Below are 55,597 nucleotides of genomic sequence, written 5' to 3' on the forward strand. Positions count from 1 at the left end.
TAAGCAATAACCAAGGGATTCCGATCTCCCTCGGAGTGATTGGATTTTTGTTTACCTCCTACAGTTTTAAGCTGCCGGATTGGCTGCCATGGAAGTGGCCGTCGTTGCAAAACCAATGGGATGAACCGCTCGTCAATGTCGTTTTGGGCATTTGTGTCGGTATCATCCTTTATATCATCGGGATGCTGGATTTTGCACGAAGGGATGTGAAATGAATGATTTCTCTTTTACAGTCGGAGTGGTTTAAGTTAAGAAAATCCAAATTCGTCTTCACCGCCATTTTGCTTGGTCCACTCATTACGTTTTTCTATGCACTGATGCTCCAACCGGACACATTCGGATTGGAAAAAAGATTTTTGTGGGAATTTTTGATCGCGTTTACCACGCTTCTTTACGCCTTGCGTTTTTTGCCACTCACGACCGGCATCTTGGCTGGCCTCATCTGCCGGTATGAGCATCAAAACGGAGGGTGGAAGCAACTGTTGGCCCTGCCGGTGACAAGGAGCCGGGTATTTCTCGCCAAATATACGATCCTCATGCTCATCACCTTGACCATTCAATTGCTCTATTTGCTTGCTATTTGGACTTCCGGAGTGCTAAAGGGGGCGGAGGAGCCGTTTCCTATGATGCTCCTTTGGAAAAGCATTTTTGGCGGCTGGATCGCGACGTTGCCTCTTCTTGCTTTGCAATTGTGGATGTCGATGCTTTTTAAAAGTTTCGCCGCGCCCTTTGCCGTGAACGTCGTTTTCACTTTGCCCGCCATTCTGGCAGTAAACTCAGAAAAATTTGGACCATTATACCCTTGGGCACAGCCATTTTTGATGATGTATGTATCCGGAGATGCGGAAAATGATATATTCTTTGTCCCATGGGAACAAGTCTTAACAGTGATCGGCGGCAGTTTTCTCATTTTCTTCTTTGGCGGCCTGTTATATTTCCGGCGAAAAGAAAATATCTAAAAACAGCTAGTTTCCTTAATATTGTGGAGGCTCTTGTCCATAGCCAGAAAGCCAAAAGAAAATAATAATGTAGATGAGTACATGGAGTTCAAAATCGATCGCTTTGTTTCTAGAACATTCATGTTTTCCATTTTATTGGTCATTTTACTACTATCAAACTTTCTCCACCTATTTTGCCTTTACGGGTGCAGGAAATATGATAAGAAAAAATCAATGAAGAAGACCGGAGGTGTAAAAACCTTTGGTCTTCTTTGTTGCTTTCTATACTAAAGCACAAATTGCCTTTGCTCCAAAATAGCAACCAACAGATACTAAGACTACACAGATAGGCTCACAAGTAGAAAATCGCACAACAAACTTGATTAGAACTTCGATAACGCCTCCACCGCATCCGCCAAATCACTGTAGCTGTCCTTTACGTACCGCGATGTGGTGGCGATATGACTGTGACCGACCAGTCGGCGCACCTTTTCGATATCATTGTTCATCGCTTTTAACATCCACTTGCAGAAGGTGTGGCGAAACATATGCGGCGTCAGTTTCTTGCCCGGCGGGCTGTAGCTCTCGACCATGCGCTGAATCCCACGCACAGAGAACTTAGGAGATCGTTGGCTATAAAAAACATAGGGAGAGGCTTCGACATGCGGTTTCTTTTTCGCCATTTCCGCCCGAAACGCCAGCCAATCCTGAAGCTCCGCCAACAAGATGTTTGAAATCGGCACCGTCCGTACCTTCATCCCTTTGCCCACGATGCGAAGACGCCTCATCTCGAGATCAATGTCCGTCAGTTTCAAGTTCGACAGCTCTTCCACCCGCAGACCAGCATAGACAAACAGGTAGACAATCGCCCGGTCACGCCGATCCTTTTCCTCCGGGTCGACGCCTCGGCTTTGAATGCAGATAATATGTCTAGTGTAAAGAGCGAATCTCTCTGCGATGATCTCATGCTCCAACATATGTGATCTCCTGCTTTAGATGCAAAAACTGGGCATTTACCTAGCCCATCTTATGACCCAGGGCATATACTGGAGTATCCTGTTACCCAGGACATATGCTGAAGTATCTTAGTGTAAAGAGGTGAAACACATGTCAAAATGTCAAAATGACAACCAGGTGATAAGAATACGATGTGGTTGCACCAATCTGAGAACCGTGACCGTGCATAGACCTATCTCACCAGAACCGGGTGGTCCGGATGGTCCGGGTCCATCAATTTTTGCCTATGTGACCAATGCCGCTGACAATACGGTATCAGTCATTGATACCTCAACCAATGCCGTCATCGCAACGATCCCGGTGGGATTCGCTCCTTATAGTGCTACCATTACACCAGATGGCACGCGCGCATATGTTGCCAATGCCAATGACAATACGATATCAGTCATTGATACCTCAACCAATACAGTCATCGCAACAATTCCGGTAGCATCTCCTCATGATATAGACCTGACACCAGACGGCACTCACGCGTATGTTACTAATACCGCTACCAACACCGTGATCACAACGATTCCTGTAGGAAATGCCCCTCATGGTATAGCCATTACGCCGGTTGCTATATAAACCCATCTCCTCCATGAATCCTCCCTTGAAACATCACGGGGGATAATCGTTTTGGGGCAAACTATATCATCATTCGCATGAATACCTTAATACCAACTACTAATACTGAAAGTCCCGTCGCACCCTGTTCCAATTGGAGCCCATCTAAATTCACATTGTGCCCAAATATAATAACTATGTTCTTCGTTAATTGGGCCAACTCGTTTATTTACTATTTCTTCTTCATTGAGAAAATACCCCCAAACAGGGTCTTTTCGCCAAAATTGATTGGTAACGTCTTTTCCGTCATCTCTATAAACTCTAAAATATAACCAAGTATGTCCTAGATCAGAATTGTTATTATAGCCATATACCCCTAGATACCCACCTTTAGGAACTTTTACTTTTCTAGTTGTATAGACTTTACCATCAGGAGCACCATCAAAAATAATGGTACTTTGATCTTTAAGAGTTGCAGCATAAACATCCGGATGGAAACTCATCAAGGAAAACAAAACGATCAAGGAAAAGAGGAGTATCTTTTTCATAAAACATATCCCCTTTCTCCAAGTTATTTTCTACCCTTAAATATAATGATGTTCACAAAAATGGAAACAGACTTTACTACCATTTTTTTAATTATTTTCCAGATCGGTTTCATTAAGTAGAAGGTTGTCTTGGTGCATTTGTAGGCTGTTTCATTTAAATGAACAAAAACTCAAACTCAACTATTTAACAAAATATAACTACAAAATAATTTATTTACATTTCAGTTAATTTTGAATAAAATTTAACGTGGTAATAAAATGATTGATTGGAGGGATTTAGTTGATTAAGGGATTGAAGAAGGGAATTGTCGCTCTCATCACAGCAGGAGCCCTTGTCTTCGTTTTGGGAAATCCCAATACCTATGCTGCTTCCTATACTGACTTTGGACCAGCTTCGTTTGCGACTGAGGATGGGAAATACGAATTGACCATCCGAACCACTTCGGTAGAAAAGAATGTAACCATCTGGGTCTATGATCTTTATCGAGTAAATCGTAACTCGGGTGCCGTTACTTCTATGAATGGTGATACTAGTCCTTTATCTGTCCGACTTTGTAATGCTTCTACCGGAAACTGTACAGCCTTTAAATCATTTTGGGAAGGTAATAGTAGTGCCATCTTCACGAATATGAAAGCTGGAACATTTTACGTGGATATACGTGATAGTTGGGCAAATTACTATTTTAAAGGTAAGGTCGCTGCAAAGACGTATAGTTGGAACCCTGATGATTGCTGGCTCGACTGCAACTAAAAACATGTATATTCATTTTTTAGAGGTACGTAGATAAACCGACTAAAAGCCATCTTTTTTTCTATAGTAAACAACTATTTCTGACTTATTTCAAAAAGGATGATTTCATATTCTCATCAAAGTCAATAAGCTGTAAAGACCAGAGCAATCTGGTCTTTTTATTTTTGTCTAACATTAGAGTGACAGAAGCAATGATCGAGGAAAAACGATAGCAACATTTTGATTGAACAACGGGGTATACGTTGTAAAAAGCTATAAATGTCCTACAGAGACGCTTTCCTCTCCCGAATATAAAATACTTTGTGGTTGAAGACGTGTTATACGCCAATCTGAGAAGCTGTTTTTTAAAGGGGGACCGAAAAATTTAGGAGACCTCCCCCCTTTCTCCTTTTGTGAAGTATCGCTCACAGGTTCACTACAAAACTATAAAAAAGAGGGCCAAATGCCCTCATCAGCCATCTATTTTTGTAATCCATCAGTAAACATTCTGTACAGTCGCTCTGATTAGACCTTTGTAATAGTAACCGGGATCAGGGTCACGGATGTCAACATAGAAAGTGCCCGGTTTCATATTCGTAAAATCGGCCCCAAATGCGGAATGCCCCAAAGGATCCGTCAGATTCTTGAATGACGTGCAGTTCCCCGTGCTTGCATTGCAAAGCCGTACTTTCAATTCTTCAGTCCAATAAGGGACGGCCTTGCCTGTACTGTAGCTCACCCGATAGAGATCCCAGATTACCACGGTCACATCATTATCCGTACTGGTGGTCTTCAGTGTCAGTTCATATTTGCCATCCTCTGTCCTCCAAGAAGCCGGACCAAATTGAGTGTAGGCATACGCCTGCGAAGTGAAGAAAACACCAAATGCCATCACAAAGACTGCAAGGAATGCCGCCAGCTTTTTGAGCATATGAAACCCTCCTCGACGATATGATGATGATTCAATATCAATATATACTTATTTTGTATTTATTTCAATATTTTCCCTAATTTTAATTTATTTAAAAATAAGCCCATTTTGCAAACGGCTCAAGAGAACAGATCAGTAAGAAGCTCTAGGATGAACCCCAGGGCTTTTTATTTTTTCGCCCTTTTGCCTTCCGAATCGTAAAACAGCGCAAGCCGATTCCCCTTTTTGGTCGGCAGAATCCCTGAACCTTTCCGACCAGAAAGTAAGCAGACCGGCCAAGCCGTCAAGGGGCAAAGAACGTTTTTGCTGAAACCCTTGATTATTTAGCTATACGTTTTTTGTGTTTCTCCATGCCAAACGGACGAAATGGATCTCCCTTTGACTGAATCCATTCAGCTATTTGACAGGCTGGATCGAGCCGAAAGACAAAAGATTTGGCAGCTGGTTTTACCGTCACTGAGCCTTTCCGACTGTCAGCTGGCTATTCCATCGCCGCAGGGACCCGAACTAAAAAGAGACGAAAGCACCGGTACACCGCTTACTGAGTGAAGAAATATCGGCTCTTCCTAGGCTTTGCTAAAAGGTTTGATCGACAAAAAACATATTTGCAATAATATTAACTTGTTTACATTATTATCCTATTTATGTAAATATTTTGGTTAAATAGTAAAATATCCTTTTTCCTATGGAAAATTTTGACGTATGGTGATATGATGTTTTCGGTGCTTCTTCAACCAATCTATCAGAAAGGTGGTAGGAAACATGAAGAAACTCATTTTATCCGCTGGCTTATCCACAGCCATCCTCATGGGAGGGATGGGCTCCGCTTTTGCTGCAGAGCAACCATCGAATGCTCCGGATGGTGGACTCGGCAGCGTTCTTGGAGCGGTCAACCAATTAATAGGCAGCACGAAAGTGGAGGTGCAAAGTGGCGCTAGTTTGAAGGTGGATGGAGTCACGGTCACAGCACAAGCAGTGAACTCGACTGAACAATCGGGATTAACCGGATTGCTCAGCGGTGGAGTGTTAGGGGGAACGAGCGGAACTTCCGCTTCGGTATCGTATGCCGGGTATTCCGCCAGCACATCGGCAAGCGGCAGCTGGGGGCTTGCCTCTTCCGTTCAATCGATTGGCGGGTTATTGAACAGTCTAGGTCAATCATTAAAATAACATTCTGAAAAGGAAGGGGAATGATCATGAAAAAGTTGGTCAAAACGGTTGGCATTTCGGCGATGTTACTGGCGGGTAGTTTCGTAGCGGGAAATGCAGCGCCAGCTTCCGCAGCAGGTCTTGGCGACGTACTGGGAGCCGTGAATAGTTTAGTCGGAGAGACCAATGTATCGAGCGGCAGTGTCGTGAGTGCCACTGGCCCGAACTTTGAGATTCAAGCTGGTTCCACGTATACAAATAATCAAAATGGCGTAACCGGTCTTGTTGGAGGCGTTCTTGGTGGTACATACAACACCAATGCAAGCCTCAGCGGTCCGAACGGTCTGTCTGCCTCCGCGTCCACTAGCGGCAGCTATGGCTTGGCTTCGTCCGTTCAATCTCTGACGAATGGATTAGGCGGTCTGCTTGGCGGACTCCTGAAATAACATGTCCCCTTTCCCTGATCAGGGGGCATAGAGCCTCTGCTTGCATGGTAGGCAACCAGCCTACCATGCAAGCCACTCCATGAAAAGCAGAGTTTCTGAAGTCAGATGCCGTGAGAAAATGGACAGTTTTGTTTTGCATGAAACATGGACAATGAGTTCAAAGATTGATCTCTGCTCTTTTTGCAATAATCATAATCGTGTTTGGAATATGATGGATATGAACTGAGGAGGGATATTGAATGAAGGGAACGGGAGCACTTTTGATCTTCCCATTTTTATCCTCTTTCTTCGGATATACGGATCATATGGAACCACCAGTCATACAAGGTCAGGTATCGGTATCAATTTCGAGCCCAACGGAATCGTATGACCAAAGCAGCCCCATTCAAGAATTGGCTCCTCAAACGTTTGGAGCATCAGTTGAAAAGTCCGTCACGCTGCCTTCAGGATTACATATTTCTGCTAGTTCTTCTTCGACAGTCATCGTACCAGAGTTTACAAAATAATTAAGAAACAACAAGTTAGCTATAGGTTATTATCCCCCAGTTTGACAGTCACTAGGCAAACTAAGCACCCATAAGCCTAGTCAACTCAAGGATTGTGGGTGTTTTTTTGATCCAAGAGTTAAGGGTGAACATAATGGGGAAAAAGAAAAGTGAGTTTTGGGGATGGATGAAGACAATCATTATTGCCATTTTATTAGCTTCTTCTGTTCGGTACTTCCTATTTGCACCGTTTGTGGTAGAAGGACAATCCATGATGCCTACACTACACGACCAAGATCGTATGATTGTAAACAAAATCAAATATTCTTTTGTAAAACCGGAAAGGTTTGATATTATTGTATTCCATACAAAAGACAAAAAGGATTACATAAAACGCATCATTGGGTTACCCGGGGATCGCATTGAGTATAAAAATGATACTTTATATATAAATGGGAAAGCTTATAAAGAACCTTATCTAGATGAATACAAAAAGCAAAACAAATCTGGTCTCCCCCTTACGGAGTCGTTTACTCTAAAGGACACTCCAATCGGTAGAAGCACTGTTCCTGAAGGCTATTTATTTGTCATGGGGGATAATAGAAGAAACAGCAAGGACAGTCGTCATATTGGGGCCATTCCAATGGATGATGTTGTTGGCGAGGCAAACATCATTTGTTGGCCTTTTAACCGTATCCAAATAATGAAATAAGCCGGTCAAAAAGATCTTGTGTCTTTCCCAAAATTACCCAATAAAGTGATTTTAGGGTCTGTTACAGTCCAATGTTGATCATGAATAAAAAAACTTCCTATTACTGGAAGTTCTTTTTTTGTAACAATATAATTTTCCTCAAGCACCAGTTCGGTAAATATCTACACTACAGAAAACTTTGCGATATGTAGAATGGCGATGCAAAAGATTTTTTAACACGAATATGTTCTTTCTATTTATTATCATCCAGTTGCCTTCTTAATGCTTCGAACTCACATTATTTTTCCATAACTTCTCTTGAACTGATTGTCCAAATAGCAATTTTCCATTGCTCATCAAACTGGTTTGTACAGACGTCCCAATATAAACCATTTGGCAAATGTGATGTTTGTCCAATCAACGCATTTTAAATTCTAGCTTGTCACACTTTGATTGTCCAAAAATTACAAACGCCATCGTCCAGACGAACGCATTCATTTTCTCCCAACGCAGCATATCGTTTTTCACCATAAAAACACCCTTCCCCAAAGAAGAAGGAAGGAGCTGCAAGTCTTCTGAGCGAGGCCCTCTTCTTTCAGAGCATGCTAAGGACTTTGTTCGTTCTCTGTCAAGAAGACGATGTTCCAATCCCCTAGCGAGGCCTTTCTCTTTCAACAAAAGCAAGAGTATTAAAACCAGGCGCATTTTTGGTGGTGTTTCAATCCTCTAAACGAGGCCTATCTCTTTCAACGTCAGAGGCTCGAATGGCGCTGAAACGTCATTCAACGTGTTTCAATCCTCTAAACGAGGCCTATCTCTTTCAACAGCTCCTTCATTTTACCATTGATTTTCTAAGGCGGCAAGGGGCCATTTTGCACACCCCTTTCACCCCCTCAAAAAATAAAATGTGGTTATGTTAACTTGCGCGACTGACCAAAATCGTCAATCGTCCAAACCATTGATCAATCAACGAAATATTTCGATAAACGAAAGAAAAAGAGGCTTGCACACCCCTGCCGTTTTTCCGGCCATTTTGGGGTGTGCAAACCGGGCAGCCGATGACCATTCACCGCCGCACAAGCACTTGCTCGAGCCCTGCCGCTACGCCGTCTTCCTCATGGGAGAGGGTGACGAAGTCGCATGTGGCTTTCAGTTCCGGGGCGGCGTTGGCCATGGCGACACGACATCCCGCGACCTCAAACATTGACAAGTCGTTATGGCTGTCGCCAAAGACGACCGTATCGCGCAAATCGATGCCGTAATGGGAGGCAAGCTGCTTGAGCGCTTCCCCTTTCGTCGCCCGTTCGTTGTTCACCTCAATGTTGTGCGGATGCGATGACGTGACCGTCACGCCCGGCAGCGGGTCAAAGTGGGACGCCGCATCGCGCAGACGTTCGCGGTCAAGGGAGAAAATCAGCAGCTTATAGATCACCCGCTTCGGGTCGTCCCACACCGTGCGGATGTCATCGACGTACGTCACCCGCGCCTGTTGAAACTGTTTCATCACAATCCATTTCACCTCTGGCGCCACCTCGGTCTTCTCCAAAGCGAGCGCCTCCCATTGGGCGCGGTTGTGCAAGCCGACGTACACCTCATCACCTACGTACGTCTCGCAATACAAATCAGACTGTTCACGCACCCAATCCAGCGCATGACGGATCACCGTTCGCTCAAGCGGCGCTTGGCTGATGACGGTACCGTCTTCAAGCGTCACGATCGCTCCGTTTAAGCTGGCAATCGGACAGACGAGCCCCGCCTCGCGAAGCGGGGCGAGCGCATCTTTGCGCGCCCGTCCGGTGACGACAGCGACGAGATGACCTTGTGCTTGCGCAGCCATGATCGCCTTGCGGTTTTGCTCGCTAATTTTTCCTTCCCCGTTTAATAGCGTTCCGTCCATATCTAAAGCAATCAGCATCCATTCATCCCTCTCTCTTTCGCTATTCTCTGTCGCTGCCCGCAAACCATAGCAGCTTGCTTTCCGCTCCAACCGTCCTCTTGACCGCTCCCCTATTATAACAAAACGATGGAAAAAACGTGAAATCTTCCGGCTTTTCATAGTATAACAGATGAGAAAGATTCTCAATGAGAGCGAAGGGATGTGTATGTGGATCGTTTATGCCTTGCTAGCGGCGGTATTTGCTGCGCTGACATCGGTGCTGGCGAAAATCGGTATCGAAAACGCCAATTCGAACTTGGCAACTGCCATTCGCACCGCGGTCGTACTTGTGCTTGCCTGGGGCATCGTTTGGATGACAGGCGCTCATCACGGCATCAAAGCCATTTCCACCAAGAGCTGGTGGTTTTTATGATTGTCTGGAGTAGCAATGGGATTATCATGGCTTTGTTTTTACAAAGCGATCCAAATCAGTGATGTGTCCCGTGTCTCGGCCATCGACAAGTCAAGCTTAGTGTTGACGATTTTGTTTGCCATGTTTCTCGGCAAAGCGATGTCAGCAAAAGTCGTGATCGGGGGGCTGCTCATCACCGCGGGGACGTTGTTTATGATGTTGTAGCTAGCCCGATTCCCCAACTACATTTTTTATTCCCTTATAGACAAAACAAACCAAAAAGTGGTATAATGGAGTTTGTAACGACGAAAAGCTTCCTGGATCCTTCCATATTTATTGAGGGATCGAAAGCCGCTTTTTTGATCACCTCATTCAATCTTCGCGTGGCGAAAACGCGGGCAGATTTTCACCACAGCGTGTCACGTGAAGAGTAGTTTGGAAGGAGACTCATAAATGAATGATTTTCACCCGTTCGGTTGGTATGCGGCGAAAATGGCCCCGCATTTGCCGAAAAAAGCGTTTCAACCTGTGAAGTCCCGTTTGTTTGGAGGGTTGGCTTATTTCTTATTGGTTACTGGCGGCATCCTCGCTGTGTCACTTCTGTCTCTTCATCCAATATGGAACCTCCTCATTTCTGTTGTGCTCGGTTTCAGTTTTGCCGCATTAGGATTTTTAGGCCATGAAATATTGCACGGCACGGTCGTCAAAACGCCGTGGTTGCGCGATCTGCTCGGGGCGATCGCCTTTTGGCCGCTCTGCACCGGGCCGAAGCTATGGCGAAAATGGCATAACGCCACCCACCATGTGCATACCCAACATGAAGAAAAAGACCCCGACGCTTGGCCAAGTATGGAACAATTGGCGAAAAGCCGTCTGTTGCGCTGGGTATACCGCATTCCATTCCCGATCCGCGCCTTTTTCGCGTTCAGCTCCTTGTCGGTAATGTTTACCGTTCACTCGATTCGGATGTTGTTTTCCTTTTTCCGAGATTTTCGTTGGAAAAACCGCGCCGTTGTCCTGCTTCAATTTTTCTTGCCGTGGATGACTTGGCTTGGGTTGCTATGGCTGATCGGCTGGGAAAAGTGGTGGTTCGCGTTTTTACTTCCGCTGCTGATCGCCAACATGATCGTCATGGGCTACATCTCGACCAATCACCGTCTCAATCCGTTAGTGCCGGTCAACGACCCGTTGGCGAACAGCTTATCCGTCACCGTACCGAAGTGGGTGGACGTTCTCCACTTCAATTTCTCGTATCATACCGAACATCATCTTTTTCCGGCGATGAGCTCGAAGTATTATCCACTCGTGAAAAAACATATCAAACAAATGTGGCCGGACCGCTACCATGAAATGCCGATGAAAAAAGCGTTGGCCGCGCTTTGGAAAACGCCGCGCGTCTACTACGAGCATAGCGAGCTCATCGAGCCGAAGCAAGGTCATGTGTACGGCACCCTCGGCAACGGACTCGACCCAAACGAGATTGTGCACCGCGAGTTGAAACAAGACGCTCAAGCACTGCCAACGATGCGGCAGGAAGAATGGAAAAAAGCGTCCGGAGTGGAGAAAGTGTAAATACGCCCTGCCATCCTTGGTTCAATTCCCCTTGCAAGGAGTCTCGCTGCAAAAGAAATCGGCAGCAAGCTCAAGCCTATCTGTACAGAAGAAGGTGTCCCCCAAAAGATGGGACACCTTCTCTTCGTTCAATATCACCATTACGGCGTTCATTTGCCAAGGGAAGCCATCGTTTTCCCTTTCTCGCTTCATCAACGGCACTGGTCGATGCAAGCGATCAACCGCTTTTCGATATCAGCCGCCAACTTTTCAAGCGTCGGTTCACTGACCATGCCGACAAGCATCGTCGGTTTCGGCATGCCGATCTTTGTCACTCCGTTTTCCACATAGACGACGATTTTACACGGCAAAAAATAACCGACTAAGAGATTTTCACTTAACACCCGCGCCGCTTCTTGCGGATTGCACACTTCTAAAATGACCATCGGCGTAGAAAAATCAAGTCCTTTTTCTTGCAGCTTCTCCGTGACGCTAAACCGCCAGAGCACGCCAAACCCTTCTTGTTTCAAGTGTTCTTCCAAACGCTCGATCGTTTCGTTCAAACCTGTTGTTACGTGAATCGTGTAATGAAACATTGCTTATTCTTCCCTTCGTGAATAGTTTCCCACTGTTTATCATGCCCAAACAGATTTGTAAAAAATAAAAGGCGAAGCATGATCCGTTTTCGCCTTCACACATATCGTTTTCCGTCGTCCATCGATCCACTCATAAAATATCCACCCAAATTTTCACTGCTGTCGCCAAAATCAATACTGCCAAGATCACTTGTAACACTTTCGTATTCATCTTTTGTCCGGCTTTCGCCCCGAGCGGTGAAGCAAGCAAACTTGCGATGACCATAATCAACGCTGGAATGTAGTCCACTTGACCCGTAGCGATTTTCCCGAACGTCGAGCCGATCGAGGAAATGAACGTCACCGCCAAAGAAGTAGCGATCGTCATTCGAGTCGGAATTTTCAAGACAACGAGCATGACGGGTACAAGTAGAAATGCCCCCGCCGCCCCGACGATGCCGGACCCGATGCCAATGAGAAACGCCAAGACGGCCGCCAGCCATTTGTTGAATGTCACTTGGTCGAGCGGAATGTCATCGATCCCTTTTTTCGGCACAAACATCATGATCGCTGCCAACGCCGCCAGCACGCCGTAGACAACGTTAATCGCTCCTTCACTCATTAGCTTCGAGCCATAGCCGCCGACGAAACTGCCAATTAAAATGCTTGCCCCCATATACAAAATGAGCGATTTATTCAAGTAGCCGCCCTTCCGGTACGCCCATACGCCGCCGATCGTCGCGAAAAACACTTGCACGGCGCTAATACCGGATACTTCATGGGCGCTGAATGCTGCGAGCCCAAACAACGGCGGGAGGTATAAAAGCATTGGATATTTAATAATGGATCCACCAATACCGACCATACCGGAAATAAAGGAGCCGATAAAGCCGATCAAAAAGATGACAATGATAAACTGAAGCGATATGTCCACCTTTTACGCCTCCTCTCTTGATCTTCATTGAAAAACGAGGGGGATCTGTTCAGCACATCCCCCTCTACCTAAGCAACCGCCCATTAGGCATGAGTATGATGCAGCGCGCAGCGGTTCGGACCGATCTCAAGCTCCCGTTGTGTTTCGATATCCACCGTTTTGAGCCCGCGGTTGATGGCAACAATGTCTTCAAAGTTCGGCGGGGTTTCCGTCTTGGCGCCTTGGATGACGAGATCGATGAATTCGTCTTTCGCTTTGTTTTGCATCATCTCATTGCGGGCACGGATGCGGCCCAGCGTATCACCGACATACCCCTCCGCGTTGATTTCTTCATCTAAGTTCGCGTAGTGCGCCGGCAAGACGATGACATCATCAGCCATGGCCGCCACTTTTTCATATACGGTGTGATACAAATCTTCCGCCCATTCGGCCACTTTGCCGCCAAGGTCCGGGCGTCCGAGACCACCGACAAAGATGGTGTCACCTGAGAACAACCATTTGCCATTGACGAAGAACGAGACGCTGCCTGGCGTATGACCCGGCGTTTTCACCGCCAGCACTTCAAGATGGACGTTTTCAAAGTCGATCGTTTCATGTTGCTCAAGCGGCTCAAAATCGAACACCGCCCCTTCGCTTTTCATCAAGTAATATGCTGCTCCCGTTCGTTCGGCCAGCGCTTTGCCTCCGGATAAGTGATCGGCATGCAAGTGCGAGTCCACGATATGCGTGATCGTTACTCCTTCTTGTTGGGCCACTTGTTCGTACACGTCAATAAACCGCAACGGATCGACGACAAGCGCTTCGCCGCCAGAGATGACCATATACGACAGGCATCCTTTGCCGACGCGGATGAATTGGTACACTTTCAATTGATCGTCTTTGTATACGTTGACTTGATGGAGATGCTCGCTCCACGCCTGCATCCCGCCGGCGAGCGTATACACGTTGTCAAACCCGGCTTCTGCCAGCTGCTCAGCGACAAATGCCGCCGATCCACCCTTCGCGCACACGACGACGATGTCTTGGTCTTTCGGAAGACGGTCGACAATGGAGTCAACTCCGTCAACCAACTCAAAATACGGTACGTTCAAATACGCGAAGTTTTCCCCTTCGATTTTCCAATCGCGAAAATCACTTTCATTGCGAACATCCAAGATAAACAACGATTCTTTGTTTAACACCTTTTCCGTCATTTGTTGCACGGTCATTTCTTTCATCATGTTTATATACCCCCTAGTGTATATTAGTTTGTTAAAAAAGGCCGCTCAATTATGATTGAGCGGAATCAAGCGGCCCATTCCACTGCGACATGCCTGGAATGACGTTCCGCACACGGTCAAATCCGTTTTCAGCCAGCTTTTGCGCAGCCAAATCGCTCCGTGTCCCTGTGCGGCACACGACATAAATCGTTTTGTCTTTCGGAAGTTCGGCCATCCGATTTTCAAGCTCCCCAAGCGGAATTGAAACGGCGCCCGGAATATGGCCAAACGCATACTCCGCCGGTTCGCGGACATCCAAAACAAACGAATCAGGATCGTGAAGTTTTTCTTGCAATTCTTCATTCGATACGACATGAGGGAATGTCGTTTCTTTGCGTGTTTCACTTTCTGCTGCCTTGCGGATATAATGTTTCAAAACCCCATTTTCTTCAATTGTTCCTACATATTGATGCCCTGTGCTTTCCGCCCATGCTTTGATATCGGCTTTGGATCCCTTATCCGTCGCCTGCACTTCCAGCACTTGCCCCGGCTGCAATTCATTGATCGCCTTTTTCGTTCGAACGATCGGCATCGGGCAGGACAGTCCTTTCGCATCAACGGTCATATCAACTTTAATCATGAACGAATCCCTCCTTACGGCTTATTCGACAGGCCCTTCCCAGGCCAGCATGCCCCCTGTCATGTTGACGACGCGGTAACCGCGGCTGTCAAGAAACTCCGCCGCACGGCCGCTGCGGCCGCCGGAACGGCAGACGAGAATGTATTCCTCATTTTTGTCCAATTCATGCATGCGAAACTCGATCAAACCGAGCGGAATATTGACCGCTCCTGGAATTTTGCCCGCAGCGACTTCCTCCGGCTCGCGCACATCGATGATATGAAGCGATTCTCCAGCGCGAAGCCGCTCTTCTACCTCTTTTGGCGTGATCGTTTTCATCATCATCCTCCTCTACTGCCAGGCGTTTAGGCCGCCTTTGACGTTCGTCACGTGCTGAAATCCCATTTTCTTTAACAATTTGCTCGCTTTTTGGCTTCGCATCCCGCTTTGGCAAATGACAATCACTTCTTTTTCTTTGGATAGTTCGTGAGCACGGGCTGTCAATTCGTGCAGCGGGATGTTCCGAAACCCTGGCAGATGGTAAGACTGAAACTCCAAAGGGGTGCGCACATCAATATACTGTACCCCGGGTTCTTTCAACCGGCGTTTCAATTCCGCCGCCGTCATCATCCGCACCCCTTTCGGCGGGATGAAGCGGCTGGCAAAAAACCAAACAAGCAAAACAAACAGGATGATGTTGATGATAGTTTGCGACATATGATTCCCTCGTTAAATAAATAAGTTCACGTTCCCTTCCGACGCATCAGCCAAATACGCGGCGACGCCAGCAAACTCAACGCCGTCGATCAATTCCTCCGGCTTCAGCCCAAGCAAATCGACCGTCATTTGGCAAGCGACGAGTTTCACGCCTTGCTCTTTCGCCATCTCGATCAACTGCGGAAGCGGCATGGCGTTATGTTTTTTGATGACCTTTTTGATCAACTTCGGGCCGATGCCGGCAAAATTCATGCGCGACAGCCCCATGCGATCCGCGCCGCGCGGCATCATCTTCGCGAACATCTTTTCAAGAAACCCTTTTTGCACGGGAACCGGCGCCTCTTTCCGCAAGGCGTTCAGCCCCCAGAACGTATGAAAGATCGTCACGTCATGGTCGTAGGCAGCGGCGCCGTTGGCGATGATGTAAGCCGCCATCGCCTTATCGTAGTCGCCGCTGAACAAAATGATCGTCGTCTTTTTCTTCGGCTGTGTCATCTGGCTGCCTCCTCTCTAAATATACATATATGGGTATATTAAAATCTAAAAAATTATCCTTTTTGAATCCAGAACGTCAACACACCGTTTTCCTCTTTCATCTCAATGACCGTATGGCCGCTTGTTTTCGCCCATGCCGGCAAATCGTTTTTCGCCCCTTTATCGGTCGTTTGCACTTCCAGCACTTCTCCCGATTGCAATTCGTCCATCGCTTTTTTGGCTCTCACCACCGGCATCGGGCAAGCCAATCCTTTCGCATCCAATACTTTCGCTACGTTCATGATGATGACCTCCTTCACAACAGATTTTTATTACCATTACCCCTATGGGTATATTACTACAAGAAAAAGAACGTTGTCAACACCTTTTTGTTGAGCAACGCATTAACGGCTTTTCACAAGCAGTTCCACTGCTTCTTTGACAAGACTGTCTGTGCTTTCCCCTTTTTCCATGCTTTCACGAAGACAATGTTCCAAATTGGTGCTGACGATGACGGCAATGGCGCGGTCAATGGCATTGCGCGCCGCCGACAGCTGGGAAACGACGCTCTTGCAGTCTTTCCCTTGTTCCATCATGCCAAGGACGCCTTTAATTTGTCCTTCAATCCGTTTTAAGCGGTTTTTGATCTCTTTGTTATATTCCATCGGCTCGTTCGCCCCCTTTCTTGACAATCGCAAGCCGTGATCGAATAGCTGTTCACCTCATAGCCATAGCGGCGCAACAGGCGGATGCCGACGTTTTTTTCGATGTCATCCTGAACGATGATATGAAGCGGCTTTGGCGGAATATCCCGCGCATGCCGTTTCAAATACGCCACCGGAATATGCAACGCTTGGCCAAATATGGAGCCGTTGCTTTCATTATAATCGCGCAAGTCAAGAAGAAGCAAGCCGTCCGGCACCTCTTCTACCGGAAGGCATGGGATATGTTTTACAGGATAGTAGCGTCGATACAACGCTGCGCCCAAAAGAATGAGAAAGAATAACAAACTGCTAACGATCAACGGTTCACCCCCTCTATTCACCCTATGCACGATCATTATATACCCTATACGGTATAATGACAATAAGAAATATTTTCCTCAACAATTGGTTATTCCCAGCGAATCAAAAGACCATAGACAGCCGGGTGAAAACGGACAAGTTCCACGTTGCCCGCCTTTTGCTTCACATAGGAAAACAGTTCCTCCGACGGAATCCGCTCATGGAGCGGCGGCCCCATTTCGCTTTCAATCGCTTCCCATTCGATCAACAGAAACTGCCCGTTTGGCCTCATCACACGGCGAATTTCGTCAATGGCGGCTTCTTTTCGTTCCACTTCATGAAAGACGAACGCCATGATTCCTTTGTCCACCGAATGGGAAGGCAAGGCGGTCGAGGCGACATCCGCCACCTGATATTCAATGTTGGTGATCGCAAACTGTTGCGCCCGTTTTTTTAATAACTGGATCATCTCCGGCTGCACATCGATCGCGTACACTTTTCCGTTTGTCGCCTGCGCGAGAGGAATCGTAAAATAGCCATTCCCCGAGCCAAGATCCACGATCGTGTCATTCGGTTTCACAGACAACATCGAAATTGCCTGTTGCGGGTCGATCCATTCCTTGCGCTTCGGATCCAATAATCGTTCAGCATGTTCGTAATGAAAACGATGCCCTGTCATCCTTTTCCCTCCTATTCCTCACTTCAATTTCATTATACTCGTAAAGAGAGGAAAAAAGCCGGCATTGGAAAACGCCGGCTCCTTTTCCCTACCGAACGGCGCAACGGTTTGGACCGATTTCCATCTCCCGTTGTTCCTCTTCCGTCGGATGCAATTTCCCCATGTTGGTTTGCCGAATTTCCTTGTAAGCATTCGGCTGCGGCGGCAAGTTCTCCGTGACCGTTCGGCGGAATTCTTCATCGCTGGAAATATTTAAACCATGATTCTTTTCATAAAGAACCCCCAACCGTTCCGCCACGCTGCCATCCTTATTCATTTCATTCGGCCCCATATAGTGCGCCGGCAATACAATCAAATCATCTGCAAGCTGTTTGTAACGCCGGTAAAGCGTCTCCCGCAGATCATCGACCCAGTCTTGCGCTTTCCCGGCAAGATCCGGGCGCCCAATCGAGTCGATGAATAAAATATCACCGGTTAACAAATATTGATCGTCCACAATAAACGATGTACTGCCGATCGTATGCCCCGGCGAATACAACGCTTCAATCACGACATGGCCGACGCGGATGCGGTCGCCATCTTGAATCGGTGTGTAGGTAAACGTCACCTCTTCCGCGTCTTTCGGCGGCAAGTAATACGTTGCACCCAGTTCTTCCGCCAACTTACGCCCGCCAGAAATATGGTCGGCATGCAAGTGCGTATCGAGCACATGCTTGATTGTAATGCCGTGTTCGTTGGCAAAACGGACGTATGCGTCAGTCATGCGGTTCGTATCGATCAACGCCCCCTCGCCGTTCGATTCGACGAGATACGAGAGACACCCTTTGCCGAGGCGGACGAATTGGTAAATCGTTCCTCCGCTTTTCAGCTCGCCGATTTTCACTGGTTCCAAATGTTCGCTCCATGCCTTCATGCCACCTTCGATTGAATAAACGTCCGTATAGCCCGCCGCTTCCAACTGTTCTGCCACAAACTCCGACGAGCCGCCCTTCGCGCAAACGGCATAAATCGTTTTGCTTTTATCTTTTGGCAAACGGTCCAAATATGGTTCAATGCCATCCAACACTTCAAAATACGGAATATTGACGACCTCGACATGTCTCCCTTCAATCCGCCAGTCAGCAAAATCTTCGGGGTTGCGAGCGTCCACAATGAACAGCTCCTCACCGCGAATGATCTTATTGGCGATCTCTTTGACCGAAATCGTTTTTGCCAACGATATCCCCTCCTGATCTCATAGTTTCGTCAATGGTCCGTTATTCTCAACGATGATTCGCCTGATTCCACAATGCCATAATGGCATCCGGATCATACCCGAGCACCCAGCGGCCGTTAATCTCGATTTGCGGCACGCCCATTTGCCCGGTCGTTTCCACCAGCCTCCGCGCCGCTTCCGGATCGAGCTCGACATTCACTTCCTTAAACGGAATCCCTTGAGCGCGCAAAAAGTTTTTCGCCATGACACAATACGGGCATGTCGTTGTTGTATAGACAGTGACTTGTGCCATATTCTCCTTCCTCCTCTCCCTTATTAGAAGGCCAATGTAATATCGGCGTCTTTCGCAAACTGCAGGAACGTCGCCGCCCCCGCTACTTCAATGCCATCGACGAATTGGTTTTTGTCAAGCCCCATGACATCCATCGTCATTTGGCAAGCGATCAGCTTCACACCCATCTCTTGCGCCATTTGAAGCAATTCGGCAATCGATGGAACGTTCGCTTTTTGGAACCCTTGTTGAAAATGTTCCTTCCCTTCCGGAATCGGCAATTGTTTGTGCGCTTCTTTATGGATGAGATTCAACCCCTCAAACGTAAAGAACACCCCGACCTCCGCGTCTGCCGCCGCAGCGGCCGTCGCGATGTTGAACACCTTGTACGCATCAAACAACCCGCCGTTTGCTGCAATAATCGCCACTTTCATGACAACAACCTCCTTCACGTATGTCGCTATTCTATTTCGATACCCTCATAATATTTTATACACATATACACGCTGTATTATACATATACGTGTATATGTATTGCAATAATCATACTATCGCATCATTGTTTTCTTGTCAACAAAAAAACGCAAAATCCAATGCAACGACTTTTCAGCCAGCTTCCAAAAAACGCTTCCCACTTCAAACGAAGCGAGAAGCATCCATTTTCCCGATTTCCCCGCTGACTAGACAACCAACAGAAATGGGTGTTTCTTATACTTTCCGAACAGTAAAAAACTTTCGCACCAACCATGGGCCTGGCGCAAATCGCAGCCCCAACTCCCATGCACCGATGCCCGCAATCTGAAATTGGCGGGCCAATTTCATTTTCTGTCCTATGCTTCTGACATCTTCAAACCATACCTCATGAATGTTTCCAAGTTCATCCGTATATCGAAAAAAGGGGGATTCATATTGAAACGAATATTGAATCGGCGATTGGTAACGCATGGCGGTTAAAACCGCCTCTTGGTTGGAGAGGGCCTTCGCCAATGTCCCAGGCTGGTACGGAATGATCCAATCGTATCCATATAAAGGGAGTCCGAGCAAGATTTTTTTTCGGGGGACGCGCTCGACGGCAAACTGAAGCGTCGATCTCACCTCACTAATAGGAGCGACTGGACCAGGTTCACTTGTTAAATGGTGCCAATCGTACGCCATAATAAACATATAGTCGACGACAGCACCAATGCCGCCGTAATCGTAGCCCCTGAGCCAAGGGATCTCCTCGCTCGTTTTCGCTGGAACGGCGATCGTCAAAACATACCCAGCCGGTTTTAACCGATCGCGCAACTGGCGCAAAAAACCCGTAAACAAATCACGATCCTCTCCGCGAACCTGCTCGAAGTCAATATTGACGCCACCATAGCCTTTCCGTGATACTAAATAAAAGATGTTCTCAACCAAGTTCGCCCTTGCTTCCGGATTGTTCAGCACTTGGCTTGCCAGTCTCGCACTAAATCCTTCTGATGTTAGGTTCGTCACTACCGCAATGGGTGTGACGCGGTTTTGCCATGCTGTTTCAATCGCTGCGGCGTCATCCCGCGTAGTGACAATGTCGCCATTAGGGGCAAAGTGATATTCGAACAGGGCAATGTACGATGAATACGGGGCAAAATCTCGCACGAACGTCCGATCTAAGTTCGGTTCGCGGAGAATGTAATAGGCTAACGTTATAGCTTGATACCAGGAAATATCAGGAATATAAATTTTCATTCCCGGATACATCCTGTACGGATCCACCGCCGGATTGGCTGCCCGCAACTGTTCGACCGTCACAAATGCTTTCTGTGCAATGGCGCTTAGCGTGTCTCCTGGCTGCACTGTATACGTATAGCTAGGAACAAGCAAAGCTTGACCAGGAACAATATTCGTTTCAACTAAGCCATTGACAAGGCGCAGACTTTCCAGCGGATAATCGTATCGCCTGCTGATTGAAAAAAGCGTATCTCCAGGTTGAACAATGTGGATAAACATGACCATCCCCCCGTTGAATCAACAAAGCTTCGGCGCTGGCATCATGATAAATATATATATGCTTATCGACCGCAACCGCACCTTGTCTTGACATGGCTAGTTTGCGATTCTTTTGCATGTTCCTAACGCGCAAGTCCTCCACGCACACCAATGCTCACACGCGGAAGAAACAATCCGGTGATCAACAGCAACAGAGAAGCCAAAAACCAAATAAGCGGGCGCGACGGCCGGAACGTTTGTTCATTAATTTGTTTCGTCTTCATGACATAACTAATGGTGGAAAACACAATCGTGCAGATGGAAATGACCACGGCCAATGCTCCGATCAATTGGACAATGGCCGTGGACAATGCGTTGCTCGTTGATTTTTCATGCAAATTAATCATTAAAAAAGCAATTCCAATAATGGCAATCGAGGTGCGAATCCAGGCGAGAAACGTCCGTTCATTGGCTAAGTGCTGCTGAATATATTTGGAGTCCTCTGTCGGTTTTGGTCTTTCTTCCTTCATCCACCTTTTCCCCCTTTTCACGAACTTGCCGGATCGTCTCTTTTATGATCGATGATCCAATCATCACTCATCGGTTCCACTATTTTTTAGATCACATCCACTGATGCAACAACACTGACAACCAATAGCGGATTTTCATGCTTAGAATGATCGAAACCAATGCGATCTGACTACCCACACAGGTATATTAGCCCTCAGTTTATTCTATTGTCAATCTGCACACAAAAAACACCTTGCCGCTATTGGCGAGGCGCCCGATTCGTTATCACTTTCAACGTACAGCAGATGCAATAACGCTGTTTAAGCAATTCCATCGGGAAGAAGTGAAATTGCAACATCTCGCCAAAAGCCCGGCATAAACCACAAGCGGACGGCGCACCCTAACCGCATGATGAGCACCGTCCGCTGCATAGACTCTATTTTTCTTCCAATCATGCCCCTTTTATTTCTCACTTGCTCGTTCCCGCGCACCTGTCCACGAGGCGAGCCGATCATTGGACATCAAAAGCACGCAAACGATCGTGAGCGCCGCGGGAATGAGCGCCCATAAAAACGTATCGGCGATCGAAGAAGCCAGTGCTTCCGTCAACCGATCGAGCACCGGTGCCGGGATGTGCGCCCGCGCTTCTGGCGACAACATCGCCCGCGGGTCGTGAACACTGCTTCCAAACGCGCCTTGCGCCATGCCGTGAAACTGCTCAGCCAATTGATCCGTAAACAAGTTGCGCTGAATGATGCCAAACACCGTAATGCCGACGGTCATGCCGAGCGACCGGACAAATGAATTCGTCGAGCTGGCCGCGCCCCGCTCCGCTTCGGAAAAATGATGGATCGCCGCCATGCCGAGGACGGAAAACGAAGCGCCCATCCCTAATCCGACAATGATCATGTACAACGTCACGACAAGACGCGTGGTCTGTTCATCAATCGTGCCAAACAGCCCGATCCCGGCCGCAAACAAGAGCATAAACCCGAACATCACGTTGCGGTAGCATAATCGTAAACGCAATCGGCACCAGCGCCTCGCCGCCGATGCCTTGAATGGCACGGAAGATGCTGAGCTGGACGATCGTTTGCGCCATGCCGCACAAAATCGAACCAAGCAAAAACACTATGATGCCAAATAAGAAAAATCGCTTCCTCCCGTCATATCGGACAGTTTCCCAAAAATCGGCATCCCGGCCATCTCGGCCACCATATACGCTGACGTCACCCAAACAAACTGCTTGAGCCCCCCGAGATCCGCGACGATCGTCGCCATGGCGGTCGCCACAATCGTATTGTCCATGGAAGCGACAAAAATGCCGAGCAACAGCGCGATCACGACCAATCCCGTCTTCGTTTCCTTCCTCTCCATCCGTTCCATTTCCCTCTATCTCTGTCTTTTTTCGTTCACCGCAGCCTTCTTGTCTTGGGCAAAGGCTGTATGATATTCAACAAGCCCAATGTCGCAGCCCGGACCGATTGTCACCCGATCCCCCCTGACGACCGCGGCTCGTGTATACTCCACATAAATCTCATCTCCTTCAATCACATCCGCTGCCAATACGGCGGGCGAAGAAGAAAAACGGCTCAACCAATGAATCGCGCTCCATTTTTTGCTGCGGGTGATGGAAATCGTCCGCCCCCCGATTTCCTTGACCGAGCTGTCGGCAAAACAGAGCGACAGTTCCACCTGCTCCGCATTCAACGTCTGTCCAATGTGCACAACTCCGGTCAACGCAACGCTCTCCGCCTCGCAACTTCCCGACACCGACAGCTCGCCGTAACCGCGGATGACATCGGCTTCGATGCCCCCCTCGACTTGCGCCATCCCGCGCAGCTGAAGATGCCCAAGGCGGGCGTGTCCCCGGATGTCCACTTCCCCGAACACCCCCATTTTCTCCGCCTGTACGGGACCGTCCACGTTCGCTTGGCCAAATAGGCGAAACGTGCGGGCCGCAACTGCTCCTTTCATGTCGGCTGCGCCAAACACTTTCAAGCGGTCGCACTCGATGTCGCCCCGAATCGTCGCATCGCCGCGAATCGTGACGTGATGGAACACACCGCCTCCAGAAAGCGCCGATCCATGAACCGTCAAGTTTCGTTCCGCCATCGTTTTCACCCTTTCTCGATCGTGCCGATTTTCGCCTCTTCATCGCGTTCCAATTTTTCTCGGTATTCGACTCGCTCGATCTCGCACCCTGGCCCGATCACGACGCGATTGCCGCGCACCATTTTCGCGCTCGTATGTTCGAGATGGACGGAATCCCCTTCAATGACATCGGCGGTCAACTCCGCTGGAAAAAACCATTTTTTGAACAGCGAACTTCCTTGCCGCTTGACGACGATCGTCTCTCCGCCGATCTCCTTTACGCGGCTCGGGCCCAACAGCTTCACTTCGAGATAGTCCGCGTTCAGCAGCCCGCCGACCGCAAAATGCCCTTCCACCTCCATCCGCTCAGCCGAGCAATCGCCACCGATATTGAACTCACCATGGACGCGAACCACCTCCGCCGCCCATGAACCTTTCGCCTCCCCGCGGCCGCGAACGGTCGCCTCTTGGCATTGCACATTTTCTTCAATTCTTATGCTCCCGCTCACTTTCATCCACTCACACCCCACCCCGCCTGCCACATTTCCTTTCCCGGCAATATGAACCGTGTTGGCTTTCACGCTCCCTTCCACGGCCGCGTTTCCTTGCACCTGCAGCTCGAGGCAGTCGATGTCACCGTACAGCTTCCCATTTCCCGACAATTTCACCAAATTGTACAGCCCGCCGGACGCATGACCCGTCCCGGCAATGACCAAATCTCGACGCTCCATCCTTTTATCCCTCCGAAATGGCCAGTTTCAACTCTTCAATATACGTTGGCACGTGCAGCCGCGCAATGAGCTTCGCCCCTTCTTCCACATGCAAAGCTGCTGTCCCTTCCACAAGAAAGGAAACCGTGACCCCCATTTTGCGCAAAACGACAAGCTCGCATGACTTCCCTTGCAATTTTGGATAATGGCTCTTAAACATCATCCATATGTTTTTTCCTTCTTCTATGCTGATCTCACCGGAACGAAGAAGCCGGTCAACGATGTAAAGGGACAGGAGCTCGGCAAAGGACACATCTTGGCGGCCTCCCCATTCATCATCCAACCATTGCATCACCAAATCCGAAACAATGTGACGTTTTACAATTTCCTCTTTCGTCAAAACAACCGCCGCCGGACTCGGCGCAAACACACCCGCCAGTTCATCGAGCGACAGCTCATCTTTCAGCTCTTTGATTTTCTCAATGCGGGCCAAGATTTTCTCTTTCGGAAAAAACGTCTCTTGCCCGGTGAATGTCGATTTGCGAATAAACCATTCTTCCGGAATGAGCTTTTTCCGCTTCCAGCGGTACAGCTGGCCGTACGAAATGCCGGTCAGCTCGAGCAGCTCTTTTTTTGAGATGAGTTCTGGTTCCATCGTGGCATCCCCCCTCACAATCATAAATGTAACATAACACTGTTACGTTATAAAGAGGGTATGTCAAAATCAGCGCCAAAGCGATTGACATCTTCCATCAAGCCCATTACAATAAAGCCAATTTCCACTGGCATCGCGATTCACATCATGAAGAGAGGAGAATCACTGCATGCATTCGACATTGCACAACCAAATCGCCGCCGCCGCCAAACAAACAAAAGCCGATCTCGTCATCCAAAATGGGAAAATCGTCAACGTGTTCACGCGCGAAATCATCGAAGGAGACCTCGCCATTGTGGAAGGAATGATCGTCGGCATCGGGCGCTATGAAGGAGAGAAAACGATTGACGCCGAGGGCCGCTACATTTGTCCGGGACTGATCGACAGACACGTGCATATCGAATCATCCATGGTTCCTCCGAGCGAATTCGCCCGCGTCGTTCTTCCGCACGGCGTGACGACCGTCATTGCCGATCCGCATGAAATCGCCAATGTCGCCGGTGTGTGCGGCATCCAGTTTATGCTCGATGAGGCAAAACGGACGCCACTCGATGTGTATATGATGCTGCCGTCGTGCGTGCCAGCCGCCTCGTTTGAACGTGCCGGAGCCGTCTTATCCGCCGCGGAACTGGCACCGTTTTTCAACGATGAGCGAGTGCTCGGATTGGCGGAAGTGATGGACTATCCATCATTACGGGAACAACATCCATCGATGCTTGACAAACTGGCGCTCGCTGCCAACGCCAACCGCCTGATCGACGGCCATTTGGCGGGGCTTGACGCTGATGCCGTCAACGTCTACCGAAGCGCCCGCATCCATACGGACCATGAATGCGTCACTCCCGACGAAGCGCTGGAACGCGTTCGCCGCGGCATGTACGTGCTCATTCGCCAAGGCTCAGTCGCCAAAGACCTCAAAAAACTTCTCCCCGCCATCCATGAGCACAACGCGCGCCGCTTTCTCTTTTGCACGGATGACAAACATCTTGATGACTTATGGTTTGAAGGCAGCGTCGATCATAACGTGCGGCTCGCCATTCAGGCCGGCCTCGACCCGCTTCTGGCCATCCAAATGGCCACGCTGAACGCCGCAGAGTGCTACCGTTTGCCGACAAAAGGCGCTGTCGCTCCAGGATATGACGCCGACTTTTTGTTCGTTGACGATTTGGAAACATTGAACATCACCCACGTCTTCAAAGCGGGAAGACTAGTGGCCCAACATGGACAGACGGTGTTTCCGGCCGAACGATCGGCAGAAAGCCTTGAACAGCCATTGCTTCACTCCATCCGTTGCCAAGCAGTGGACGAAACCGATCTTCGCATCCCGATGAAAAGAGGAACGAAAGCCCATGTCATCGAGATCATCCCGAACCATTTGCATACGAACCACCTCATCACGGACGTTGATGTCCAGGAAGGGGCTTTCTGCCCGTCGATCGAGCGGGATTTGCTGAAGCTTGTTGTCGTCGAACGCCATCGCGGCCTCGGCATCGGCCTTGGCATCGTCCGCGGCTTCGGATTCAAGGCAGGCGCCATCGCTTCTTCGATCGCGCACGACTCACACCATATCATCGCCGCCGGAACAAACGATCGCGACCTCGCCGCCGCCATCGAACAGCTCCGCCAGCAGCACGGCGGCTTGGCGGTCATCAAAGACGGAGCGGTGCTTGCCAGCCTGCCGCTTGAGATCGGCGGTCTAATGACAAGAAAAGACTATACCGAGGTGCTAAGCGGATTGAAGCAGATTGACAAAGCCCTTAAAGCCATCGGCGCCAATGGCTCGTTCAACCCATTCATCACATTGTCCTTCCTCGCCTTGCCGGTCATCCCAGAGCTCAAGCTGACCGACCAAGGATTATTTGATGTAAATAAATGGTAATTTATTCCTGTTGAAGCGGTGTAACCCCTCCCGATTGAGGCTGGCGTTTCAAAGCAAGAGGATTACGGGAGCACCGCCTTACAGCAGGGCGCTCATTCACAACTAAGGTCAACCGCGAAGCAAATCAGTCCCTTCATCCCCCATTGATTGCGGGGATGAAGGGATTTTCTTCACTCCGCCCTTTTTCCTCGATTTTCACAGCGCCATGCGGCATTGGCATAAGCACGTTCCCGCATGATGCATATAGTGAAACAGCAACATGGCCGAAAGGAAGGTGCAAGGAAATTGATCACCATCAGTCTTTGCATGATCGTCAAAAATGAAGAAGACGTCCTTGCCCGCTGTTTGGACAGCGTCCAACATCTCGTAGACGAAATCGTGATTGTGGATACAGGATCAACGGATCGCACGAAAGAAATCGCCCGCTCCTACACCGCACGAGTCATCGACTTTCCTTGGAGCGATGATTTCTCGGCGGCGCGAAACTTCTCCTTTTCCCACGCCACCATGGACTATATTTTTTGGCTGGACGCAGACGACATCTTGCCGGCAGAAGAGCAGACCAAATTTCTCACATTGAAGCGCACCCTTTCTTCTGACATCGACTCCGTCACCATGATTTACAGCCTTGCCCAAGATGAATATGGAAAGACGATCTCGAGCGTCCGCCGAAATCGTCTCGTCAAACGATCCAACGGCTTCCGATGGCATGGGATGGTTCATGAATATCTAGAAGTATGGGGAACGATTCTCAACAGCGATATTACCATTATTCATCAACCCAATCGCTGCGCTTCAGATCGAAATTTGCAAATCTATGAGAAACAGTTGGCACAAGGAAAAGAATTTTCCCCAAGAGATCTGTTTTACTTTGCCAACGAACTGTTCGACCATCAACAATACGAGCGGGCCATTCAGTATTATGAACAGTTTTTGCAGACAAAAAAAGGGTGGGTGGAAGATTGCATCGCCGCCTGCGGAAAGGTAGCGGATTGTTTTGATGCGCTTGGTGATGAAGAACAGGCATTGCGATATGCGCTCCGATCGTTCGAATACGATACCCCTCGGGCTGAATGCTGCTGCCGGCTGGGCTATTACTTCCTTCAGCGCAAGCAATATCGTCTTGCCGCCTTTTGGTACCATTTAGCCACTCAACTCACAATGCCTTCCGACAGCTGGGGATTTGTTCATCATGCTTGCTGGACTTGGCTTCCCCACTTGCAGCTTTGTGTATGTTACTTTTACATGGGCGAGTACGAGTTAGCATACCAACATAACGAAAAAGCCAAACAATACGTTCCTCATCATCCCGCGGTTTTGCACAACGAATGTTTGCTGCAATCCATTCTCGCCGCCGAAAGCACGTTCCACCAAACCGATGAATCGTGATGAAGGGAGGTTATGCCGCTTGTCTGACCGACGTCCTATTCGAGTAAAATGTCTTTCCCCTTTATGCGGAACATGGCCGCCGATTGTAAAAATCTATACCGGACCAACAGGACCCACGGGACCCACAGGGCCTACAGGACCGACTGGACCTCAAGGACCCACGGGACCCATCGGACCTCAAGGACCTACAGGACCGACCGGACCCACAGGACCTCAAGGACCTACAGGGCCGACCGGACCCACAGGACCTCAAGGACCTACAGGGCCGACTGGACCCACAGGACCTCAAGGACCCACAGGACCTCAAGGACCTACAGGACCTCAAGGACCTACAGGGCCGACCGGACCCACGGGACCCACAGGACCCATCGGACCTCAAGGACCCACAGGGCCGACGGGACCGGCTGGAGCAGGAGCCATCATTCCATTCGCTTCAGGAACAACGGTTGTCTTGACCGCCACTATAGCCGGGTTGGCCGACACCACAAGTTTGATCGGATTTGGAAACGCTGCTTCAAGCATCAGTTTAGTGGGAGGAACGATAAACCTTGGCGGCACATCGAATTTTTCCTTTACCATCCCGCGTTCAGGAATCATTACTGCTGTCGCAGCCAATTTTTCCGCTACAACAGGCACAGCGCTTTTAGGAACAGCTACGATCCGCGCTCAATTGTATATCGCCACTTCTCCATCCAGCAACGTATTTTCGCCTATTCCAGGCACGCTCATTACATTAACGCCATCAATCACCTTTCCCATCTCCCTAGCCCAAAACGCCAGCGGCATCATCACAGGATTAAACGTGCCTGTCAATACTGGCGACCGGCTGCTCATGGCGTTTTTCATCACCACTTCCGGCCTTTCAATCGCCGCTTCCGTCACGGGATATGCGAGCGCAGGAGTGGCGATTAGTTAGCGCCTCACTGTGATACCAAGGCTGCGGCTCATTGAAGCGCTCAACTAAGGCCGCTGCAAACAAGCGGCCTTATAATCCCTCTCCGTTCAGTTGAACGCTCTCCCGCCCGCATTTCGAGGTGGGAGATTCTTGGGAACACCCGCCCCGCGGCAGGATGTCCGCCAAGCCATCCCCGTGCGTCCCACGGTTCAGCCGCCCTACAACGACAGCAGTCGAAGCCCTTCATTTAGAATATTCCGGGCAGCGTTATGGTCCCGGTCATGTTCGGCTCCGCAGGCGGGGCACACCCACTCGCGAATGCCAAGCGATTTCACCTCGACGTGCCGATGCCCGCAGCACGAGCACAATTGACTCGAGGGAAACGTGCTCGCAACATGAACCACCGTCCGCCCGTACCATGTCGCTTTATACTCGAGCATGCGAAGAAAACTCCCCCACGCGGAATCGGAAATGGATTTAGCCAGCTTGCGATTCTTTTGCATGTTCCTAACACGCAAGTCCTCCACGCACACCACTTGGTTTTCGCGGATGAGGCGGGTGGACAGTTTGTGCAGGAAATCGTTCCGGCAGTTGGCGATTTTTTCATGAAGCTTGGCCACTTTCAAACGGGCTTTCTCCCAGTTCGAACCGCCTGGCTTTCGACGAGCCATCACCCGCTGCCAGTAGGCGAGCTTTTCTTCATACCGGCGCCAATACCGGGGGTGTTCGATCGTTTCGCCTGTGGAAAGCACTACGATCTGTTTCAACCCCAAATCGACGCCCACTTTCTTGTCGGTTTGGGGCAATGGGGGAATATCCGTTTCCACGAGAATGGAGACGAAATACTTCCCCGCTCGATTTCGACGAATCGTGGCGGAGAGAATGCGGCCTTCCACCTCGCGGCTTTTGGCGAACTTCACCCATCCGAGCTTGGGAAGTTTCAACCGATGGCCGTCCACTTCGATCGTAGGGCGTCCGTTCTTTGGGTAGTTGCACTGGGCGGTGTACGATTGGTTCGGGTGTTTTTTGCTTTTGAAGCGGGGAGCGTTCGCCGTTCCCTCGAAGAACCGGTCAAACGCCTCGGCCAACTGCTGCAGTGCGTTTTGCAAGGCGGTTGAATCAGGGGTTTTCAGCCATGGAAGGGTTTTCTTCAAAGCTGTCAATCGTTTGGAACACTCGTTGTAGCCGAGTCCTTTTCCCGTGGTTTCATACGTCTCCTTCCACTCGGCCAAAAAGTGATTGTACACAAATCGGCAGCACCCAATCGTCTCGTTGAGGAGTTTTGCCTGTGTTCGGGTGGGATACAGCCGAAAGCGATAGGCTTTGTGCATAGCCCTCCCTCCTCAAAAAGAACATTTGTTCTATTTACATCCATTGTATACTTTTTGCCCATTGGGGGCAATAGGGAGATTCGCAAAGGAAGCCCGGATTCATCCCGACTTACATTTACGGGTAAAAGCGAGATTTTCTCGGCGGAAGATGATTACAAATAAGCAGGCGGCTTCACGCGAACACCGTCGTGAACAACCGCCTGCTTTCTTCACGATTGCAACATGGAAAACACTTGCTCGACATCTTTATCCCCGCGCCCCGACAAATTCACAAGAATGATCTGGTCTTTGCCCAATGTCGGCGCAAGTTTTATCGCGTACGCCACCGCATGGGCGCTCTCCAGAGCGGGGATGATTCCTTCCGTTTTGGACAACAGTTGGAACGCCTCAAGCACTTCCTCATTCGTAACCGTATAATACTCAGCCCGCCCGGACACTTTCAAATGGCTGTGCTCCGGACCGATGCCCGGATAATCGAGCCCAGCGGCGATCGAGTATGTCGGTTGCGGGTTGCCGTTTTCATCAAGCAACACGAGACATTTGAATCCGTGAAGAACCGCCGGAACTCCCTTCGTCAACGTCGCCGCTTTCTCCGGCTCAACGCCGATGAGCCGCACACTCGGTTCATCCAAGTAATGGGCGAACGCCCCGATGGCATTGCTCCCCCCGCCGACGCAGGCCACCACCGCATCCGGAAGCCGCCCTTCTTTTTCGAGCATTTGCCGCTTGCTTTCTTCGCTGATGACCGACTGAAAATGTTTCACCATTGACGGATACGGATGTGGGCCAACCGCCGAACCAAGCAGGTAGAACGTCGTTTTATAGTTTTGCACAAGGTCGTTCAACGCCTCATCGACCGCATCTTTCAACCGCCCTTGCCCTTTCGAGACCGGCACGACTTTCGCCCCTAACAGCTCCATGCGGAACACGTTGAGCGCCTGGCGCTTCGTATCTTCTGCACCCATATAGATGGTGCAGTCCATACCAAACATCGCACAAGCCGTAGCGGTCGCCACCCCATGCTGGCCTGCACCAGTCTCCGCGATGACCCGTTTCGCCCCCATCCGCTTCGCCAGCAAAATTTGTCCGATGACGTTGTTGATTTTATGCGAACCGGTATGGTTCAAATCTTCGCGCTTCAAATAAATCTTCGCCCCGCCGAGCCGCTCCGTCAGCCGTGCCGCAAACGTGAGCGGGCTTTCGCGGCCGACATACTCCCGCAAGTAGGTTCGAAACTCCTCATTGAATTCTGGATCATCCTTATATTTCAGAAACTGCTCCTCCAAATAATCAAGCACTTCCTGCAATTCATCCGGAACGAAGCTGCCGCCGAATTCGCCGAAATAGCCTTTCGTTTCCTGGACTACACTCATGGCTCATCTCTCCTCTGCTTTCTGAAAGTCATAAAATTAGCATAAACCGTTTTGGCAAGCAAGTCAATCAATAATTTTTATTTTTCAAAACATTAAAAAAGGAATGGTCCACCGCATAACCATACGCGAAGCATTCACCGCTAGTGGGGTGAGCAGGTGCTGCTGCAAAGCCATCGTGCAGCCGCACCCTCACAGCTTCCTACTTCGGATATTCACCAACCAGAGCAGGCAGTTCGGCTTATAAAACCCCAAGCTGCTCATCGCGCAGATCGGTAATAAACATATGTCCTGGGGCATGCGTAATCATGATATCCGGCTTTACTTCCATAGCAACCGCTTGAGGGGTGACCCCACAGGCCCAAAATACCGGGGTTTCCCCCTCACGGATGGTGACCGGATCCCCAAAATCAGGCTTATAAATATCATGAATCCCTATAAGTTTCGGGTCGCCAATATGAATAGGGGCACCATGAACAGACGGGAAGCGGCTCGTGACTTGAACCGCCCTGACAACATCCTTATGGGGAATCGGGCGCATGCTTACAACCATCGGCCCTTCAAATCTTCCCGCTTTTACACACGGGATATTCGTTTTATACATCGGGACATTGCAATTTTCTTGAATGTGGCGAACCGGGATGCCATTGTTCACCAGGGCATGTTCAAACGTAAAGCTGCACCCGAGCAGAAAGCCGACCATGTCCTTATCCCAAAGATCGATGATATCCGTCCGCTCCTCTGTCAGTTCGCCATTTCGATAAACCCTATATTTCGGCAAGTCTACACGCAAATCTGCTCCTGGCGCCACCATGCTTGGCTCCCATGATCCCGGCTCGGTCACATCTAATACCGGACAAGGTTTCGGATTGCGCTGGCAAAACAGAAGAAATTCAAACGCCAACTCCTTCGGCAGCACAACTAAATTAGCCTGTGTATAGCCGTTTGCGACACCCGCTGTCGGTTTCACCCATTCATTGTTCCGAATCATTTGCCGTGCTTCTTTGGAGCTCATTGGTGCGGCGAAAGTCATCGCAATCTCCCTCCTTGGTTATTCAATATCACGATCTCCGATTAAGGGTATTAGTTTCTATCCCAAAATCACGTTCCCCGATACACGTGCGCCAAAGAATACCTCATTAGCATTTCTAAGTCTAATTTCTTTATCCATCGTTCTGCTGCAGAGTTTACGTGAATAATATTTTCCTTCGCATCAACCACCAAAAATGGATCAGTAATAAACGATAACAGTCCCTCTATCGAGTAACCTAAGCCGCTCTTTTCTCATCGTTTCTATACTAAATCATAAATCATATCCATGCCTGGCCGCCTAACTTGCCCGAATCTGATGCCCGACAGTATTTTCTTGCAATCACCGTAAACTACCATAAAAAAGAGAGGAGTTTTCTCATCCCCCCTTCCTTTCAAAATACACATGCAACCGATACTCGCAAATTTCTTTCGTCCAATTGTACAAGATTTCTTCATGCTCGTGCGCGATAGAAAATTGGAGTGCAAACACATTGTTTTCAAAGGAGATCAGCCCCCTTGAACTGCCGCTCCATTTTGTCATCGGCATACGGGCAATCAATTTGCTCACCTTTTCTTGGTCGTACTCCCAAAGACGTTTTGTTTCCCCATCGGAGAAATCGATGCGCTTTCGATATTCTTTTTCCGTTAGATACCGATGAAAAAACGGCGCCGCTTGTTGTGGAGTAATTGGTTCATGCCAGCCCGACGATCCGCGCTCAAGCATGGCTTTTAAGACAACCATTTTATAACTTTTCGACATTACTGTGCGCTCAACCTCGATAAGCCACCGCTCATGCTTGAGGAACACTTCCTTCTCTAAGTCCGACAGCTCCCCCGTCCAATATAAAAAGCCGACATAAGAATCGAACTCTTGTCTGTACTCCGCCGCTTCACTTCGGCCATGGAGATGCAATTCCAAATACGTCGGCCGTCTGCCCAACTCCTGCTTGAGCTGCCTGTAATCGGCAAGCAGCCGCTCTTTACGCGGCTGGCGCTTTTTCCGCATCTCCTCGAGAAGATGAATGGTTTGTATATCAAGATGTAGCTCGCATGTTTCCGGAACCGTTGGCATAACGGATTCCCGCACCTTTTTCTTCGTCTCGCCTCGCTGCGTATCAAACAGGCTCAGTTTGACATCCGCATTGCGATAGTTTCCAATTAAATCAATAATGACACAATAATCCTTGCCCTCATACAACCGCAATCCACGCCCGACTTGCTGGGTAAAAACGGTCAGCGATTCCGTCGGCCGTACGAATAAAAGTGTATCGACAGAGGGAATATCGACCCCTTCGTTGAACAAGTCAACGGTGAAAATGGCGTCCAGTTCACATTGTTCCAACATGGCAATGGCCTGTTGGCGCGGGATGGTCGTTTGCTTCGAGTGAAGGCTGACGGTTCGGTAGCCACGGCGGCGGAAATATTCGCACAAGAAATCGGCTTGCCGAATGGAGGAGCAAAAGACGAGTGTTCTCGTTTTCTTATACTGCTCCCATGCTCGCAAAATGTTTCCCGCCATCTCCTCGCGAAGCTGCACTTGAAGCAATTCTTCCTCATCATAGCGGCTGCCGAGCCATTTGATTTGCGAATAATCCGTGTCATCGTATACACCATAATAGTGAAACGGCGCAAGCCAACCACGTTGCACCGCTTCAATAAAATCAATACGGTAGGCAACGTTCCCATCGCAAATCGCGTACACGTCTTTATTGTCGTTCCGGTCTGGAGTTGCAGTGATGCCAAGCAAAAACTCCGGCCGGAAATAGCGAAGGACGCGCTCATATGAGCGAGCCGCCGCATGGTGGAACTCATCCACAACGATCAAGTCAAATGAGTCAGGACGAAACGAAAACAAATGTTTTTTCATACTCAGCGTAAAGATCGAGGCAAACACCATATCCGCATTTCCATCTTTTTGATGGCCGTCGTATATACCTGCCGTTCGATCCGGGATCACACATTCGAACGACTGTTTTGCCTGACGAAGAATCTCCTCGCGGTGGGCGATAAACAGCACTCGCGAAAAACGGCGCGCGAAGAAGGCGGCCAAATACGTTTTCCCAAGTCCGGTCGCCATGACAACCATCGCTTTATCGTATCCTTCTTCATAGGCAGCTTCCAACCGCTCCAATGCCTCCACCTGGGCAAAGCGCGGCCGGATCGTTCCATAGGGCGCCGTCGTTTCATGGACAACATCGGCCTTGTCCGTCGTCTCTCCTTCTTGCTTCTTTTCCGTTTCCGACGGAAGCATTAACTCGATTTCCTCAGTCTCACCCCATGTACGAGATAAGTTGGGATGGCGTCGGTGATTGTCTTCGTACCGTTTTTCATAGTCAGCGATCGTTTCAGCATTGACTGGCACCGTTTCTGGAGCATAAAACAGCTTTAAAAACCGCTCCATCGCTTCGGCAAATACATCTTCATCAATCCTTTTATCCAGCCCTAGATTCCACTCGATGCCGTCTGTGAGCGCCGAGCGGGATAAATTAGAAGACCCGATAATAAAGTAGCCTTGTTCGCTATCCTCAAACAAGTAGGCCTTTGGATGAAACGAAATCCCGTCGCTTCTAAACAGACGCACTTCGATATCGGGATGAATTGAAATCAGTTCACGCAGCGCTTCTGGCTGAGTAACAAACAAATAATCACCAGCACAAATTTTGATGTCTGCTCCCCGCTCTGCCGCTATCCACAAACTGTCCTTTAATAGGTGAACTCCAGATTTCATAACAAACGATGTCAGTATGTATATTGTTGACGAGCGGCTCATCTGTTCCTGCAGCTTGTCAATGAGCCGCCGTGAAATCAACTCGACTTTACTCATCACGAACCTCAACTAAAAAAATTTTTTCCCGGAATCCACCGCGTTCTTCTGCTTTTTTCACCCGTATTTGTTCGACTTGTTCGATCGAAGCGCCATGACATGCGGCTAAGGCATGAACGATTTCCAACACATCCGCAAGCTCTTCGATGGCAGCCTCGTCGGTCATTGCCTGGACGTACTCCTCAAGCTCTTCAAACGCTTTCTTCTGCAGTTCTTTCTTATATTCTTCCTCGTTGAGTATGCGAGTAGTGAACGTTTTTCCTGCTTGTTCGATAATAGCTGGGATGCGGTCGCGAACGAGTTTGTTGTATACCGGCATGTCCATTCCTCCATTTCCGAAACTATATTACTATTTTACAAAATTTCACCTTTTTTTCATAGGAAAGAACGCACAAAAAACCTGTCATTTCTAAAACCTATTTACCTGTTGTAAAACAAAAATGTCACATACTCTCCTCTTTCATCCTGCTGGGGTTATCATAGAACAGGCGATTCTTAGGTTGGTTGCTACTGTTTATCTTCCGGTTTCTTTGACCAAGAGAAGGATGATTTTTGTTTTTACTGAATATGTATACGTCTAATTTGATTGGCCTAATTATCAGTGGAAATGTTTGCATATCCGGTGCAGCCATTTCCTCATTATATGAACGATAGCATGATCTTTGGATATTTGCTTTATCTTGTTATTAGTGTGTATGTTTTACGGAACATCGCTTCCTTCGGACTGGGCAGTGCACCGTCTATATTAAGTACGATGACAGCGATGGAAATCCTATTTGAACGGTGCGCTGACTTGATCGAATACTATACGTGGAAATGGGAATATCCATTCGGGTGAACTGGCATGTCTATTTCTCCTAGTTGGCGCTATACATATAGTATAGTTGTCCAAAAGGAGGAGAGCAGGATGGTGCTGTTTGACGTGGAACACCGGTTGTATTATGAAGCGATCAATTCGGCGCGGCCGAAAATGGCGCCGGTTCGCCAAGACCGGGCGTGGGGATATGTATGGAAAACCGTAAACGGTGAGCCGGTGAAGTTTTGGATCGATTTTCATCGCGGACGGTATATGTACTTTGAATACGGGCGAAAGTGGTATCGGGTGGCGTATTTGCAGGCGAACGAACAGAAGTCCGGAAGGGATGTGCTAAATGGAGCGATGATTGATTTGACCAGCGATGGTCACCGTCTTCTCTTCATGAAAGGGCGCATCCACCGCCAATCGGCGCGCGCGGTGTAAGATGCGGCGCTAGCGCCGTGGATTGGGGTATGATGGCACCAAAGCTGCCAGCGAATCACTAGGTCCGCCCTTTCTTCGTCTCCAATGAGCGAGCATTATGCTTAGTCGTGAAAAATAATCACTTCTCCTTCGCACAACGGTTTGTTAGTATTGTAAGGTCACGGATCCCAAGATTTCTCTATTTGAGAAATCTTATTTTTTATCCCCATTTCCTATTCAATCCCCAGCCTCTTGGGAACGTTGAGCAGCCTTTCCTTCAGCCACAAAGTCCCCGGACAAAAACTGCTTCGTGGACGATGCTTTTATACTAAGCCGTATCTGTCCATAATAACTAATAGCAAAGCCCTCATAGGAGATGACGAAATCATGGATCAAATCCATTTGTGGTCGTTGCTCGTTATTGGTGCCATTCTATTATTTTTCAGCCTGCGAACCCCGCCCATCAAGGACAAACTTTGCGTGTTCTTGTTAAAAACGTATTTTTCCACGTTTTTCGGCGTGATTGTTGTAGAAAACAAACTCTTAGAGTACCCTGTCCGGTTTTTAGACCAATATTTTGAAGCAAGCATCCTGTTCGAATATTTCCTTTATCCGATCGTCTGTGTTTATTTTTATCAAACTTCGTATCACTCGCGCCTGCCTGGTATTATTGGCCAATGCTTATTGTACGCGGCCGCTTTGACAGGTGTTGAGGTGCTTTACGAAAAGTACACGAATTTGATTGAATACCATCGATGGACGTGGATGTATTCGTTTATCACCATTTTTGTTCTGTCGTTTTCCGTTCGGATGTTGATGAAACTAATTCATAAGCGGGAACAATCGACCAGCTAGTGGATGCTGGACTTTTAAAGAAACAATATAGGCGGCAAAGAGAAGCTCCTCTCTTTGCCGCCTTTGTTTTCTTATGCCCACCACATCTCAGGCAGTTCTTCTTTGAACAACACATTTTTCAAGAGCGTCACGGCTTGGGACAGCCCTTCATCGATCGAGGCAAGCATGTCTTCATGCTCGATCGAGAGCACATAGTCATAGCCGACCGCGCGCAGAGCGCTGACGATGTCGCGCCAACATTTTTCGCTTTGACCGTAGCCGACGGTGCGGAATACCCATGAGCGATCGAGAATTTGGCTGTAATGTTTCGTATCCAGCACACCGTTTTTGCGAATGTTCGCTTTGTCCAAGTACGTGTCTTTCGCATGGACGTGGAAAATCGCTTTTTCGCGGCCGAGCAGTTTGATCGCCTCAACCGGGTCGATGCCTTGCCAAAGGAGATGGCTCGGGTCGAAGTTGGCACCGATCGTTTCGCCGGCGTGTTCACGCAGTTTGAGGAGCGTTTCCGGGTTGTAGACGACAAAGCCCGGATGCATTTCAAAAGCGATTTGATGAATGCCGTGCGCTTTGGCGAACTCTGCTTCTTCACGCCAGTACGGGATGACGACTTCGTCCCATTGCCATTTTAAAATTTCCAAGTAATCCGGCGGCCAGGAGCACGTGACCCAGTTCGGATACTTGGCGCCAGGATGGTCGCCCGGGCAGCCCGAGAAGGCGTTGATGACCGGGACTTCGAGCTGCTCGGCGAGTTTCACTGTTTTCCGCCATGTGTCATGCGATTGCTTCGCAAACGTTTTGTCCGGATGGAGCGGGTTGCCGTGGCAGCTGAGCGCACTAATGATAAGCCCACGGTCGTGAACCGCTTTTTTCAATGCTTTGATTTTTTCCGGCTGATCTAACAGTGCATCCGGATCGCAATGAGCGTTGCCCGGGTAATTACCGGTACCAAGCTCGACGGCTTCAATGCCCATCGCAGCAATCTTATCGAGCATTTCTTCAAACGGCAACTGTTGATACAGAACGGTAAATACGCCTAGTTTCATTTGTTTTTCTCCCCCTTCTCGCCGGTGTAAGGCCGGTCAATCAGCAACCGGCCTCACCGCTCCATTTTATTTTGACGGCGCTGTTAGCGCCCGTGTTGGCAGCGGCCGAACAAAAACTGTTTATTCCGCCACCCGCACCCACTGTTTCGTGCGATGGCTTTCCAAAATGGCGTCAACGATCGTCATCGTATAGTGGCCGTCGGCGATCGTCGCAAACGGCAGCTCCCCGAGCGCCTCGCCGCGCTGTTTCCGGATGATGGCATTGTAAAAGTCGAGGAACAAGTTTTTCAGCCCATCCGGCCAGCCTTCTTCATGACCGCCTGGGTAATGGGCGAGCGCGGCGGCTTGCGGCGACAAGAGCGACGGGTCACGGACGACTTCTTCGTTCGGGCCGTTGCGGCGCCCGATCCAGAGGCGGTTCGGGTGCTCTTGATCCCAAGCGAGCGTCATCGCATCGGTAGCGATTTCAAAATAGAGCCGGTTTTTCCGGCCGGCGCTCACTTGGGAAATCGTAAACGCGCCGTGAGTGCCATCATCAAAATGGACGAGCACACTGCCGCCGTCTTCCGTATCAATCTGAACCGGTTCGGCGTCTTGAGCATGCCCGGATGTAAACGTGCTCCCTTCCTGCTTCGGTTTGTAGCGGACTGGATGGACGGTGCGCAAATCGGCGAACACTTCGACGATGCGTTTTCCGAGCACGTATTGCACTGTGTCGCACCAGTGTGAGCCGATGTCGGCGATGGCGCGTGACGGACCGTTTTGCGCTGGGTCAAGCCGCCAGTTGTAATCAGTGTCATAAAGCAACCAATCTTGCACATAGCCGCCATAGACGAAATGGATGCGCTTTGCGTCGCGGGCGATCCGCTCTTTCGCTTCGGCGACGAGCGGGTAGTGGCGGTAGTTGAAGCAGACAGCGCTTAAACCCGGGCTTTTTTCAGCCAGCTTTTTCAGTTCGATTGACTGTTCGCTGTTCATCGCGAGCGGCTTTTCTGATAATAAATGTTTTCCCGCTTCAAGTACGGCCTTGTTGATCGGAAAATGCAAGACGTTGCGCGTGCAGTTGTGAACCGCTTCGACGTCCGGGTCGGCGATCAGCGCCTCATAGTCGCCGTATGCTTTCGGAATCCCGAACCGGCGCGCGGCTGCCTCTGCTTTTTCTTGGCTGCTTGAAGCGATAGCGACAATGTTCACGAACGGCAGGCGGCGGAGCGCCTCAATATGAGATGAAGCGGAAAAACCGGTGCCGATGATGCCAACATTGATCGATTTCATCGCGCTGCTCCCCCTTGTTTCGCTTTAATCGGTTCAAGCGGTTTGACGTTGCCGAATATGATTTCCCCACGGTTGACCGGTGCGGCCCAACGAACCGCGTTGGCGATCACTTTCAGCACGTCTGGGTGATGATACGTTGGGTATGTTTCATGGCCAGGACGGAAGTAGAAAATTTTCCCTTTCCCACGCGTAAACGTGCAGCCGCTGCGGAACACTTCTCCACCTTCAAACCAGCTGATGAAAATCGTTTCGTCTGGCTCCGGAATGTCGAAAAACTCACCGTACATTTCTTCTTGTTCGAGCTCAATGTACGGCCCGATCCCTTCCACGATCGGGTGGCCCGGGGCAACGACCCAAAGCCGCTCTTTTTCATCGGCTTCACGCCATTTTAAATTACATGTCGTCCCCATCAGCTTTTTGAAAATTTTCGAGAAATGGCCGGAGTGAAGGACGATGAGCCCCATTCCTTCGAGGACGCGACGGTGGATGCGTTCAACTACTTCGTCTTTCACTTCATCATGGGCGATATGCCCCCACCAAACGAGAACGTCGCACCGGTCAAGCCCTTCGTCAGTCAAGCCGTGTTCCGGTTCGTCCAATACAGCGGTTGCTGTGTCAAACCCGGCTTCGGCTAAGTAGTTGGCGATGGCGGTATGCATCCCTTCCGGATAAATGGCTCTTACTTTTTCATTTTTCTTTTCATGGCGAAATTCGTTCCAGACGACAACGCGGATTGGTGTTGTCATATGGTGATCCCCCCTCGATTGGATTTCGGTTTGCCGCGGCATACACAAAGTGGTTGATCTCTTACCATTCGATTCGGACTTGTTTCCCTTGTTCGGACGATGCATAAATCGCTTCTAACACTTTGGCGATCATGAGTCCTTGTTCTGCCGTGCAAAGCGGTGTTGTATTATTGGTGATGCTTGTAACGAAATGGTCAAGCAACGCCACCCGTTCGCCTTGGTCGTCAAAATGGAGTGTGACGTCAGCCGGGACACCGTGTTCACTGCGGAACCATTTCACTTCTTGACGGTTGCCGGTCACATTCCACTCCCAGCGCACACCGCCTTCCGTGCCGAGAAACTCGACATATGCCCGTTCCTCTTCAATGTGCGACGCCCAGCTCGTCTCAAGCAGCACAGTCGCGTCGTTTTCCAGTTGGATGAATGCCGAGGCAAAGTCTTCCACCGTATACGAAGCGTTTGGCGCAAACGACGTGCCCGGCCATGCCCCTTGATGACGTGGACCGAACTTCGCGTATGTTTTCCCCGTCACCGCGACCGGGTTCGGGTTTCCAAGCATCCAAAGCGTGACATCAAGCATATGAACGCCTAAGTCGATGAGCGGACCGCCCCCGGAACGCTCACGGTCAAAAAACCACGCCCCCCATGCAGGAATACCACGGCGGCGCACCCAACCTGTTTTGGCGTAATAAATGTCGCCGAATGCGCCTTCTGCGATGCGTGCATGAAGCCATTGCGCCGCTTGGCGGAACCGGTTGTTCAGCGACACCATAAACTGTTTCCCTGATTCGTCGCGGGCGCGAATGATGGCGTCCGCCTCTTCCGATTTCATCACCATCGGTTTTTCGCAAAGAACGTGTTTCCCGGCCCGCAGGCTGTCGACCGCCACTTGGGCGTGCAAAAAGTTCGGCACGGTAATGATGACGGCATCGACATCTGGTGAGGCGAGCAGCTCTTTATAGTCGCGGTACACGTCGCGGATGCCGTATGTTTCCGCTTTTTCCGCGGCCGCTTTTTCGTTGACATCGCAAATGGCCTGCAGCACGACGCGCTCCGGGAGCTTGAGCGCCGCTTGAATATGTGCGGTTGAAATCCCACCAGCTCCGATTAACCCGAGGCGAATTGGACGTGCGTTTTCCATATCGTTTCCTCCTTGCATCCACTTGTTTTCAAGCAACTTGTTTCTAGATTGCCACTTATCTGAAGCAACACATCGAGTGATGTAATCGATTACATCACCCTTACAAAAAAATCCGCCTATTCTCCGCCGCCAACGAGGGGAGCGCTTTCATCAAACCGAGCACTTCCCCCCGCATGACTCACGAATGACAAGGTGATCAGGCAAAACAAGCTGACGGCGGCTGACCTCGTTCCCTTCAATCAGCTGAAGCAAAAGCTCCATCGCTTTTTGGCCGATCTCAAACGTCGGCTGGGCGATCGTCGTGACAGCAGGTTCAAAAATCGAGGCCATTTGGATATCGTCAAACCCGACAACGGCGACATCATCTGGAACACGACCACCGCGGTGACGGATCGCTTTGATCGCCCCGATCGCCATCTCGTCATTGGCGGCGAAAATCGCTGTCGGTGGTTCTTCAAGGGCGAGCAACTTCAATGTCATGTTGTATCCCGATTCGTAGGAAAAGTCACCTTCTTGCACGAGTGCTGGATCGGCATCGATTCCATGCTGCGCCAACGCTTGATAATAGCCGCGCAGCCGATCTCGCCCCAAAATGACATCCATCGGGCCGGACAGGTGGGCGATGCGGCGATGGCCGAGATGAATCAAATGTTCCGTTGCCTTGCGGGCGCTGCTAATGTTGTCGATCGATACGGTCGGGATATCGGTCCCCTCCAAATATTCGCACGCGAGGACAATCGGAAACTGCCGCGCCATTTCTTCCATCAGTTCTTTGCGGATGCGAGCAGTTAAAAAAATCATCCCGTCTACTTGCCTTTGCGGCAGTACATTCAAATATTGCTCCTCAAGCTGAGCATCATTTTGCGTATCGCCAAGCAGCACTTGGTACCCGTGTTCGAGAGCAACCGCTTCAATGCCGCGCAGCACCTTCGAAAAAAACGGGTTCGTAATATCGGGCACGACAACGAGCACCGTTTCTGTTTCCATGCGACGCAAATACCGGCCAAGCACGTTCGGCTGGTAGTTGAGCGCTTCGATCGCCTCGAGCACGCGTTGCTTCGTCTCTTCGGTGACGTTGCCGGCGTTGCGCAATACGCGCGACACGGTCGCCGTCGATACGTTTGCCCGTTTCGCTACGTCTTTTATGCTTGCCATAGATGAAATCCTCTCAAATATGTAATCGATTACATTACCATCGTATATGAAGCTTAGTACCGTTGTCAAGTCCCCTTTTCATACGATTAAAAATCTTCAATGTTTGCTTCCTTACGCGGGAATGAGCAACCAGTATCACAATCTTTCCGTTGGCAGCGACGGATAAAAACCTTTTTAGTTCAAAAAAACTTGGCGAAAAAATGTCGCTTCATCAAAATTTTTCAAACGGTGTTGCAAAGTCTTTTCATATCCATACTATTTACTTGGTTTATTTAGAAAACGCCCTAATCGGGAAGAATGAGCAAAACACGCCAATAAAGGATCTAACGTTTTTCTGTTTTTTACATGAAAGCCAACCGATTCAGCACCAAAAACGCCTCTGCACGAATGCAGAGGCGCCTATGGGTTCGGATCGATTATTAATCAATCGCTTGGCGGGCTCGGTCTTGAAGCATTTTGACACCGACGAGCGAAATCAATCCCATGACCACGATATAGAAGGAAATCGCGGTAGCGCTGCCGTATTTGTGCAGCAGCCACGTGCTGATGAGCGGCGCTGGTCCACCGGCAATGATCGCGGCCAGCTGGTAGCCGAGCGAAGCGCCGCTATAGCGCAGGCGTGTCGGGAAGTTTTCCGCGATCATCGCCGCCTGCGGGCCATACAGCATGCCGTGGAATACCATGGCGATGATCGTCGCCAACATAATCAGGCCTACGCTTTTCGTGTTGACGAGCCAATAATACGGGAACGCCCAAAGCATAAGCAAAATGGTACCCGTCATGTAGACACGGCGGCGCCCCCACCGGTCAGATAAATGACCGGAATACACAATGGCAAGCGCATTGATGATCGCAGCGACAATTGTCGCATTGACGAAAATGCTTTTTTCCATCTCCAAAAATGTCGTCCCATAGCTGACGATAAATGTGACAAAAATATAGAACGATCCGTTTTCAATCACCCGTGCGAGCGCAGACCAAAGAATTTCGCGCGGATGTTTGACAAGCACCTCGCCGACCGGCATCTTGCTCGTTTCTTGTTTTGCCAGGGCCTCTTGGAATAGCGGCGACTCCAGCACTTTCAGTCGGATATATAATCCGACAGCGATCAACAGAAAACTAAGCAGAAAAGGAACGCGCCATCCCCATGCATAAAAGCTGTCGCCGCCTACTGCGAGCATGAGCGTCGTCACAAGTGAAGAAGTGAGCAGCCCAAACGGCACGCCCATTTGCGGCAGCGAAGCCATCAATCCACGCCGCTTTCCTTCCTCCCACTCCATCGCAATCAAAATGGCGCCGCCCCATTCTCCGCCAACCCCGATTCCTTGAATGAGACGAAGCACGGTCACCAAGAGCGGAGCCCATAAGCCAATTTGCTCGTACGTCGGCATCAACCCGATCAACGCCGTCGCCAGCCCCATCAACAACAAAGTGGCGACCAGCGTTGCCTTCCGGCCAATTTTATCGCCGAAATGGCCAAAAATGGCCGCTCCGACCGGCCGGGCAACAAACCCTAAGGCGAACGTCGTGAACGATTGCATAAGCGCCACGTATGGGTCGCTTTGCGGGAAAAAGAGCTGTGGAAACACTAGCGCAGCCATCGTCCCATAAAGGAAGAAATCATACCATTCAATCGTCGTGCCGACCACGCTCGAAATCGCGGCCCGCCTTTTTTGGCGTTTTAACTCTGACGCATCCATCGTCGTTGTCATTGACGCCAGCACCCCTTTCATCATATGAAAACGCAAAAATAACAAATGAATAATAGCCAAAGCGACCTCGGTTGATTATTCGCTTCGATGTTAACGCTTTCAAACGAACGTTTGTTTCTCCCTCCACAACGCTCGAAGCAGCATCGCGCGCTCCGTTCACTTCTTTCCTTCCCGCGCCACGAGCATATGCACAAGTGCATCAACCACCGTCTCTCCATGCTGGTTAAGGATTTGTTGATGCACTGTGACGAGTCCTGCCGTGTCGCTCCGCTCGGTCAACTGCTTCACTTCCGATTCGACGTAAATCGTATCGCCAATTTTCACTGGCCGGACGAAGCGGAGCGCGTCGATGCCGTAAAAAGCGAGCACACATCCCGGCTCCATCACCCATAGCCCAGTCGCCGCCGACAACGTCAGCATCCCATGGGCAATCCGTTCGCCGAACTGCGTCTGCTTCGCGTATTCTCGATCGATATGCAACGGATAAAAATCACCGGAAACACCGGCAAATTGTACAATATCAGCCTCAGTAATCGTCCGACCACGCGAACGGTGGCGTTCACCTACGACATAGCCTTCAAAAGGTCGGTCAAAACGCAATGAAATCCCCCCTTCGCTTCATATAACAAAAGAACGAACCATTCCCACCCCCTTTCAAGTAATGAAAAAGCGATTACTTAACCTAAATTTTGTAAATTTTCTGTATATTTATGGCAAACTACATACAGAAAACCGTTCAAAGCTTCATAAGAGGTTGGCCTCATATTTGTCACTAACATATGAACAGTTAGCAGCAGATAGAACGAGTGATTGATGATTTCATGTTTTAAAACGAATGGGCATTGAACACAAGGTGCCAGAGAGAAGATATGGCCTTGAGGAAACGTCGGAGGCATATATAATGAGAGGGCGCCCCATTGCATTTGGGACGCCCTCTCCTTTGCCTTAGCGATTATTCCTTCACCGAGCCAGACGTGAGACCGGATACGATGCGGCGTTGGAACAGCAATACCATAATGACAAGCGGAATCGTGACAATAACCGTCGCCGCCGAGATTTCGCCCCACGGGATCGTGTACTGTCCCTGGAACATGGCGATACCAACGGGTACTGTTTTGTATTTTTCCGCCGTATTAATCGTTAAGGCAAATAAAAATTCATTCCATGCTGCGATAAAAACGAGAATCGAGGTCGTAAACACCCCCGGCACCGCCAGCGGTAAAATGACCTTGAAATACGTTTGCATTGGCGTTGCTCCATCGATTTTTGCCGCTTCTTCCAAATCAAATGGAATTTTGCGGAAAAAGGTGACCAACAGCCAAATCGATAACGGAAGGGCAAACGTTGTATACGGAATAATCAATCCTAAATAACTATTTGTTAAACCAAACTTTTTCACAAACATGTAAATCGGAGAAATGGTTGCAATTTGCGGAAACATGGACACCGCCAACACGAGACCGAGAATGACGGTTTTGCCTCTGAACTCTAAACGCGCGATGGCGTAAGCGGCAAATGCCGCGACAAATACGGTATAAACCGTCGTGATCGTCGCAACCACCGTGCTGTTCCATAAATAGCGCAAAAATGGATAATTGACAAAGACGGAAATATACGATTTTAATGTTGGGTGGCTAGTAAACCATTGAAATGCTTTATCGCCGAATAGTTCACTAAGCGGCTTTATCGAGCTGAGCAACACCCATAAAAACGGAAACATGACAAAAAAGACGAATACGACGAGAAAGATATAAAAAAGAGGTCCTGCTTTTTTCGTCATGATCTCACCTCCCTTATCGTTTCGCACTCGCACTGTCGGACAGTAAATCTTTACCGAGCCACTTAATATAAATCATTGAAATGATGGCGACACAAATAAACACGATGACTGCCAACGCCGATCCATTTCCAAAATTCGTCTGCGAGAACATGACTTTATACGCTAAAATCGAAATCGTTTCCGTCGAATTCGCCGGACCTCCGCCGGTTAATACGAATATCAGATCAAACACGCGGAACGCATCCAGCGTCCGGAACAAAAGCGCCACCAAAATACTTGATTTCAGCAGTGGCAACGTCACTTTGACGAACTGTTGCCATTTCGTTGCTCCGTCGATCGAAGCGGCTTCATATAGCGAGCTTGGGATTGTTTGGAGCCCAGCAAGCAGTAACAAAGCCATATACGGCGTTGTTTTCCACACATCAGCAAAAATGACGGCAAACATCGCCCCTGCTTCTGTCGTTAGCAAATCTCCCATACGGTCAACAAGACCAATATTTTCAAAATATTTAGCAACAATCCCGTTTTGCCCATCATATAAAAACTTCCACATCAGTGCCGATACAGCGGTCGGAATGGCCCATGGCACTAAAATCGTCGCCCGAACAAGCCCACGGCCGAAAAATGCTTTGTTAATGAGCAAGGCGATGGCCAACCCGAGCACAAGCTCAACTGCGACCGACACAACAGTAAAGAACGTCGTATTCCATAGCGCCTTCCATAAGCGCGGATCGCTAAAATTGTCTTTATAATGCTTCAGACCAACAAAGTTCGGTTCAATGACGACACCGGTCAGCCCTTCAGCAAGGCCAACGACTTTATCAGGCTGCTTGAGCCCCCCATCCTGGTGAATTTGCTTCAACGTTTGAACAGCGCTGTCCACCGTGCTGATCAGCTGTTTGGCCGTTTGTTCGTCCAGCTCAACAATTTTCACTTCTTCACTCGGCGTCTCGAAGTTATCAAGCGCTTCGTTTACTTGGTCGTATTGTTTCGCCACCTGTTCGTCCTTGCGGATGGCGGCATCCATATCCGTTAATTTTTGTTCCACTTCGGCGAGCGTTTCTTTTACTGTTCCTTCCGCAGTAGCTAATTCTTGTTTAAGGGCACTTTGTAAGAACGGGTAGTTTTGCAAGTACCCCTCTAGGTCAAGGCTGTAGTTTAAATGAATCGATGATTTCCTCGGGTCGTTGAGCCGATAGTCGAACAGGCTGTAATAAAACGATTGGATGACTGGCCAAATAGCAATCGCTAAAATCAATAACAACGCCGGCGCGACGAGCGAATAACCTAAGATCCGCTCCATTCTCTTTTCATTCCTCATCGCTGCCTTCCCCCTTCTCTTTGTTAAAAAGGGTATTAGCCTTCAGTACCGGATAGAGAGCGGCCTGAAGGCTAATACATAGCGAATGGCTTCCTCCGTTATTTTTTCTTGCTCACTTGGGCTGCACCGCGCCGAGCAACACAGCCGCTTTACTTATTCATCGCTGCCTTCATTTCTTTTTCCATGTTTGCTACCGCTTGTTCAACAGTAAGCTCTCCGGCCAATGCCTTCGATACGTTAATTTGGATGATTTCGGAAATTTCCGGATAGTTCGGCACCACTGGACGCGGCACTGCTGCATTCAAGGCGTTGACAAACCCTTCTTCAGCGAAGAACGGATTGGCTTTCAACACCTCTTCATCCTCGTACAACTCCGGCAATGTCGGGGCTAAACCGCCATAAACGGCCGAGATTTTTTGCCCTTCCGGCCCGGTCATAAATTTGACGAATTCCCATGCTTCTTTCGGGTGTTTCGAATATTTGTTGATTGCCGTCATCCAGCCACCAAGCGCTGCAGCTGACCCTTTATCGCCAGCCGGGAGCGGAGCAACGCTAACTTTGCCGACAATTTTTGATTGTTCCTGATCGTTCGCCAAGGCATATTGATACGGCCAGTTGCGAATAAACGGTGCTTGTCCTTCGATGAATGCGGTGTGAGACTCAGGTTCCATAAAGGTCGTCACGTTGCTTGGCACAACATCCGATTGAACGATCTCCACCATTTTTTTCAAACCTTTAATGGCTTCCGGACTGTTGACGACAACGTTTCCGTCTTTGTCAACGATTTGTCCCCCGTAGGAAGCAATAAATTCAACAGCGTTACAAACAAGCCCTTCATATTGTTTCGCTTGCATTAAATAACCGAATTTCGTACCGCCTTGCCCTTTCAGTTCCTTTGCTGTTTTTAACAGTTCATCCCATGTTTTCGGCACTTTATCTTCAGGCACTAAATCCGTCCGATAAAACAACATGCCCGTATCAATAAATTTCGGCATCGCCCATTGCTTACCGTTGAAGTTTCCAGCGGCTAACGCCCCTTGGTTGTATTTGCTTAAATCGATGCCATCTTTCTCAATGAAACGGTCCAATGGCAACGTATAGCCTGCTTGGGCGAATTCAGCCGGCCAGATCACATCAAGGTCCATAACATCGATTTCCGACGACTGGGCGTTTAACATCGTAACGTAAGCATCATGCTGCTTGCCGGTGTCAGCCGGCATTTCCCGCAGTTCAACATCGATGTTCGGATGTGCTTTTTCAAATGCTTCGATCAACTTTTCGGTTGCTTTCGTCGAGTCTTGGCCACGGGCATAGACAATCTTAACCACTTCGCTGGATTTGCTTTCTTTATTGCCTTCTGTTTTGCTATTGCCATCACCGTCAGCATTTTCACCGCCGGAGCAGGCCGTAAGTCCCATCGTAAGCGCTAACAAAATAGCTGATGATTGAAACGCTTTTTTCTTTTTCATTTCTTATCCATCCCCCTACTTGTTTTTTGTATGATAAAGCTTGAGTGAAACCGAACAACACATCTCTCGCGCGGTCCGGATCACCTCCTAGGCTGAAATGACAATCCAATTACACACTATTCAGGCAATTTTCGATGCCTGTCTACCTACTATTTTGTAATCGATTACACAAAAATCGTTGATAAATCGACTATTTCCCGCTTTCTGTCTCTTTTTCATCCTGATGAGTTTGCGAGAAAGAAAAGGCTGATCTCTACCGAATAGGTGTTCAACCGAAGAGGCTTGTCTACCTTCCAAGGTTTCCTTCCAATCGACTAAGACTTCAGGCAAACCCATCTATGTAATCGATTACAAATCCATCTTACATCGATTTGATTTCCTTCGTCAAGGGCTTAAATCTTTTTTTAGTATATAAACTAAGAAAAGACGTCCCAAAGGAGGAGGACGCCTCTTCTCATTCCGATGTATGCAACTAACCGACTAGTAAAAACCCATATATTGCATTTACTGCTGAGAAAGGCAGTCTTTTGAGGCAGCCCTTCCCTCACACTTCCACCGCCTTCCCTTCCTCGACGATATGGTAAAGCAAGTGCGCTAAATGGTGGATCGGGCCGTATGGTTCTTCATCGTCTTCATTCATTTCTTCCTCATCAGCGAATTCGAGGTCGTTTAAGTAGAGCGCCATAAACTCATAAAAATCTTTCAGCTCGAAGCTGTAGCACGCGCTCGGGTCTTCGCTGTCCTCCTCGTACTGGAGCATCAAGTACGAGACATTCCCTTCGTTGTCTTCGGCGTCGAAAAAGACGAAATAGCCGATATTCGTGTCGAGGTCAAACAAATGTCGCGTCCCGCCTTCAGTCGCCTTGTCAAATTCGTCTTGGTTCAATTTACCGACGTTCATCGCCTCCACATGATCTTCGCGATGAAACTGAACCGTAAACGTTTTCATGTTCGTCTCCTCCTTAAAAAATGCTTAATGAATATGTTTTGGATAGCCGCTCGAGCAGCTTCACCCCGGTCAAGCTGTTCCCTTTATCATCGAGCGCCGGACCGAAAATACCGATGCCGCATCGCCCTGGGACGGCAGCGAGAATGCCGCCGGAAACACCGCTTTTGGCTGGAATGCCAATTTTAATGGCAAACTCGCCTGAAGCGTTGTACATGCCGCACGTGACCATGAACGTTTTGCAAATACGAGCCACATCAAGAGGCATGAGCAGCTCACCCGAATGCGGGTCGCGCCCGTCAAGTGCGAATACTAAGCCGATGCGCGCCAAATCAATGCACGTCATCTCAACGGCACATTGCTTCGTATACAAGTCCATCAACTCTTCAACATCTTCATCGATAATGCCGTGCTGTTTCAAAAAATAGCAAAGTGACCGGTTTAAAAACGCGGTTTCAAACTCGGATTGAGCCACTTCTTCCGAATACGTGATCTGTTCGTTGCCTGCCAATCGGCGGATGAATGCCAAAAGCCGCTCGAGCCGCTCTTCGACAGAACGGCCGCGAATCATGTGCGTCACCGCCAACGCCCCGGCGTTAATCATTGGGTTGAGTGGTTTGGACGGCTGCACTTCCTCGAGCTTAGCAATGGAGTTAAACGGATCGCCCGTCGGCTCCATACCAACTTTGCGAAACACCTCGTCTTCGCCGCGGTCGATCAGCACAAGGGCCAGTGCGAGAATTTTGGAAATGCTCTGTAGCGTCACCTTGACTGTCACATCGCCGGCATCAACGACTTTTCCGTCTGCGGTGTACACGGCAATCGACAGCTCGTTCGGATTCGCCTTACCTAAGGCGGGAATGTAATCAGCCACTTTTCCGTAACGGGCGTACTGTTTTGCTTCTTCGACAAAGCGGACAAGCTCTTCTTTGTTGTACACAGGCATCACCGATGGTTAGTATGGCTGATTTTTCCTGTTTTATGCATGAACAATGCAAACAGCTAGGAATCGACAGGCGCACTCGGCCTTGTCCAAACGGAATGTTTTCCACAAGACAAGCATGCCTAGTTGGACAGGGGACAACAGCCGCTTGCCTACAGTAAAACTTAGGGAAAAGATGAACAGGGATCATGTGATCGTAGACATACATGCCTTGATGAAAAAATTTCCCCTTATGAACGGTCATCGCCTATGGAGAAACGTTCGATTCCGTGATGAGAACGATCGCGACATCCTTTTTCCAACGAATGCAAAATTGGCCATTGATTTCTCCCTATTTTTCTTATATAATAGGAAATGTCTGACCAATCTCTTCGGGATGTAGCTCAGCTTGGTAGAGCACACGCATGGGGTGCGTGGGGTCGCAGGTTCAAATCCTGTCATCCCGATCGTCATGAAACCAGCCGGAAAAACAACCGGTTGGTTTTTTGTTTTTCCCCCTTTGTTCCACCTACTAAATGACCTCCATCTTCTTTCCTGCGAAAGCGATGTAGCCAACAGCTAGCTCAACATCGTCGTCCACCACGGCGGTGTCAGAAAGCGATAGCGTCGTTTCAACTCGACAAGCTCCGATAATCGCTCCATCCATATTGAAGACCGTGGCGGTGACCATCCGTTTTCGGTTTCCTGGCAGAGATTGCTTTCATCATCGACGTCATTACGACGGTAACGGAAACAGGTGACTTTGCTCAAGTGAATCCCATCAATTAAGCTTGCATGGTTCCGCTCGTCGTTCAAGACGAGGTCATCGCGGCGAATCAGTACACCGATATTCGCAGCATAGCCGCTATTGAAAATGAGTGCGGATTCTGCTTTTTTTCACTGTTTTAACATAGCTTCTGCCTGCTCGTACAGCGGATGGTTACCGGCGACGAGCCGCGATGCCCCCGCCCCGTATCTTCGCATCCTGATTCATTGTTCGCCTGTCATCCGCCAAGCCTACATCATTGTGCGATGCGAAATTCTACATCGGCTTTCCGCCCAACATGCCCGAAACCCCTGACGCCTCCGCTTGACGCAACTGGCGTTTTTGCCCTAGTTTGTTCAACTCGAAAAGAATCTCCGTTTTCATCCTCATCTCTTGTATATGTAAACTATACACAATATACTTTGCGATTCACTAGTGCTATATGTTTGCTTTATTGATTATTTAGAACAATGTTTAATATATTTAGTTGAAAATTCCTTGTTGTTAAGTGAGAAAAAAGGAACGGATGCCAAAAAGAGCTTTATCGCTTTTTTTCGCTTCGATGCATAGCCGGTCCTTCGAAAAGTCATACTATATCTGTCTTAAACGCCCCTATTTCCGTTCATCCTGCGAACTAAGGAGGTGCCGAAAATGGATGTTCGTCGAGCGCAAGAAATCGCATCATCGCCAGTGATGGCGAATGTCACGTACAACGGACAGCGCATTTACATCGAGCATGTCGACCAACAAAAAGGGGTGGCGACGATCCATCCGCTTGACAACCCGTCTCAAAAGCAAAGTGTGCCGGTTGCCAGCTTAGAAGAGCATTCGTAACCACAAAAAAGCGGGAAAAGGAATCATCCTTTCTCCCGCTTTTTTCGCTAATCAGCCGTCAACTCTTCCTGCTCTTTGTAGGCTTCTTGTACAGTTTGTTCCCTCATCGCCGCGCGGCCTGCCGTCCGAGTATCAGCGGTGCGGACAGATTTCTCGCTGCGCTTGTTGTTCGCTTTCATTTTCATCGCGATGCTCCCTCCTTCGTCTCTAGCATTCCCTGAATGGCAAGAGGTTACTATCGCGAAGGAGCAAAAGAGCACTGCCCGATCGGACGGCTTATGAAGCGATCTTATCCTTTTTCTAACAACTCGATCCGGTTGTGAAACGGATCGCGAAACGAAAACCGCTTCACCCCTGGGATCGGTTTTTCATCTTGTGTCACGACCCCACGTGCTTCCAAATAGCGACGTGCAGCCTCAACATCTTCCACTTCAAACGCCGGATGGCTTTTGCTGTTGTAGCCATCACGGTTTTCCGTCCCAATATGAAGCTCGATATCACCGACTTTGTACCAAAGCCCACCGTTAGCCTTCAGCGACTCGGGCTTTTCGATTTCCTTGAAACCGAGCACGCCCGTATAAAACGCACGCGCCTCATCTTCAGCGCCAAATGGAATACAAATTTGCACATGATCAAGTCGTTTGACACGAATCATCGTTTCTCTTCCCCCTGTTCAAAGGCTGGCTTGATCCGGCGAATGAACAAAACGGCAGCAACCGCCCACACCAACAACACTGCCTCGACCACCCAGATGTTTGTGACGACTTTCGCTTGGTACAACGCCGGCAAGACGTCCAACGCAGCATGGAGCAAAATTGCATACAGGACATAACGGAATTGCCGCTTGCGCACGCCAAGCAAAACGAGCAGCGATAACGCCACATGCACGGCCAAGGCAAACAACCGTTCTAAACCGCCCAACACATACATCGCCAACGGCGTGTGCAACACTTGTTCCTTAATTAGCTCCGCTTGGTCCGCCGGAAGCGACGGGGCAATCGTTTTATCAAAGACTCCTGATTGGATGAGGCTCATGAGCACGATGACGTTCACAGCGCCCAACACGCCAAGCAACACCGCTTCCACCCCACCGTGCCCAAGCCCGAATGACAAGCCATCGCCATATGAGCGTTTTTGTTTCAACAGCCAGCGAAATCCGACATAACGGCCGATTTCCTCAAACACACCGGCGGCAAGCGCAGCGTACAAGACAAAGAGCGTGACGCTTTCCGTTCCTTTCAGCGCCGGTCGCCCCGGTTCAAGGACAGCGATATGAAGGGCTTTTTCCAACACTTGTGAAAAAACGAGAAAGATCAGTGCCCCGATGCCGAGCGCTTTCCACGAAAGCCACCCTTTTTTTCTCCCGTACCATACAAGTCCGAGCGGAACGAGCAACGACACAAGAAGCTGTGTGACTGCGCCTATAATCCCCATGAGTCCCCTCCTATCTATGATGAACGCTTGCGCTGTTCATGACGAAAATAGATGAACGACTGAATGATTAAATACAAATTACCCAAAATTATGATGAGCATCAAAAAGACAAACTTCATCTCCCCTTCCCCTGGCAAAAATCCCGTTAACATAAGCAAAATCCCCATCGCAATAAACACTTTTCCGCCAAGGCGATGCGTTTTGTGCCAAACCGTCTCACTCTCAATCGTCCATGGCGTGCGGATGCCGATAAAATAATTATGTTTGATTTTCGGCATATAATTTCCGATGACAAGAAACAGCCCGCCGATGCCAAGCGGCGCAAACAAGCTCATATCGATCGAAAAGCCGAGATTGTACGCGAGTGTTACGATATGCAATATGAGAAAAAAAGCGATCAACGCCACATTGAAAATGTTGTATACGTGTGAGAATTTAGCATAGTTTTCTTTTTTCGGGTCAAATCTTGGCATCACTCCCATCAAAATGATGAAACCTGTCATCAATACGGGTGGGAGAAGCGCGCCAAACCATTTGTTGCTGAAGCCATCGGCTTCCCCTGATGCATTCCAATGGATCGCCACTTCATCCGGCAAATACGGAAGAGCAGCCAAACTCAATAGATAAGCGAGAACCGTCAACACGATCGCCAGCCGGCTAACCTTCATCATTTCTCTCCCCCTTTTTCGACGAAATCGTAAAACCAACGGAGCAAATCTTGAAACACCGTCGTGTTCAGAGAGTAGTATATATACTGTCCTTCACGCCGGTCTTGCACCAAATCAGCCTGCTTTAAAATTTTCAAATGATGCGATACACTCGGTTTTTGCATATCAAAGTGCGAAGCGATTTCCCCTGCCGTCAAGTCCCCTGTTCGCAGCAACGTTAAAATTTTTCGGCGCGTCGGATCAGCGATCGCTTTAAATGCCTCGTTGAACGACAATGGTGATCCCACCTTGCGAATGATTTTTGCATACATATTGAAAAATAACGTTTGTTGATCGCCGCTTCTCAAACAGTGAGCAGATGCTGCCAATGTTGACGGTTGGCCGTAAAGCATGGCACGCCCAGGTGAACCGCAAAATGTCTGTAAAAGCGGGGCATTTTCATACCTAAGTGAAGGGCAAAACTGGCTCACGGATTTGTTCATGAAAAGACATGCACCTTTGAGGCCGACATGAGGAGTACAACTGGCTCATAGGCTTTTTTCGTGCATCGGTCACTCGTTATTTCGAAACATAGTTTTATAGGACAAGAAATTAGATATTTAGATACATTTCTAAATATAGAATATTCCATTTCCATTCAACTGTCAACTTATATATGATTTCT

General features: G+C 49.1%; 63 protein-coding genes, 1 tRNA gene and 2 pseudogenes (1 of these 66 only partly in view). 19 read left to right on the top strand and 47 right to left on the bottom strand.

The genetic code is table 11. The features are described 5' to 3' along the window. Positions 1 to 215, top strand: the 3' portion of a protein-coding gene (locus NSQ22_RS10870; protein ID WP_008880566.1) for an ABC transporter permease. It extends 505 nt beyond the left edge of the window; 215 of the gene's 720 nt are visible here — the last part of the coding sequence; its start codon lies beyond the left edge, outside the window; its stop codon occupies positions 213 to 215. Beyond that, complete coding sequence (locus NSQ22_RS10875) at positions 216 to 959, top strand: ABC transporter permease (protein WP_008880565.1); 744 nt, start codon at positions 216 to 218, stop codon at positions 957 to 959. Between the two features lie 362 nt (positions 960 to 1,321). Here the strand turns inward: NSQ22_RS10875 and NSQ22_RS10880 are convergent. Beyond that, positions 1,322 to 1,855 (bottom strand): annotated as a pseudogene (locus tag NSQ22_RS10880) (site-specific integrase); the annotation flags it as partial. A 190-nt stretch (positions 1,856 to 2,045) separates the two neighbouring features. On the opposite strand from NSQ22_RS10880, the gene NSQ22_RS10885 reads away from it, so the two are divergent. Continuing rightward, positions 2,046 to 2,522, top strand: coding sequence for a hypothetical protein (locus NSQ22_RS10885; RefSeq protein ID WP_339263445.1), 477 nt, complete (start codon positions 2,046 to 2,048; stop codon positions 2,520 to 2,522). A gap of 86 nt (positions 2,523 to 2,608) precedes the next feature. Here the strand turns inward: NSQ22_RS10885 and NSQ22_RS10890 are convergent, their stop codons facing one another. Then, a complete protein-coding gene (locus tag NSQ22_RS10890; RefSeq protein WP_339263447.1) occupies positions 2,609 to 3,004 on the bottom strand; it encodes a hypothetical protein in 396 nt (131 codons plus the stop codon). A 325-nt stretch (positions 3,005 to 3,329) separates the two neighbouring features. Here NSQ22_RS10890 and NSQ22_RS10895 point away from each other — a divergent pair, with 325 nt between their 5' ends. Continuing rightward, positions 3,330 to 3,800 carry a hypothetical protein gene (locus NSQ22_RS10895; protein WP_008880561.1) on the top strand — a complete coding sequence of 157 codons (471 nt, stop codon included), beginning with the start codon at positions 3,330 to 3,332 and terminating at the stop codon, positions 3,798 to 3,800. A 475-nt stretch (positions 3,801 to 4,275) separates the two neighbouring features. Here NSQ22_RS10895 and NSQ22_RS10900 read toward each other — a convergent pair whose 3' ends face one another. Continuing rightward, a complete protein-coding gene (locus NSQ22_RS10900; RefSeq protein ID WP_008880560.1) occupies positions 4,276 to 4,710 on the bottom strand; it encodes a hypothetical protein in 435 nt (144 codons plus the stop codon). Between the two features lie 762 nt (positions 4,711 to 5,472). Here NSQ22_RS10900 and NSQ22_RS10905 point away from each other — a divergent pair. The 4 genes from NSQ22_RS10905 to lepB all read left to right on the top strand — a co-directional run bounded on the left by NSQ22_RS10905 (position 5,473) and on the right by lepB (position 7,502). Then, positions 5,473 to 5,880: a hypothetical protein gene (locus NSQ22_RS10905; protein WP_011887613.1), complete on the top strand. Its 408-nt coding sequence runs from the start codon at positions 5,473 to 5,475 to the stop codon at positions 5,878 to 5,880. Between the two features lie 26 nt (positions 5,881 to 5,906). After that, on the top strand, positions 5,907 to 6,305 hold the full coding sequence (locus tag NSQ22_RS10910; protein ID WP_230459215.1) for a hypothetical protein: 399 nt from the start codon (positions 5,907 to 5,909) through the stop codon (positions 6,303 to 6,305). 239 nt (positions 6,306 to 6,544) lie between these two features. Continuing rightward, entirely contained in the window at positions 6,545 to 6,811 is a 267-nt protein-coding gene (locus tag NSQ22_RS10915) for a hypothetical protein (protein WP_008880557.1), read from the top strand. Positions 6,812 to 6,944: 133 nt separating this feature from the next. Beyond that, positions 6,945 to 7,502, top strand: coding sequence for a signal peptidase I (gene lepB, locus NSQ22_RS10920; RefSeq protein WP_011887614.1), 558 nt, complete (start codon positions 6,945 to 6,947; stop codon positions 7,500 to 7,502). A 1,045-nt stretch (positions 7,503 to 8,547) separates the two neighbouring features. On the opposite strand, the gene NSQ22_RS10925 is transcribed toward lepB, so the two are convergent. Then, on the bottom strand, positions 8,548 to 9,396 hold the full coding sequence (locus tag NSQ22_RS10925; protein ID WP_100660625.1) for an HAD family hydrolase: 849 nt from the start codon (positions 9,394 to 9,396) through the stop codon (positions 8,548 to 8,550). A 151-nt stretch (positions 9,397 to 9,547) separates the two neighbouring features. On the opposite strand from NSQ22_RS10925, the gene NSQ22_RS10930 reads away from it, so the two are divergent. The 3 genes from NSQ22_RS10930 to NSQ22_RS10940 all read left to right on the top strand — a co-directional run bounded on the left by NSQ22_RS10930 (position 9,548) and on the right by NSQ22_RS10940 (position 11,341). Next, on the top strand, positions 9,548 to 9,790 hold the full coding sequence (locus NSQ22_RS10930; protein WP_339263449.1) for a hypothetical protein: 243 nt from the start codon (positions 9,548 to 9,550) through the stop codon (positions 9,788 to 9,790). 15 nt (positions 9,791 to 9,805) lie between these two features. Then, positions 9,806 to 9,994, top strand: coding sequence for an EamA family transporter (locus NSQ22_RS10935; protein ID WP_232724463.1), 189 nt, complete (start codon positions 9,806 to 9,808; stop codon positions 9,992 to 9,994). Between the two features lie 228 nt (positions 9,995 to 10,222). After that, positions 10,223 to 11,341, top strand: a complete 1,119-nt coding sequence (locus NSQ22_RS10940; protein ID WP_339263450.1) for an acyl-CoA desaturase — start codon at positions 10,223 to 10,225, stop codon at positions 11,339 to 11,341. Positions 11,342 to 11,532: 191 nt separating this feature from the next. Here the strand turns inward: NSQ22_RS10940 and NSQ22_RS10945 are convergent, their stop codons facing one another. The 20 genes and pseudogenes from NSQ22_RS10945 to NSQ22_RS11040 all read right to left on the bottom strand — a co-directional run bounded on the left by NSQ22_RS10945 (position 11,533) and on the right by NSQ22_RS11040 (position 24,927). Continuing rightward, positions 11,533 to 11,916 carry a DUF302 domain-containing protein gene (locus NSQ22_RS10945; protein ID WP_339263452.1) on the bottom strand — a complete coding sequence of 128 codons (384 nt, stop codon included), beginning with the start codon at positions 11,914 to 11,916 and terminating at the stop codon, positions 11,533 to 11,535. Positions 11,917 to 12,046: 130 nt separating this feature from the next. After that, positions 12,047 to 12,829, bottom strand: coding sequence for a sulfite exporter TauE/SafE family protein (locus NSQ22_RS10950; protein ID WP_339263454.1), 783 nt, complete (start codon positions 12,827 to 12,829; stop codon positions 12,047 to 12,049). 83 nt (positions 12,830 to 12,912) lie between these two features. Then, positions 12,913 to 14,049 (bottom strand): MBL fold metallo-hydrolase, encoded by a 1,137-nt coding sequence (locus tag NSQ22_RS10955; RefSeq protein ID WP_339263455.1) that lies wholly within the window; start codon positions 14,047 to 14,049, stop codon positions 12,913 to 12,915. Positions 14,050 to 14,098: 49 nt separating this feature from the next. Then, positions 14,099 to 14,668, bottom strand: a complete 570-nt coding sequence (locus NSQ22_RS10960) for a sulfurtransferase TusA family protein (protein ID WP_339263456.1) — start codon at positions 14,666 to 14,668, stop codon at positions 14,099 to 14,101. A gap of 21 nt (positions 14,669 to 14,689) precedes the next feature. Beyond that, positions 14,690 to 14,986, bottom strand: a complete 297-nt coding sequence (locus NSQ22_RS10965) for a rhodanese-like domain-containing protein (protein WP_015375136.1) — start codon at positions 14,984 to 14,986, stop codon at positions 14,690 to 14,692. Positions 14,987 to 14,998: 12 nt separating this feature from the next. Then, on the bottom strand, positions 14,999 to 15,364 hold the full coding sequence (locus NSQ22_RS10970) for a rhodanese-like domain-containing protein (protein WP_015375137.1): 366 nt from the start codon (positions 15,362 to 15,364) through the stop codon (positions 14,999 to 15,001). 12 nt (positions 15,365 to 15,376) lie between these two features. After that, positions 15,377 to 15,859, bottom strand: coding sequence for a DsrE/DsrF/DrsH-like family protein (locus NSQ22_RS10975; protein ID WP_020278578.1), 483 nt, complete (start codon positions 15,857 to 15,859; stop codon positions 15,377 to 15,379). 53 nt (positions 15,860 to 15,912) lie between these two features. Further along, on the bottom strand, positions 15,913 to 16,140 hold the full coding sequence (locus tag NSQ22_RS10980) for a sulfurtransferase TusA family protein (protein ID WP_013145016.1): 228 nt from the start codon (positions 16,138 to 16,140) through the stop codon (positions 15,913 to 15,915). A 102-nt stretch (positions 16,141 to 16,242) separates the two neighbouring features. Next, positions 16,243 to 16,503: a metal-sensitive transcriptional regulator gene (locus tag NSQ22_RS10985; RefSeq protein WP_013145015.1), complete on the bottom strand. Its 261-nt coding sequence runs from the start codon at positions 16,501 to 16,503 to the stop codon at positions 16,243 to 16,245. Next, positions 16,470 to 16,862: a hypothetical protein gene (locus NSQ22_RS10990; protein WP_033012386.1), complete on the bottom strand. Its 393-nt coding sequence runs from the start codon at positions 16,860 to 16,862 to the stop codon at positions 16,470 to 16,472. Before NSQ22_RS10990 ends, NSQ22_RS10985 begins: the two co-directional genes overlap by 34 nt. An 89-nt stretch (positions 16,863 to 16,951) precedes the next feature. After that, entirely contained in the window at positions 16,952 to 17,521 is a 570-nt protein-coding gene (locus tag NSQ22_RS10995; RefSeq protein ID WP_339263458.1) for a class I SAM-dependent methyltransferase, read from the bottom strand. Positions 17,522 to 17,609: 88 nt separating this feature from the next. Next, positions 17,610 to 18,737, bottom strand: a complete 1,128-nt coding sequence (locus NSQ22_RS11000; protein ID WP_014196120.1) for an MBL fold metallo-hydrolase — start codon at positions 18,735 to 18,737, stop codon at positions 17,610 to 17,612. Between the two features lie 46 nt (positions 18,738 to 18,783). After that, on the bottom strand, positions 18,784 to 19,029 hold the full coding sequence (locus tag NSQ22_RS11005; RefSeq protein ID WP_013145011.1) for a glutaredoxin family protein: 246 nt from the start codon (positions 19,027 to 19,029) through the stop codon (positions 18,784 to 18,786). A gap of 23 nt (positions 19,030 to 19,052) precedes the next feature. Further along, the gene (locus NSQ22_RS11010; RefSeq protein ID WP_020278573.1) at positions 19,053 to 19,442 is read right to left on the bottom strand and encodes a DsrE/DsrF/DrsH-like family protein; all 390 of its coding nucleotides are present in this window, start codon (positions 19,440 to 19,442) and stop codon (positions 19,053 to 19,055) included. Positions 19,443 to 19,716: 274 nt separating this feature from the next. After that, a complete protein-coding gene (locus NSQ22_RS11015; RefSeq protein WP_339263460.1) occupies positions 19,717 to 20,979 on the bottom strand; it encodes a glycoside hydrolase family 18 protein in 1,263 nt (420 codons plus the stop codon). A gap of 122 nt (positions 20,980 to 21,101) precedes the next feature. Then, positions 21,102 to 21,488, bottom strand: a complete 387-nt coding sequence (locus NSQ22_RS11020; protein WP_060788961.1) for a DUF202 domain-containing protein — start codon at positions 21,486 to 21,488, stop codon at positions 21,102 to 21,104. Positions 21,489 to 21,930: 442 nt separating this feature from the next. Further along, positions 21,931 to 22,845 (bottom strand): annotated as a pseudogene (locus tag NSQ22_RS11025) (MFS transporter). A gap of 15 nt (positions 22,846 to 22,860) precedes the next feature. Further along, positions 22,861 to 23,583: a polymer-forming cytoskeletal protein gene (locus NSQ22_RS11030; RefSeq protein WP_042382577.1), complete on the bottom strand. Its 723-nt coding sequence runs from the start codon at positions 23,581 to 23,583 to the stop codon at positions 22,861 to 22,863. A gap of 5 nt (positions 23,584 to 23,588) precedes the next feature. After that, entirely contained in the window at positions 23,589 to 24,293 is a 705-nt protein-coding gene (locus tag NSQ22_RS11035) for a bactofilin (protein ID WP_033012010.1), read from the bottom strand. Between the two features lie 4 nt (positions 24,294 to 24,297). After that, positions 24,298 to 24,927, bottom strand: a complete 630-nt coding sequence (locus NSQ22_RS11040; RefSeq protein ID WP_011231582.1) for a YhbD family protein — start codon at positions 24,925 to 24,927, stop codon at positions 24,298 to 24,300. A 169-nt stretch (positions 24,928 to 25,096) separates the two neighbouring features. Here NSQ22_RS11040 and ade point away from each other — a divergent pair, with 169 nt between their 5' ends. From ade to NSQ22_RS11055, 3 genes are all read left to right on the top strand, one after another. Then, the gene (gene ade / locus NSQ22_RS11045) at positions 25,097 to 26,806 is read left to right on the top strand and encodes an adenine deaminase (protein ID WP_339263464.1); all 1,710 of its coding nucleotides are present in this window, start codon (positions 25,097 to 25,099) and stop codon (positions 26,804 to 26,806) included. A 234-nt stretch (positions 26,807 to 27,040) separates the two neighbouring features. Beyond that, complete coding sequence (locus NSQ22_RS11050; protein ID WP_014196131.1) at positions 27,041 to 28,195, top strand: glycosyltransferase; 1,155 nt, start codon at positions 27,041 to 27,043, stop codon at positions 28,193 to 28,195. A 19-nt stretch (positions 28,196 to 28,214) separates the two neighbouring features. Then, on the top strand, positions 28,215 to 29,111 hold the full coding sequence (locus tag NSQ22_RS11055; protein WP_339263466.1) for an exosporium glycoprotein BclB-related protein: 897 nt from the start codon (positions 28,215 to 28,217) through the stop codon (positions 29,109 to 29,111). 197 nt (positions 29,112 to 29,308) lie between these two features. Here NSQ22_RS11055 and tnpB read toward each other — a convergent pair whose 3' ends face one another. The 5 genes from tnpB to NSQ22_RS11080 form a co-directional block, all read right to left on the bottom strand. After that, a complete protein-coding gene (tnpB, locus tag NSQ22_RS11060) occupies positions 29,309 to 30,421 on the bottom strand; it encodes an IS200/IS605 family element RNA-guided endonuclease TnpB (protein ID WP_339263467.1) in 1,113 nt (370 codons plus the stop codon). A gap of 209 nt (positions 30,422 to 30,630) precedes the next feature. Continuing rightward, positions 30,631 to 31,794: a tryptophan synthase subunit beta gene (gene trpB, locus NSQ22_RS11065; RefSeq protein WP_339263469.1), complete on the bottom strand. Its 1,164-nt coding sequence runs from the start codon at positions 31,792 to 31,794 to the stop codon at positions 30,631 to 30,633. Between the two features lie 238 nt (positions 31,795 to 32,032). After that, positions 32,033 to 32,824: a putative hydro-lyase gene (locus NSQ22_RS11070; protein ID WP_011231588.1), complete on the bottom strand. Its 792-nt coding sequence runs from the start codon at positions 32,822 to 32,824 to the stop codon at positions 32,033 to 32,035. Between the two features lie 375 nt (positions 32,825 to 33,199). Beyond that, on the bottom strand, positions 33,200 to 35,647 hold the full coding sequence (locus NSQ22_RS11075) for a DEAD/DEAH box helicase family protein (protein ID WP_339263471.1): 2,448 nt from the start codon (positions 35,645 to 35,647) through the stop codon (positions 33,200 to 33,202). After that, on the bottom strand, positions 35,640 to 35,966 hold the full coding sequence (locus NSQ22_RS11080; RefSeq protein ID WP_008880514.1) for a nucleoside triphosphate pyrophosphohydrolase: 327 nt from the start codon (positions 35,964 to 35,966) through the stop codon (positions 35,640 to 35,642). The genes NSQ22_RS11075 and NSQ22_RS11080 overlap by 8 nt, the downstream gene beginning before the upstream one ends. Before the next feature lie 324 nt (positions 35,967 to 36,290). Between NSQ22_RS11080 and NSQ22_RS11085 the strand changes: the two genes are divergently transcribed. From NSQ22_RS11085 to NSQ22_RS11095, 3 genes are all read left to right on the top strand, one after another. After that, the gene (locus NSQ22_RS11085; RefSeq protein ID WP_339263473.1) at positions 36,291 to 36,485 is read left to right on the top strand and encodes a hypothetical protein; all 195 of its coding nucleotides are present in this window, start codon (positions 36,291 to 36,293) and stop codon (positions 36,483 to 36,485) included. Between the two features lie 69 nt (positions 36,486 to 36,554). Next, positions 36,555 to 36,887 (top strand): hypothetical protein, encoded by a 333-nt coding sequence (locus NSQ22_RS11090; protein ID WP_008880513.1) that lies wholly within the window; start codon positions 36,555 to 36,557, stop codon positions 36,885 to 36,887. 366 nt (positions 36,888 to 37,253) lie between these two features. Further along, a complete protein-coding gene (locus tag NSQ22_RS11095; RefSeq protein WP_008880512.1) occupies positions 37,254 to 37,721 on the top strand; it encodes a CBO0543 family protein in 468 nt (155 codons plus the stop codon). A gap of 71 nt (positions 37,722 to 37,792) precedes the next feature. Here NSQ22_RS11095 and NSQ22_RS11100 read toward each other — a convergent pair whose 3' ends face one another. From NSQ22_RS11100 to glsA, 12 genes are all read right to left on the bottom strand, one after another. Further along, entirely contained in the window at positions 37,793 to 38,764 is a 972-nt protein-coding gene (locus NSQ22_RS11100) for a sugar phosphate isomerase/epimerase (RefSeq protein WP_008880511.1), read from the bottom strand. A gap of 120 nt (positions 38,765 to 38,884) precedes the next feature. Continuing rightward, positions 38,885 to 40,039, bottom strand: a complete 1,155-nt coding sequence (locus tag NSQ22_RS11105; RefSeq protein ID WP_060475985.1) for a Gfo/Idh/MocA family oxidoreductase — start codon at positions 40,037 to 40,039, stop codon at positions 38,885 to 38,887. Then, positions 40,036 to 40,785: a ThuA domain-containing protein gene (locus NSQ22_RS11110; protein ID WP_087960116.1), complete on the bottom strand. Its 750-nt coding sequence runs from the start codon at positions 40,783 to 40,785 to the stop codon at positions 40,036 to 40,038. Before NSQ22_RS11110 ends, NSQ22_RS11105 begins: the two co-directional genes overlap by 4 nt. 61 nt (positions 40,786 to 40,846) lie before the next feature. Next, a complete protein-coding gene (locus tag NSQ22_RS11115) occupies positions 40,847 to 41,926 on the bottom strand; it encodes a Gfo/Idh/MocA family oxidoreductase (protein ID WP_008880508.1) in 1,080 nt (359 codons plus the stop codon). Between the two features lie 150 nt (positions 41,927 to 42,076). Continuing rightward, the gene (locus NSQ22_RS11120; protein ID WP_008880507.1) at positions 42,077 to 43,081 is read right to left on the bottom strand and encodes a LacI family DNA-binding transcriptional regulator; all 1,005 of its coding nucleotides are present in this window, start codon (positions 43,079 to 43,081) and stop codon (positions 42,077 to 42,079) included. A 419-nt stretch (positions 43,082 to 43,500) separates the two neighbouring features. Then, positions 43,501 to 44,817, bottom strand: a complete 1,317-nt coding sequence (locus tag NSQ22_RS11125) for an MFS transporter (protein WP_223812879.1) — start codon at positions 44,815 to 44,817, stop codon at positions 43,501 to 43,503. A 132-nt stretch (positions 44,818 to 44,949) separates the two neighbouring features. Next, entirely contained in the window at positions 44,950 to 45,393 is a 444-nt protein-coding gene (locus NSQ22_RS11130; protein WP_011887636.1) for a MaoC/PaaZ C-terminal domain-containing protein, read from the bottom strand. Between the two features lie 352 nt (positions 45,394 to 45,745). Continuing rightward, positions 45,746 to 46,573 carry a carbohydrate ABC transporter permease gene (locus NSQ22_RS11135; protein ID WP_008880504.1) on the bottom strand — a complete coding sequence of 276 codons (828 nt, stop codon included), beginning with the start codon at positions 46,571 to 46,573 and terminating at the stop codon, positions 45,746 to 45,748. A gap of 13 nt (positions 46,574 to 46,586) precedes the next feature. Next, positions 46,587 to 47,894 (bottom strand): ABC transporter permease subunit, encoded by a 1,308-nt coding sequence (locus NSQ22_RS11140; RefSeq protein WP_008880503.1) that lies wholly within the window; start codon positions 47,892 to 47,894, stop codon positions 46,587 to 46,589. A 149-nt stretch (positions 47,895 to 48,043) separates the two neighbouring features. After that, positions 48,044 to 49,363, bottom strand: coding sequence for an ABC transporter substrate-binding protein (locus NSQ22_RS11145; RefSeq protein WP_008880502.1), 1,320 nt, complete (start codon positions 49,361 to 49,363; stop codon positions 48,044 to 48,046). A gap of 544 nt (positions 49,364 to 49,907) precedes the next feature. Continuing rightward, positions 49,908 to 50,312 (bottom strand): hypothetical protein, encoded by a 405-nt coding sequence (locus tag NSQ22_RS11150; protein ID WP_029761657.1) that lies wholly within the window; start codon positions 50,310 to 50,312, stop codon positions 49,908 to 49,910. A 13-nt stretch (positions 50,313 to 50,325) separates the two neighbouring features. After that, the gene (glsA, locus tag NSQ22_RS11155; RefSeq protein WP_011887640.1) at positions 50,326 to 51,255 is read right to left on the bottom strand and encodes a glutaminase A; all 930 of its coding nucleotides are present in this window, start codon (positions 51,253 to 51,255) and stop codon (positions 50,326 to 50,328) included. A 369-nt stretch (positions 51,256 to 51,624) separates the two neighbouring features. Between glsA and NSQ22_RS11160 the strand changes: the two genes are divergently transcribed. Further along, a tRNA-Pro gene (locus NSQ22_RS11160) sits at positions 51,625 to 51,698 on the top strand. A gap of 65 nt (positions 51,699 to 51,763) precedes the next feature. On the opposite strand, the gene NSQ22_RS11165 is transcribed toward NSQ22_RS11160, so the two are convergent. Further along, positions 51,764 to 51,922 (bottom strand): hypothetical protein, encoded by a 159-nt coding sequence (locus NSQ22_RS11165; protein ID WP_008880499.1) that lies wholly within the window; start codon positions 51,920 to 51,922, stop codon positions 51,764 to 51,766. 726 nt (positions 51,923 to 52,648) lie between these two features. On the opposite strand from NSQ22_RS11165, the gene NSQ22_RS11170 reads away from it, so the two are divergent. Further along, on the top strand, positions 52,649 to 52,831 hold the full coding sequence (locus NSQ22_RS11170) for a small acid-soluble spore protein H (RefSeq protein ID WP_008880497.1): 183 nt from the start codon (positions 52,649 to 52,651) through the stop codon (positions 52,829 to 52,831). Between the two features lie 47 nt (positions 52,832 to 52,878). Here NSQ22_RS11170 and NSQ22_RS11175 read toward each other — a convergent pair whose 3' ends face one another. The 5 genes from NSQ22_RS11175 to NSQ22_RS11195 all read right to left on the bottom strand — a co-directional run bounded on the left by NSQ22_RS11175 (position 52,879) and on the right by NSQ22_RS11195 (position 55,208). Continuing rightward, on the bottom strand, positions 52,879 to 53,016 hold the full coding sequence (locus tag NSQ22_RS11175; RefSeq protein WP_008880496.1) for a hypothetical protein: 138 nt from the start codon (positions 53,014 to 53,016) through the stop codon (positions 52,879 to 52,881). 104 nt (positions 53,017 to 53,120) lie between these two features. Beyond that, on the bottom strand, positions 53,121 to 53,486 hold the full coding sequence (locus NSQ22_RS11180; RefSeq protein ID WP_008880495.1) for a VOC family protein: 366 nt from the start codon (positions 53,484 to 53,486) through the stop codon (positions 53,121 to 53,123). Then, positions 53,483 to 54,265, bottom strand: a complete 783-nt coding sequence (locus NSQ22_RS11185; RefSeq protein ID WP_008880494.1) for a YhfC family intramembrane metalloprotease — start codon at positions 54,263 to 54,265, stop codon at positions 53,483 to 53,485. Before NSQ22_RS11185 ends, NSQ22_RS11180 begins: the two co-directional genes overlap by 4 nt. Before the next feature lie 14 nt (positions 54,266 to 54,279). Next, complete coding sequence (locus tag NSQ22_RS11190) at positions 54,280 to 54,936, bottom strand: SdpI family protein (protein ID WP_008880493.1); 657 nt, start codon at positions 54,934 to 54,936, stop codon at positions 54,280 to 54,282. Further along, complete coding sequence (locus NSQ22_RS11195) at positions 54,933 to 55,208, bottom strand: autorepressor SdpR family transcription factor (RefSeq protein WP_008880492.1); 276 nt, start codon at positions 55,206 to 55,208, stop codon at positions 54,933 to 54,935. The genes NSQ22_RS11190 and NSQ22_RS11195 overlap by 4 nt, the downstream gene beginning before the upstream one ends. Between the last annotated feature and the right edge of the window lie 389 nt (positions 55,209 to 55,597).

The sequence above is a fragment of the Geobacillus sp. FSL K6-3411 genome (assembly GCF_037965715.1).
GTDB classification, from domain to species: domain Bacteria; phylum Bacillota; class Bacilli; order Bacillales; family Anoxybacillaceae; genus Geobacillus; species Geobacillus thermodenitrificans.

Bases quoted from the DNA above. Each gene is read 5' to 3' on its own strand.
- NSQ22_RS10915 (WP_008880557.1), top strand. From the start codon at position 6,545: ATGAAGGGAACGGGAGCACTTTTGATCTTCCCATTTTTATCCTCTTTC.
- NSQ22_RS11165 (WP_008880499.1), bottom strand. From the start codon at position 51,922: ATGGTCACCGCCACGGTCTTCAATATGGATGGAGCGATTATCGGAGCT.
- ade (WP_339263464.1), top strand. From the start codon at position 25,097: ATGCATTCGACATTGCACAACCAAATCGCCGCCGCCGCCAAACAAACA.
- NSQ22_RS11030 (WP_042382577.1), bottom strand. From the start codon at position 23,583: ATGGCGGAACGAAACTTGACGGTTCATGGATCGGCGCTTTCTGGAGGC.
- NSQ22_RS11180 (WP_008880495.1), bottom strand. From the start codon at position 53,486: ATGATTCGTGTCAAACGACTTGATCATGTGCAAATTTGTATTCCATTT.
- lepB (WP_011887614.1), top strand. From the start codon at position 6,945: ATGGGGAAAAAGAAAAGTGAGTTTTGGGGATGGATGAAGACAATCATT.
- NSQ22_RS11085 (WP_339263473.1), top strand. From the start codon at position 36,291: ATGAACGATAGCATGATCTTTGGATATTTGCTTTATCTTGTTATTAGT.
- NSQ22_RS11090 (WP_008880513.1), top strand. From the start codon at position 36,555: ATGGTGCTGTTTGACGTGGAACACCGGTTGTATTATGAAGCGATCAAT.
- tnpB (WP_339263467.1), bottom strand. From the start codon at position 30,421: ATGCACAAAGCCTATCGCTTTCGGCTGTATCCCACCCGAACACAGGCA.
- NSQ22_RS10955 (WP_339263455.1), bottom strand. From the start codon at position 14,049: ATGATGAAAGAAATGACCGTGCAACAAATGACGGAAAAGGTGTTAAAC.
- NSQ22_RS11135 (WP_008880504.1), bottom strand. From the start codon at position 46,573: ATGACGAAAAAAGCAGGACCTCTTTTTTATATCTTTCTCGTCGTATTC.
- NSQ22_RS10995 (WP_339263458.1), bottom strand. From the start codon at position 17,521: ATGACAGGGCATCGTTTTCATTACGAACATGCTGAACGATTATTGGAT.
- NSQ22_RS10910 (WP_230459215.1), top strand. From the start codon at position 5,907: ATGAAAAAGTTGGTCAAAACGGTTGGCATTTCGGCGATGTTACTGGCG.
- NSQ22_RS11005 (WP_013145011.1), bottom strand. From the start codon at position 19,029: ATGGCACAAGTCACTGTCTATACAACAACGACATGCCCGTATTGTGTC.
- NSQ22_RS11190 (WP_008880493.1), bottom strand. From the start codon at position 54,936: ATGATGAAGGTTAGCCGGCTGGCGATCGTGTTGACGGTTCTCGCTTAT.
- NSQ22_RS11095 (WP_008880512.1), top strand. From the start codon at position 37,254: ATGGATCAAATCCATTTGTGGTCGTTGCTCGTTATTGGTGCCATTCTA.
- NSQ22_RS10885 (WP_339263445.1), top strand. From the start codon at position 2,046: ATGTCAAAATGTCAAAATGACAACCAGGTGATAAGAATACGATGTGGT.
- NSQ22_RS11080 (WP_008880514.1), bottom strand. From the start codon at position 35,966: ATGCCGGTATACAACAAACTCGTTCGCGACCGCATCCCAGCTATTATC.
- NSQ22_RS11120 (WP_008880507.1), bottom strand. From the start codon at position 43,081: ATGGCAAGCATAAAAGACGTAGCGAAACGGGCAAACGTATCGACGGCG.
- NSQ22_RS10900 (WP_008880560.1), bottom strand. From the start codon at position 4,710: ATGCTCAAAAAGCTGGCGGCATTCCTTGCAGTCTTTGTGATGGCATTT.
- NSQ22_RS11070 (WP_011231588.1), bottom strand. From the start codon at position 32,824: ATGACTTTCGCCGCACCAATGAGCTCCAAAGAAGCACGGCAAATGATT.
- NSQ22_RS11150 (WP_029761657.1), bottom strand. From the start codon at position 50,312: ATGAAAACGTTTACGGTTCAGTTTCATCGCGAAGATCATGTGGAGGCG.
- NSQ22_RS10945 (WP_339263452.1), bottom strand. From the start codon at position 11,916: ATGTTTCATTACACGATTCACGTAACAACAGGTTTGAACGAAACGATC.
- NSQ22_RS10875 (WP_008880565.1), top strand. From the start codon at position 216: ATGATTTCTCTTTTACAGTCGGAGTGGTTTAAGTTAAGAAAATCCAAA.
- NSQ22_RS11175 (WP_008880496.1), bottom strand. From the start codon at position 53,016: ATGAAAATGAAAGCGAACAACAAGCGCAGCGAGAAATCTGTCCGCACC.
- trpB (WP_339263469.1), bottom strand. From the start codon at position 31,794: ATGAGTGTAGTCCAGGAAACGAAAGGCTATTTCGGCGAATTCGGCGGC.
- NSQ22_RS11110 (WP_087960116.1), bottom strand. From the start codon at position 40,785: ATGACAACACCAATCCGCGTTGTCGTCTGGAACGAATTTCGCCATGAA.
- NSQ22_RS10985 (WP_013145015.1), bottom strand. From the start codon at position 16,503: ATGGAATATAACAAAGAGATCAAAAACCGCTTAAAACGGATTGAAGGA.
- NSQ22_RS10890 (WP_339263447.1), bottom strand. From the start codon at position 3,004: ATGAGTTTCCATCCGGATGTTTATGCTGCAACTCTTAAAGATCAAAGT.
- NSQ22_RS11105 (WP_060475985.1), bottom strand. From the start codon at position 40,039: ATGAAATCGATCAATGTTGGCATCATCGGCACCGGTTTTTCCGCTTCA.
- NSQ22_RS11020 (WP_060788961.1), bottom strand. From the start codon at position 21,488: ATGAAGGAAGAAAGACCAAAACCGACAGAGGACTCCAAATATATTCAG.
- NSQ22_RS10930 (WP_339263449.1), top strand. From the start codon at position 9,548: ATGAGAAAGATTCTCAATGAGAGCGAAGGGATGTGTATGTGGATCGTT.
- NSQ22_RS11050 (WP_014196131.1), top strand. From the start codon at position 27,041: ATGATGCATATAGTGAAACAGCAACATGGCCGAAAGGAAGGTGCAAGG.
- NSQ22_RS11015 (WP_339263460.1), bottom strand. From the start codon at position 20,979: ATGTTTATCCACATTGTTCAACCTGGAGATACGCTTTTTTCAATCAGC.
- glsA (WP_011887640.1), bottom strand. From the start codon at position 51,255: ATGCCTGTGTACAACAAAGAAGAGCTTGTCCGCTTTGTCGAAGAAGCA.
- NSQ22_RS11125 (WP_223812879.1), bottom strand. From the start codon at position 44,817: ATGATGAAAGGGGTGCTGGCGTCAATGACAACGACGATGGATGCGTCA.
- NSQ22_RS11140 (WP_008880503.1), bottom strand. From the start codon at position 47,894: ATGAGGAATGAAAAGAGAATGGAGCGGATCTTAGGTTATTCGCTCGTC.
- NSQ22_RS10940 (WP_339263450.1), top strand. From the start codon at position 10,223: ATGAATGATTTTCACCCGTTCGGTTGGTATGCGGCGAAAATGGCCCCG.
- NSQ22_RS10970 (WP_015375137.1), bottom strand. From the start codon at position 15,364: ATGTCGCAAACTATCATCAACATCATCCTGTTTGTTTTGCTTGTTTGG.
- NSQ22_RS11035 (WP_033012010.1), bottom strand. From the start codon at position 24,293: ATGGAGCGTCGAGATTTGGTCATTGCCGGGACGGGTCATGCGTCCGGC.
- NSQ22_RS10980 (WP_013145016.1), bottom strand. From the start codon at position 16,140: ATGAACGTAGCGAAAGTATTGGATGCGAAAGGATTGGCTTGCCCGATG.
- NSQ22_RS10965 (WP_015375136.1), bottom strand. From the start codon at position 14,986: ATGAAAACGATCACGCCAAAAGAGGTAGAAGAGCGGCTTCGCGCTGGA.
- NSQ22_RS11185 (WP_008880494.1), bottom strand. From the start codon at position 54,265: ATGGGGATTATAGGCGCAGTCACACAGCTTCTTGTGTCGTTGCTCGTT.
- NSQ22_RS11145 (WP_008880502.1), bottom strand. From the start codon at position 49,363: ATGAAAAAGAAAAAAGCGTTTCAATCATCAGCTATTTTGTTAGCGCTT.
- NSQ22_RS11100 (WP_008880511.1), bottom strand. From the start codon at position 38,764: ATGAAACTAGGCGTATTTACCGTTCTGTATCAACAGTTGCCGTTTGAA.
- NSQ22_RS11010 (WP_020278573.1), bottom strand. From the start codon at position 19,442: ATGAAAGTGGCGATTATTGCAGCAAACGGCGGGTTGTTTGATGCGTAC.
- NSQ22_RS10960 (WP_339263456.1), bottom strand. From the start codon at position 14,668: ATGATTAAAGTTGATATGACCGTTGATGCGAAAGGACTGTCCTGCCCG.
- NSQ22_RS10925 (WP_100660625.1), bottom strand. From the start codon at position 9,396: ATGCTGATTGCTTTAGATATGGACGGAACGCTATTAAACGGGGAAGGA.
- NSQ22_RS11040 (WP_011231582.1), bottom strand. From the start codon at position 24,927: ATGGAACCAGAACTCATCTCAAAAAAAGAGCTGCTCGAGCTGACCGGC.
- NSQ22_RS11170 (WP_008880497.1), top strand. From the start codon at position 52,649: ATGGATGTTCGTCGAGCGCAAGAAATCGCATCATCGCCAGTGATGGCG.
- NSQ22_RS10935 (WP_232724463.1), top strand. From the start codon at position 9,806: ATGGGATTATCATGGCTTTGTTTTTACAAAGCGATCCAAATCAGTGAT.
- NSQ22_RS10975 (WP_020278578.1), bottom strand. From the start codon at position 15,859: ATGACACAGCCGAAGAAAAAGACGACGATCATTTTGTTCAGCGGCGAC.
- NSQ22_RS11115 (WP_008880508.1), bottom strand. From the start codon at position 41,926: ATGGAAAACGCACGTCCAATTCGCCTCGGGTTAATCGGAGCTGGTGGG.
- NSQ22_RS11075 (WP_339263471.1), bottom strand. From the start codon at position 35,647: ATGAGTAAAGTCGAGTTGATTTCACGGCGGCTCATTGACAAGCTGCAG.
- NSQ22_RS10905 (WP_011887613.1), top strand. From the start codon at position 5,473: ATGAAGAAACTCATTTTATCCGCTGGCTTATCCACAGCCATCCTCATG.